The 57,671-nt window shown below is 41.6% G+C and carries 39 protein-coding genes; 17 read left to right on the top strand and 22 right to left on the bottom strand.

Annotated elements, in window-relative coordinates; genetic code table 11:
• Positions 1-95: 95 nt before the first annotated feature.
• Complete coding sequence (locus BUC07_RS02590) at positions 96-2,159, top strand: fasciclin domain-containing protein (RefSeq protein ID WP_083578058.1); 2,064 nt, start codon at positions 96-98, stop codon at positions 2,157-2,159.
• A gap of 207 nt (positions 2,160-2,366) precedes the next feature.
• Here the strand turns inward: BUC07_RS02590 and BUC07_RS02585 are convergent, their stop codons facing one another.
• From BUC07_RS02585 to BUC07_RS02570, 4 genes are read right to left on the bottom strand one after another with little or no spacing between them, the layout of a single operon-like run.
• A complete protein-coding gene (locus BUC07_RS02585; protein ID WP_139279446.1) occupies positions 2,367-3,233 on the bottom strand; it encodes a glycine betaine ABC transporter substrate-binding protein in 867 nt (288 codons plus the stop codon).
• Positions 3,234-3,259: 26 nt separating this feature from the next.
• Entirely contained in the window at positions 3,260-4,123 is an 864-nt protein-coding gene (locus BUC07_RS02580; protein ID WP_073165111.1) for an ABC transporter permease, read from the bottom strand.
• Between the two features lies 1 nt (position 4,124).
• Positions 4,125-5,366, bottom strand: a complete 1,242-nt coding sequence (locus BUC07_RS02575) for a quaternary amine ABC transporter ATP-binding protein (RefSeq protein ID WP_073165109.1) — start codon at positions 5,364-5,366, stop codon at positions 4,125-4,127.
• Between the two features lie 24 nt (positions 5,367-5,390).
• Positions 5,391-6,602 (bottom strand): hypothetical protein, encoded by a 1,212-nt coding sequence (locus BUC07_RS02570; RefSeq protein ID WP_073165518.1) that lies wholly within the window; start codon positions 6,600-6,602, stop codon positions 5,391-5,393.
• Positions 6,603-7,086: 484 nt separating this feature from the next.
• Here BUC07_RS02570 and BUC07_RS02560 point away from each other — a divergent pair, with 484 nt between their 5' ends.
• The 4 genes from BUC07_RS02560 (at position 7,087) to murB (ending at position 14,454) form a co-directional block, all read left to right on the top strand.
• The gene (locus tag BUC07_RS02560; protein ID WP_083578057.1) at positions 7,087-9,972 is read left to right on the top strand and encodes a glycosyl hydrolase 115 family protein; all 2,886 of its coding nucleotides are present in this window, start codon (positions 7,087-7,089) and stop codon (positions 9,970-9,972) included.
• 60 nt (positions 9,973-10,032) lie between these two features.
• Positions 10,033-11,169, top strand: coding sequence for a glycoside hydrolase family 88/105 protein (locus BUC07_RS02555; protein ID WP_073165104.1), 1,137 nt, complete (start codon positions 10,033-10,035; stop codon positions 11,167-11,169).
• Between the two features lie 30 nt (positions 11,170-11,199).
• Positions 11,200-13,353 carry an alpha-galactosidase gene (locus BUC07_RS02550; RefSeq protein ID WP_073165101.1) on the top strand — a complete coding sequence of 718 codons (2,154 nt, stop codon included), beginning with the start codon at positions 11,200-11,202 and terminating at the stop codon, positions 13,351-13,353.
• Between the two features lie 84 nt (positions 13,354-13,437).
• Positions 13,438-14,454, top strand: coding sequence for a UDP-N-acetylmuramate dehydrogenase (murB, locus tag BUC07_RS02545; protein ID WP_073165099.1), 1,017 nt, complete (start codon positions 13,438-13,440; stop codon positions 14,452-14,454).
• A gap of 7 nt (positions 14,455-14,461) precedes the next feature.
• Here murB and BUC07_RS02540 read toward each other — a convergent pair whose 3' ends face one another.
• Positions 14,462-15,622: an iron-containing alcohol dehydrogenase gene (locus BUC07_RS02540; protein ID WP_073165096.1), complete on the bottom strand. Its 1,161-nt coding sequence runs from the start codon at positions 15,620-15,622 to the stop codon at positions 14,462-14,464.
• Between the two features lie 86 nt (positions 15,623-15,708).
• Here BUC07_RS02540 and BUC07_RS02535 point away from each other — a divergent pair, with 86 nt between their 5' ends.
• A complete protein-coding gene (locus BUC07_RS02535; RefSeq protein ID WP_139279445.1) occupies positions 15,709-16,293 on the top strand; it encodes a hypothetical protein in 585 nt (194 codons plus the stop codon).
• A gap of 115 nt (positions 16,294-16,408) precedes the next feature.
• Complete coding sequence (locus BUC07_RS02530) at positions 16,409-17,122, top strand: head GIN domain-containing protein (protein ID WP_073165090.1); 714 nt, start codon at positions 16,409-16,411, stop codon at positions 17,120-17,122.
• Positions 17,123-17,136: 14 nt separating this feature from the next.
• Here BUC07_RS02530 and BUC07_RS02525 read toward each other — a convergent pair whose 3' ends face one another.
• The 4 genes from BUC07_RS02525 to BUC07_RS02510 all read right to left on the bottom strand — a co-directional run bounded on the left by BUC07_RS02525 (position 17,137) and on the right by BUC07_RS02510 (position 25,748).
• Entirely contained in the window at positions 17,137-18,777 is a 1,641-nt protein-coding gene (locus tag BUC07_RS02525) for a glycosyl hydrolase (RefSeq protein WP_083578056.1), read from the bottom strand.
• A gap of 17 nt (positions 18,778-18,794) precedes the next feature.
• Positions 18,795-19,763 (bottom strand): glycoside hydrolase family 5 protein, encoded by a 969-nt coding sequence (locus tag BUC07_RS02520; RefSeq protein ID WP_073165084.1) that lies wholly within the window; start codon positions 19,761-19,763, stop codon positions 18,795-18,797.
• An 11-nt stretch (positions 19,764-19,774) separates the two neighbouring features.
• Positions 19,775-21,769 (bottom strand): cellulase family glycosylhydrolase, encoded by a 1,995-nt coding sequence (locus tag BUC07_RS02515; protein ID WP_073165082.1) that lies wholly within the window; start codon positions 21,767-21,769, stop codon positions 19,775-19,777.
• 85 nt (positions 21,770-21,854) lie between these two features.
• On the bottom strand, positions 21,855-25,748 hold the full coding sequence (locus BUC07_RS02510) for a T9SS type A sorting domain-containing protein (RefSeq protein ID WP_073165079.1): 3,894 nt from the start codon (positions 25,746-25,748) through the stop codon (positions 21,855-21,857).
• Between the two features lie 541 nt (positions 25,749-26,289).
• Here BUC07_RS02510 and secA point away from each other — a divergent pair.
• Positions 26,290-29,610 carry a preprotein translocase subunit SecA gene (gene secA, locus BUC07_RS02505; RefSeq protein ID WP_073165076.1) on the top strand — a complete coding sequence of 1,107 codons (3,321 nt, stop codon included), beginning with the start codon at positions 26,290-26,292 and terminating at the stop codon, positions 29,608-29,610.
• 57 nt (positions 29,611-29,667) lie between these two features.
• Entirely contained in the window at positions 29,668-30,486 is an 819-nt protein-coding gene (lgt, locus tag BUC07_RS02500; RefSeq protein WP_073165073.1) for a prolipoprotein diacylglyceryl transferase, read from the top strand.
• A 48-nt stretch (positions 30,487-30,534) separates the two neighbouring features.
• Here lgt and BUC07_RS02495 read toward each other — a convergent pair whose 3' ends face one another.
• Together BUC07_RS02495 and BUC07_RS02490 are read right to left on the bottom strand one after the other, a co-directional pair.
• On the bottom strand, positions 30,535-32,781 hold the full coding sequence (locus tag BUC07_RS02495; RefSeq protein WP_073165070.1) for a GH92 family glycosyl hydrolase: 2,247 nt from the start codon (positions 32,779-32,781) through the stop codon (positions 30,535-30,537).
• Positions 32,782-32,929: 148 nt separating this feature from the next.
• Entirely contained in the window at positions 32,930-33,490 is a 561-nt protein-coding gene (locus BUC07_RS02490) for a hypothetical protein (RefSeq protein ID WP_073165067.1), read from the bottom strand.
• Between the two features lie 48 nt (positions 33,491-33,538).
• Here BUC07_RS02490 and BUC07_RS02485 point away from each other — a divergent pair, with 48 nt between their 5' ends.
• The 5 genes from BUC07_RS02485 (at position 33,539) to BUC07_RS02465 (ending at position 40,206) form a co-directional block, all read left to right on the top strand.
• Entirely contained in the window at positions 33,539-34,339 is an 801-nt protein-coding gene (locus BUC07_RS02485; protein ID WP_083578055.1) for an aminotransferase class IV, read from the top strand.
• Between the two features lie 268 nt (positions 34,340-34,607).
• Complete coding sequence (locus tag BUC07_RS21510; protein ID WP_073165064.1) at positions 34,608-35,918, top strand: OmpA family protein; 1,311 nt, start codon at positions 34,608-34,610, stop codon at positions 35,916-35,918.
• Positions 35,919-36,034: 116 nt separating this feature from the next.
• On the top strand, positions 36,035-37,828 hold the full coding sequence (gene argS / locus BUC07_RS02475) for an arginine--tRNA ligase (protein WP_073165061.1): 1,794 nt from the start codon (positions 36,035-36,037) through the stop codon (positions 37,826-37,828).
• Between the two features lie 307 nt (positions 37,829-38,135).
• Positions 38,136-38,723: an RNA polymerase sigma factor gene (locus tag BUC07_RS02470; protein WP_073165059.1), complete on the top strand. Its 588-nt coding sequence runs from the start codon at positions 38,136-38,138 to the stop codon at positions 38,721-38,723.
• Entirely contained in the window at positions 38,713-40,206 is a 1,494-nt protein-coding gene (locus BUC07_RS02465; protein ID WP_073165057.1) for a tetratricopeptide repeat protein, read from the top strand. The genes BUC07_RS02470 and BUC07_RS02465 overlap by 11 nt, the downstream gene beginning before the upstream one ends.
• 183 nt (positions 40,207-40,389) lie before the next feature.
• Here the strand turns inward: BUC07_RS02465 and BUC07_RS02460 are convergent, their stop codons facing one another.
• On the bottom strand, positions 40,390-43,233 hold the full coding sequence (locus BUC07_RS02460) for a CHAT domain-containing protein (RefSeq protein WP_073165055.1): 2,844 nt from the start codon (positions 43,231-43,233) through the stop codon (positions 40,390-40,392).
• 136 nt (positions 43,234-43,369) lie between these two features.
• On the opposite strand from BUC07_RS02460, the gene BUC07_RS20835 reads away from it, so the two are divergent.
• Positions 43,370-43,528, top strand: coding sequence for a hypothetical protein (locus tag BUC07_RS20835; RefSeq protein WP_175552447.1), 159 nt, complete (start codon positions 43,370-43,372; stop codon positions 43,526-43,528).
• Between the two features lie 63 nt (positions 43,529-43,591).
• Here the strand turns inward: BUC07_RS20835 and BUC07_RS02455 are convergent, their stop codons facing one another.
• The 6 genes from BUC07_RS02455 to guaA all read right to left on the bottom strand — a co-directional run bounded on the left by BUC07_RS02455 (position 43,592) and on the right by guaA (position 50,258).
• Complete coding sequence (locus BUC07_RS02455; protein WP_073165052.1) at positions 43,592-44,734, bottom strand: THUMP domain-containing class I SAM-dependent RNA methyltransferase; 1,143 nt, start codon at positions 44,732-44,734, stop codon at positions 43,592-43,594.
• A gap of 20 nt (positions 44,735-44,754) precedes the next feature.
• Positions 44,755-45,681 carry a serine O-acetyltransferase EpsC gene (gene epsC, locus BUC07_RS02450; protein ID WP_073165049.1) on the bottom strand — a complete coding sequence of 309 codons (927 nt, stop codon included), beginning with the start codon at positions 45,679-45,681 and terminating at the stop codon, positions 44,755-44,757.
• 105 nt (positions 45,682-45,786) lie between these two features.
• Positions 45,787-46,320, bottom strand: a complete 534-nt coding sequence (locus BUC07_RS02445) for an AAA family ATPase (protein ID WP_073165046.1) — start codon at positions 46,318-46,320, stop codon at positions 45,787-45,789.
• Positions 46,321-46,384: 64 nt separating this feature from the next.
• Entirely contained in the window at positions 46,385-47,017 is a 633-nt protein-coding gene (pnuC, locus tag BUC07_RS02440; RefSeq protein WP_073165044.1) for a nicotinamide riboside transporter PnuC, read from the bottom strand.
• Positions 47,018-47,024: 7 nt separating this feature from the next.
• Positions 47,025-48,650 (bottom strand): S41 family peptidase, encoded by a 1,626-nt coding sequence (locus BUC07_RS02435; protein WP_073165041.1) that lies wholly within the window; start codon positions 48,648-48,650, stop codon positions 47,025-47,027.
• A gap of 78 nt (positions 48,651-48,728) precedes the next feature.
• Positions 48,729-50,258: a glutamine-hydrolyzing GMP synthase gene (gene guaA, locus BUC07_RS02430; RefSeq protein WP_073165038.1), complete on the bottom strand. Its 1,530-nt coding sequence runs from the start codon at positions 50,256-50,258 to the stop codon at positions 48,729-48,731.
• 268 nt (positions 50,259-50,526) lie between these two features.
• Here guaA and BUC07_RS02425 point away from each other — a divergent pair, with 268 nt between their 5' ends.
• Positions 50,527-53,055, top strand: coding sequence for a LysM peptidoglycan-binding domain-containing protein (locus tag BUC07_RS02425; RefSeq protein WP_073165035.1), 2,529 nt, complete (start codon positions 50,527-50,529; stop codon positions 53,053-53,055).
• Between the two features lie 171 nt (positions 53,056-53,226).
• On the opposite strand, the gene araA is transcribed toward BUC07_RS02425, so the two are convergent.
• The 4 genes from araA to BUC07_RS02405 form a co-directional block, all read right to left on the bottom strand.
• Positions 53,227-54,735, bottom strand: a complete 1,509-nt coding sequence (araA, locus tag BUC07_RS02420) for an L-arabinose isomerase (protein WP_073165033.1) — start codon at positions 54,733-54,735, stop codon at positions 53,227-53,229.
• 76 nt (positions 54,736-54,811) lie between these two features.
• Positions 54,812-56,260, bottom strand: coding sequence for a pyridoxal-dependent decarboxylase (locus BUC07_RS02415; protein ID WP_073165510.1), 1,449 nt, complete (start codon positions 56,258-56,260; stop codon positions 54,812-54,814).
• Positions 56,261-56,324: 64 nt separating this feature from the next.
• Positions 56,325-56,597: an acylphosphatase gene (locus tag BUC07_RS02410; RefSeq protein WP_073165030.1), complete on the bottom strand. Its 273-nt coding sequence runs from the start codon at positions 56,595-56,597 to the stop codon at positions 56,325-56,327.
• Positions 56,578-56,958, bottom strand: coding sequence for a hypothetical protein (locus BUC07_RS02405; protein ID WP_073165027.1), 381 nt, complete (start codon positions 56,956-56,958; stop codon positions 56,578-56,580). Before BUC07_RS02405 ends, BUC07_RS02410 begins: the two co-directional genes overlap by 20 nt.
• A gap of 252 nt (positions 56,959-57,210) precedes the next feature.
• On the opposite strand from BUC07_RS02405, the gene BUC07_RS02400 reads away from it, so the two are divergent.
• Positions 57,211-57,671: hypothetical protein (locus BUC07_RS02400; protein WP_217652628.1), on the top strand; the 461-nt coding region annotated here is incomplete at its 3' end.

The following is a 57,671-nucleotide window of genomic DNA, read 5'->3' as shown; positions in this document are numbered from 1 at the left end:
TCGTTTTAATTTTTGTTTAAATGAAAAGATGAATTGTGAAACAAAAATAATTGTTTATTGTTTTATTGTTAATATTAAACAAAAATTAAAAAACTATGAAACATTTTAGACTTTTCTTCATTGCAACCATGGTTATTTCAACTATTGGTTTATCAGCCAAAGCAACCAAAGTGGTTGATATTATTGCCGGAAGTGAAAACCACACCATTTTGGAAACGGCCATTGTAGAATCGAATCTGGAAGATGATTTGAGAGGAGCTGGACCGTTTACCATTTTTGCTCCTACCGATGCCGCCTTTCAGGCCCTGCCGGAAGGAACCATTGATGCACTCCTCTCTGATTCCAGGGGAGCTTTGACAGATATTTTGCTTCACCACGTGCTTGACGGTAAGGTGATGAGTTCGGATTTATCTGACGGAATGACTGCGAATACTTATTATGGAGAAGACCTTGGGATTTCTGTTAATGATGAGGGAGTTTTTATTGACGGGGCCAAAGTAACTGTTGCCGATCTGGAGGCTGACAATGGTGTTGTGCATGTTATTGATGTCGTTTTACTTCCGGATGAGTACAAACATTTGGCAGAAATCCCTGAAACTGTAGTTGACATCGCCACTTCAGACGATAATTTCAGCAACCTGGTAGCTGCTTTGACCCGTGAAGATTTGACCATCGACTTTGTGGGCTCACTCACCGGTGAAGGTCCGTTCACTGTGTTTGCCCCGACCAACGCAGCTTTTGCTGCATTGCTGGATGAGCTGGGAGCAAGTTCACTGGACGACATCGCCACCGAAACTTTGGAAGCTGTATTGCAGATGCACGTGCTTTCCGGCAAAGTAATGTCCACTGATTTGAGCGAAGGACTGACTGCCGAAACCCTGCTGGGCCAGGAATTGACATTCAGCCTGGAAGGTGGAGCTAAAATTACCGATCCGAACGGTCGCGTGAGCAACATCACCGCCGTGGATATTGAAGCGCAGAATGGTGTTGTACATGTTATTGATACCGTAATTTTACCCGACCAGCGTCCTGAAACTGTAGTTGACATCGCCATTTCAGACGATAATTTTAGCATCCTGGTAGCTGCTTTGACCCGCGAAGATTTGACCATCGACTTTGTAGGTGCGCTGACCGGTGAAGGCCCGTTTACCGTATTTGCCCCGACCAACGCAGCTTTTGCCGCATTACTGGATGAACTGGGTGCCACTTCATTAAACGATATCGACACCGAAACACTGGAGGCTGTATTGCAAATGCATGTACTGGCCGGCAAAGTAATGTCCGCCGATTTAAGCGAAGGTTTGATGGCAGAAACACTACTTGGTCAGGAATTGACATTCAGCCTGGAAGACGGCGCAAAAGTGATTGACCCGAACGGTCGTGTGAGCAACATCACGGCTGTTGATATTGAAGCACAAAACGGTGTGGTACATGTAATCGACACGGTAATTCTTTCGGATTTACGTCCGGAAACAGTAGTTGACATTGCTACCGGCAATGAGGACTTCAGCATTCTGGTACAGGCTTTAACCCGCGAAGATTTGACCATCGACTTCGTAAGCGCTTTGACCGGCGAAGGCCCGTTTACCGTGTTTGCCCCGACCAACGCTGCTTTTGCCGCATTGCTGAATGAACTGGGTGCCACTTCACTGGGCGACATCGCCACTGAAACGCTGGAAGCTGTTTTGCAGATGCACGTGCTTTCCGGAAAAGTGATGTCAACCGACCTGAGCGAAGGTTTGATGGCAGAAACACTACTTGGTCAGGAATTGACATTCAGCCTGGAAGACGGCGCGAAAGTAACTGACCCGAACGGCCGCGTGAGCAACATCACGGCTGTTGATATTGAAGCACAAAACGGTGTGGTACATGTTATTGATACTGTAATTTTGATGGATTTAACACCCACGAGCGTTACAACTCTGAAAGAAATCAGATTTGATTTTTATCCAAATCCGGCTGCCGGCTACATTACCGTCCGCACTGACGAAATTGGCAGTACTGTTCAAATTATTGATATTTCAGGTAAACTGATACGTACTGAAAAAGTAGTTAGCAGTGGTCAACAAATTGACTTAAGTGGCGTGAAATCCGGTGTTTATTTCATTTCACTGGAAAATGGTTTCAATAAAGTAACTGAAAAACTGATTGTCAGATAATCCTGTTAATTACTTCATTCACAGGGTGTAGTTGGAAATTATGAAGAGTGGTGAGTGGGGTGAGTAATCAGGTTATTTGTGCAATACCAAAAGGTTGCCAAATCTGGCAACCTTTTCTTATAGGCATAAAAAAACCTGGATGGATTTTACCATCCAGGTTTTTTATTATTCAGGCTTTTGAATAAGTTGAAATATCTATTTATACTCTTATTCGAACCAGCCGTCAACCATGGCTTTGTTAGCTTCGTACCATCTTGTTGCCCCGGCTTCTTCACCTTCCATGTCAATGGCGCCCATCAGGCTGTAAAGCTGCTCTTCGCGCAGGTTGAAGTTTTTGAAGAATTGTGCCGCTTCGGGGCTGTCTTCTTCAAAATCAGATCTTGAAACTATGGCGCACACGTCTGTTGGGTAAACCCCTTTCGGGTCGTCAAGATATTTGATATCGAAGTTTGCCCACATGAAGTGAGGTTTCCAACCTGTAATAACAATCCATTCATCGTTTGCAACGGCTTTATCCAGGCTGGCAACCATTGCCGGGCCGCTTGAGGTAAGTTGTTCAAAGTCGAGGTCATATTCTTCGATAGCTTTTAAGGTATTGGCGTGGATTCCTGCACCGCTGCCAATTCCAATAATTTCACCGTCAAATTCATCCACATGGTCATTCAATTCTTCAATAGAATTAATATCCACATACGATGGCACAACCAATCCGGTTGTTCCTCCACTAAATGATTCGCCGAGTTTTACAAGTTTGTCGCCATAATCTTCCCAGTAAGGAGCGTGGGTGTGTGGCAACCAAGCGTCGAGAAAAACATCGCCTTTTGCGTTCTCTTTCGACAACTCGCCGTAGATTAGTCCCGGTTCGAGGTTAATAATTTCAACATCATACCCTTTGTCTTCGAGGGCAACTTTTGCCAGGTGGGTGAAGGCAATTCCTTCTCCCCAGTTCGGGTATAATATTGTTACTTCTTTTTTCGATTCTTCTTTCGAACCAGATCCACCACCGCAAGAGCTAATGGCAAAAACAAGTCCTGCTACTACTACTAAGCTCAGTAATTTTTTGAATTTCATCATAATTATTCGTTTTTTAAGGTTACTACTTATTTTTTACTTCCTATGGATTGTGTAATCCTGTCGAGTATCATTGCCAAAACAACAATTCCCAAACCGGATTCAAATCCTTTTGCAATATCATTTTGCTGAATTCCCTGGTAAACAATACTTCCCAGTCCTTTTGCTCCTACCATGGAAGCAATTACCACCATAGAAAGTGCAAGTAAAATTACCTGGTTGATACCTGCAAGAATTGTAGGCATTGCCAGCGGCAACTGAATTTTATATAAAATCTGGTTCTCGTTGGCCCCAAATGCCCTGCCTGCTTCAATCACATCGCCCGGAACATTTCTGATTCCCAGGTTGGTTAACCTAACTGATGGCGGCAACGAAAAAATTACCGTTGCAATAACACCAGGAGTGTTCCCCACACTGAAAAAGAAAATAGCCGGAATGAGGTAAACAAAAGCGGGCATTGTTTGCATAAAGTCGAGAATGGGCCGTATTACGGTATCAGCCGTATTGCTTTTAGCCGACCAAATTCCAAACGGTATCCCAAGAATTAGTGCAATAATGGTTGAAACAATTACCAGGGTTGTGGTTTGAATGGCTTCTTCCCAATAGCCCATTGCGTATATCAGCAATAAACCGAGGATAACAAAGATCGTAAGGCCATACGCTTTTTTCAACCCTGACAGGGTAAACATTTTGTTGCCTGCTTTCACATAATATGCAATAAATGCTATTAGTGCAAGAATGATAACAAACGGTATCGCAAGAAACAAATCATTCATGTTTTCCACCAGCCAGGAAATACCATCGTCGATGGCACTCCAGAGAAAGGATAAATTTTGTTCGAGTGAATTAATTCCTTTCTCAATGTATTCTCCAATTGGTAAAATCTTTTCCATATTATAATTCGTTTGCTTCTCCAATTAATTTATCCATCTCTTTGTCGTCAAACCGTGTTGACTCAATAATTAACGAAGTTTGGGTTATAATACCCTCGAGTTTTCCTTCATCGTCAACTACTGCAAGCGGATGATGGTGCCCTGTAATCAGCGGCAGCATTTCTTCCACTGTGTAGTGTTTGTAAACACTCGGAACTTCTGTATTCAGTGCGCTTTCTACAGTTTTAGCTTTCTCTTTTTCAAGTTTCAGCATATCTTCAAGCCATACGTAGCCCAAAAATTTTTCATCATTGTCTTCCACCGGAAGAACATTGACTCCTGCTTCACGCATTTTGCGTATTGCTGCTTTTGGCCCGTCTTTTTTGAACCTGACAATTATCGGGTTGTCGAACATCAGCGTTTCTGCTGTAATAATGGTTTTACGATCCACTTTTTCCACAAATGCCTCAACATATTCAGTTGCCGGATCAGTAAGAATTTCCTCGGCTGTACCAATTTGTTCCACCACGCCATCTTTCATAATGGCAATCCGGTCGCCCACCTTCATTGCTTCATCCAGGTCGTGCGTAATAAACACGATGGTTTTATGCAACTTATTCTGGATTTGCAGTAACTCATCCTGCATGTCGGATTTAATCAGTGGGTCGAGTGCTGAAAAAGCTTCGTCCATCAGCAGCACATCGGTGTCGTTGGCAAGTGCTCTTGCCAGACCAACACGTTGCTGCATCCCTCCTGACAATTCCGCAGGGTACTGATCTTCGTATCCTTCCAAACCAACGGTCTTCAGTGCTTTCATGCCTTTTTCATCCCGTTGCTCTTTTGGCTCTCCTCTGATTTCGAGACCGAAAGCTGCGTTTTCCAGTATAGTCCGGTGTGGGAGCAGGCCAAATTTCTGAAAGACCATACTCATTTCGGTGCGGCGGGTATCGAGCAATTGTTTGTTCGAATCACGGGTGATATCGTGTTCTTTAAAATACACTCTGCCATCGGTCGGGTCATTGAGCCGGTTAAGGCAGCGGATAAGTGTTGACTTTCCGCTGCCCGACAGCCCCATGATAACAAAAATTTCTCCCTTTTTAATTTCGAAACTGGCCTTGTTTACACCTACGGTGCATTTTGTCTTTTTCAGGATGTCAGTCTTGCTGTAACCCTGATTGAGAAGTTCCAGCGCCTCTTTTTTTCGTTTTCCGAAAATGAGGGTCAGATCCTCTACTTTAATTCTAATGTTGTTATCGTCGGCCATAAATTTAAAATTTAGTTATTTTTTTTAGAAATAGTATCCAATGTTAATATTGAAACGTTTGTTCCAATCCGGATCAGCAACACCTGAACCTAAACCTTTTCCGAAATCGTCAGTTAGCCAGGGCTGGTTTTTACCCATTGCATAATCGAAATAGGCATAAATACCTCCTGCACTTACCAGGAATCCGGGAATTAAATGTTCGGTGTCGTGGAAGTTTTCGTTTGTTTTGTCAATCAACGTGTAGTCAACGTATGGCTGAATACTTGAAATGGGCCCCCATTCAACCGGAATGGTGTAAGCTAATCCGGCTACGTACATGTTGGCTTTTGCTGCTACACCACCTGTGTAGTTATCGCCACCGTAATAAATATCGCCGTATGCTCCCATCTGAATCACGTCAAGGTCCTGTCCGTCGTCGCTTTTAGCTTTGTAGTTATAATTAACATACTCAGCTTTAAGGTTAAAGTTACCAAAATTTCCGACAACATGCCCTGCAAATGCAGTAGAAGTTTCAGATTCATCTAAAACAGAGTTGTAAATTCCACCAATTTGCGCAGAAGCTCCAAGCTCCCAGCCGTCAGCTACATTGTAGGCATAGCGGGCATTAAACTGTCCGAGTTCGCGGATGTGTGCTGCCACGGTTGCAGTTTCGCCGTTGTTTTCAGTTGCACCGGTTCCCGGAACAATGTCGTAAGAATAGCGACCTGGGCCTGCGTTCCCGTAAGTTACATCACCACCGGCACGTGGTCCTTCAGGTTCTGCCTGACGAAAATAGGCTAGAGACAAAATACCGTTTTCGCCGGTGTTAATGTCGAAATTGATACCCATGTCGTAGTCATCCTCCAGTCCAACATAGTAAGGTCCCTGGAACCACCATGAGTGTGAGGCGTAAGTAGTAATACCAAAAGGCACCTGAGTTACACCAAGTTCCATGTAAACATTGTCAGAAAAGGCATATCCCAGAAATCCGTGATGGATAAAGTGAGATCCGAACGTGGGGTAAAACCTGTACTCAAAACTGAGGTCGATCCCTGCCATCGAACCGTCAACATTCAATCGCCAAGTGTCCCATGTAAATTGCGGGTTCAGGCTGTTAGAGCCACTTTCGTAGTTTGTAGAAAGAATGTTGTAACGCATGGCACCGCCAAACGTAAAACCGTCTTCTTTCTCCTCATCTTGAGCAAAAGTTAAAAAACTCGATAATAGCAATGCAATAAAAAGTAATTTTCGTTTCATAATCATAAACAATAATTTTTAAATGGTTCTAAATCTGTTTTTTATTTTTATATATGGTTCAACAAAACATTTTTATGTCTCCGTTTTTTGTTGATTTCCTTCAACTTAAATTTGTCATAAACATCTTTAATAACATTTTTAAATTGTTATTGTTCTGAGGCAATGATTTGATTTTGTGGTTTTTAATTTTGGGTTCAAGGGGATATTCCGGGCTTTTCAGTTCTGAAAGGCCATTCGCAATTTCAATTTTATTTTGTGACGTTTCCGCTATTGAAATTATCATAATCCGATGCAAAGAAACAAAAAATGATTTTAGGTGAAAAATTGTCCTTTTTACACTATGATTTTTTGAAAATTAAATAGCTGATTGTTAGTGTTTTAGTGTTTTTGGGAAATCGATGTTAACTCATTGTAAACTTGTTATTTCTCAGAAAAAGAGTATATTGGTTTTGTAAATCATTAAACGTTTAAACCTGTTTGAAAAATGACTAAAAATAAATTCAAATTTATTCTGTTCTGTTCATTATTTGCACTTAGTTTATTTCCTATTTTTAAGGGTGTTGCAGGAAATGGTAATGAAAACTTGTTGCCGGTTGCATATTTAACAAATCATCCTTCCCCTGATGATTTCACCCTGGTCTCATCCGGTAAAACTGCCCCACTTGTGCTTGATGGGTATGAGTATCCAGGTGTCATTAAAGTAGCAGGTATGCTTCAAAATGATATTTATAAAGTTACAGGAACAAAGCCGCGGGTTATTCTTGACCAGTTTCCACAGGGCCAGCAGGCAGTAATTATCGGAACAATCGGACAAAGCAAACTTATTGATGGTTTAGTTGAATCGGGGAAAATCAGTGTTGACGATATAAAAGGGAAATGGGAAACATCACTGATTCAGGTAGTTGAAAATCCGTTTCCCAATGTTCCAAAAGCTTTGGTAATTGCCGGAAGCGACAAGCGGGGAACCATCTACGGCATGTTCGACCTTTCGCGGCAGATGGGCATGTCGCCCTGGCATTTCTGGAGCGATGTACCACCCAAATCAAAGTCGCAGCTTTTTGTGAAAAACGGCCGGTACAATCTGGGGACCCCAAAAGTGAAATATCGTGGTATTTTTCTGAACGATGAGGAACCTGCACTCGGACGCTGGGCTGTTGAGAATTATGGCGGGTTTAACCATCTCTTTTACGAAAAGGTATTTGAGCTGATTCTCCGGATGAAAGGAAACTATTTATGGCCTGCCATGTGGTGGGCCGGTTTTTACAGCGACGACCCGCAAAATGCTGAACTGGCCCATGAACTGGGAATTGTGATGGGCACCACCCACCACGAACCCATGATGCGCGCCCACGCCGAGTGGAAAGCCGGCGGCGAGGGCGACTGGAATTATGAAACCAACGAGGAAATACTGAAAGAGTTCTGGAGAGGCGGTATCGAACGGATGGATGACCGCGAAAGTATTGTTACACTTGCCATGCGCGGCGATGGTGACATGGCCATGACCGACGAAACCAATATCGAGCTGCTCGAGCGGATTGTTGCCGACCAGCGCAAAATTATAGAAGATGTGACCGGAGAAGATGCCGCTGAAACGCCCCAGCTTTGGGCGCTTTACAAAGAAGTGCAGGATTATTACGACCAGGGAATGCGCGTGCCCGATGATGTTACGTTGTTGCTGTGCGATGATAACTGGGGCAACATCCGCAAACTTCCAAAGCCAGATGCCCCGCCACGTGAAGGCGGCTACGGCATTTATTATCATTTCGACTATGTAGGCGGGCCACGGAATTACAAATGGTTAAACACCAGTCCACTGCCACGGGTTTGGGAGCAGATGAATTTGGCTTACCGCCACGGGGTTGACCGTATCTGGATTGTAAATGTGGGCGATCTGAAACCCATGGAACTCCCCATTTCGTTTTTTCTCGATTTTGCTTTCGACCCGGATGCCTGGCCAGCCGAACGGCTGAATGAATACACTGAATTGTGGGCCAAAGAACAGTTCGGTAGCGAACACAGCACTGAAATTGCTGAAATGCTGCGACTTTACACCAAATTCAACGGGCGCCGCAAACCGGAATTGTTGTCGCCCGAAACATACAGCCTCATTCATTTTAACGAAGCGGAACGCGTGAGGAGCGACTACAATCAACTGGCGGAGCGGGCCAAAAAGCTGTACGAAAAAATTCCTGCCGAAGACAAAGACGCTTTTTATCAGTTGGTTTTGCACCCGATTATCGCCTGTGCCAACCTCAACGATTTGTATGTAACCACGGCTCAAAACCGTTTATATGCCAGCCAGGGGCGTGCGTTGACAAACCAAATGGCCAGCCGGGTTGAAAAGTTGTTTGAAAAAGATGCCGAAATAACCGACTATTACCACACCGAACTGGCGAACGGAAAATGGAACCACATGATGGCACAAACGCACATCGGTTATACTTACTGGCAACAACCGCCAGAGAATTCGATGCCCGAGGTGGAAACGATTTCTGTTCCTGAAAAAGCAGAAATGGGCGTGGCTATCGAAGGTTCGGAAAAATTTTGGACCAGCGGCGTTGCAGATGTGTCGCTGCCCGAAATCAGCACCGTTTGTGAAAATTCGGTTTACATCGAAATTTTTAACCGCGGCAAAGTGCCCTTTTCTTATCGTGTTGAAACGGGTGAAGAGTGGCTTACATTTCATCCGGCAAGCGGAACGGTGGATGACGAAGTGCGTTTGTGGGCAAGTGTAAACCGTGATTTGGTTCCGGCAGGCTATCACAGTGTTCCGGTAAAAATTAGCGGCAACGGGCAAACCGTAACAGTCAATGCACGGGTGTTTAAAACCACAGTTTATGAAAGCCAACTCGCCGGAACTTTTCCCGAATGCAAAGGCTATGTTTCCATGGAGGCTGAACATTTCAACCGGAAAGTTGAAACAGAAAATATTACCTGGAAAGTGATTTCGGGACTTGGCAGAACGCTTGGCGGTGTGACTGTTAAGCCGGTAACTGCCGAAAGAATTAAGCCGGAAGGTGACAGTCCGCGGCTGGAATACGATATCTTTCTTTTTGAGCCCGGCGAAATTGAACTAAACGTGCTGCTTTCGCCCACACTGAACTACTATACCAACGACGAAACCCGCAAAATTGCTGTTTCTGTGGATGACGAAGAACCGCAAATCATCAATCTTCACGAAAATGAAACATTACAGGACTGGGAGCGCTGGGTAAGCAACAACAGCATTGAAACTTCAACAAAACACAACATTCATGAACCCGGAAAACATACTGTGAAAATCTGGATGGTGGATGCCGGGCTGGTGATTCAGAAAGTTGTGATCCGCTCGGGCGAGAAAGGACCAACCTACCTGAAACTATTTTTGTGAATTAATCCTATTTTTACAGAAAGAATTAAAACGACCATTTTTACTAAACGAAAATTAACCATGAAGAAAACTGCAATTCTATTTTTCATTTTTTCCCTATTTTCAACTTTTTCAGCTAACGCGCAGGATTTGCCGCAAAGACAAAAAGTGCTGAGCGACATGCTGCTTGCCAACGAATATTTTATGACCAAAAATCCGAATGTGGGTAAAACGCTGGTGACTGACAGGGAACGCCCCAGCAACATCTGGACACGAGGCGTGTATTACGAAGGTCTGATGGCGCTGCACCAGGTTTTTCCGAAAAAGGAATTTTACAATTATGCCGTGGATTGGGCCGAATTCCACAACTGGGGAATGCGCAACGGGAACACCACGCGCAATGCCGACGATCAGTGCTGCGGGCAGACTTACATCGATTTGTACAACATTTTGCCTGACCCGGCACGCATCAAAAACATTAAAATTTGCATGGACATGATGGTGAACACACCGCAAAATGACGACTGGTGGTGGATTGATGCATTGCAAATGGCAATGCCGGTGTTTGCCAAACTGGGCGTGGTTTACAACGATGACAGGTATTTCAACAAAATGTACGAAATGTACATGTTTACCCGAAACGAACATGGCGACAAAGGGCTGTTTAATGAAGACGACGGACTGTGGTGGCGCGATGCCGATTTCGACCCGCCTTACACTGAACCAAATGGTAAAGACTGCTACTGGAGCCGCGGAAACGGCTGGGTAGTGGCAGCGCTGATACGCGTTCTTAACACAATTCCTGAAAATGAAAAACACCGTGAACAATACATGAACGATTACCTGGCCATGATGGATGCGCTCGTTCCCATTCAGCGCGAAGATGGTTTCTGGAATGCGAGTCTGCACGACCCGACCAACTACGGCGGAAAAGAGCTGACCGGAACTTCGCTTTTTGTGTACGGAATGGCCTGGGGGATTAACAACGGCTATCTCGACCGTGAAAAATATTTGCCCGCAATCACAAAAGCCTGGAACGGACTGGTGAACGACTGTCTGCATGAAAACGGTTTTCTTGGTTACGTGCAGGGAACCGGAAAAGAACCAAGCGCTGGTCAGCCGGTAACGTACGACAAAGTGCCCGATTTTGAAGACTACGGACTGGGCTGTTTTTTGCTTGCCGGAACGGAAGTGTACAAAATGGAAGAACTTGATTAGATTTTCAAAAATCAATAAAAAACAAAATCGATGAAAACTCAGTTTATAACTTTTATTTTCTTTTTGATAACCGGATTGCTCAGTGCCCAGGAAGGCCCCATTATTATTGAAACACAAAATACTGCAGTTGCTTACAAAATAAACTCCGAGGGAAAACTCCTGCAGGTTTACATGGGCGAAAAGTTGAAAAATGTCTCGGAATACGAGTTGCTGAATAGCCGGAATGAAGCTTATGTCACCGCCGGAATGCACGATGTGCACGAACCGGCCATCCGAATTATTCACAACGACAGCAATCCTTCGTTGTCGCTTTTTTTTCAAAATGTTGAAGTTGCTGAAGAAATCGACAATGTTAAAACCACGGTAATTACGCTGAAAGACGATAAATACCCGGTTGAAGTAAAGCTGTTTTTCAAAGCTTTTTGGAAGGAAGATGTGATAGAAACCTGGACCGAAATTGTTCATCAGGAAAACGAACCGGTGTGGATGACAAAGTTTGCCTCGTCGATGTTGCATTTTGGTGAGAAAGAGTACTGGCTCACCCAGTTTCACGGCGACTGGAACAAGGAAATGATTATGCAGGAAAGCAAACTTACCAGCGGCATGAAAGTCTTGGACAGCAAACTGGGAACCCGCACCAATAAATTTCAGGCACCTTTCTTTTTCCTTTCGATGAACCAACCGGCGACCGAAACCGAAGGCGATGTGATGGCAGGCACCATTGCCTGGACGGGCAACTTTCAGTTTGTTTTCGAAATTGATGAGTTGAATTCACTTCGGGTCGTATCGGGAATGAATCCGTTTGCATCGGAGTATCAGTTGCAACCGGGCGAGTTGTTTAAAACACCGTCCTTCATTTTTACGCTTTCAAATCAGGGCAAAGGCCAGGCCAGCCGGAACCTGCACAAGTGGGCACAAAAATACCAGGTGCTGCACGGAACCGAAGGCCGGCTCACCTTGCTGAACAACTGGGAAGCCACCTATTTCGATTTTGATGAAGACCGATTGGTTGAACTTTTCGACGGTGCCAAAGAACTGGGAGTGGATTTGTTCCTGCTCGACGACGGCTGGTTTGGCAACAAATACCCGCGCAACCACGACCGGGCCGGGCTGGGCGACTGGCAGGCCAATAAAAAGAAACTGCCTCACGGAATCGGTTACCTCGTGGAGCAGGCCGAAGAAAAAGGAATCAAATTCGGGATTTGGCTCGAACCCGAAATGGTGAATCCCAAAAGCGAATTGTATGAACAGCATCCTGAATGGATTCTGAAACTGAAAAACCGTCCGGAGCATTATTCGCGCAACCAGCTCGTGCTGGATATGTCGAATCCCGAAGTACAGCAGTTTGTTTTTAATGTGGTGGATGAAATGCTGACCGAGCACCCTGAAATTGCGTTTATAAAATGGGATTGCAACCGTGAAATGACCAATACTTATTCGGAATATCTTGGTGAAAATCAATCGCATATTTTTATTGAATACGTGAATGGCTTTTACAAAGTGATGGAAGATTTACGCGAAAAACATCCCGATTTGCCCATTATGCTTTGCTCGGGCGGAGGCGGCCGCACCGATTACGGCGCCATGAAATATTTTACCGAATTTTGGGCGAGTGACAACACAAGCGCCTACGACCGGATTTTTATCCAGTGGGGCTATTCGTATTTCTTCCCGGCCAACACAATATGCAACCATGTTACTTCAATGGGCAACCAGTCGCTTAAGTTCCGTACCGATGTGGCAATGATGGGAAAAATGGGATACGACATTCGTGTGGAAGAATTTTCAGAAGAAGAACTGGAATTTAGCCAGCAGGTACTCAAAGATTACGACCGGCTGAAAGATGTTATCTGGTTTGGCGAAATGTACCGGCTGGTTTCTCCCTACGAAGAGGAAAGGGCCTCGCTGATGTACGTTTCGGAGCCAAAAGACAAGGCGGTAGTTTTTTGTTATAATCTTTATCCGTACCGCGAGGAACATACCAACCCCGTAAAATTGCAGGGCCTCGATCCCGACAAAAAGTACCGGGTAAAAGAAATTAATAAAATTCCGGGCCAACGCTGGTCTGCTTTCCGGCAGGACGACCAGGTTTTTACAGGCGATTACCTGATGAAAGTGGGTTTAAATTTTGCCGATACCCGCGAATTGACCAGCACCGTGGTTGAATTAACTGCCGAAAATTAGGTTAATCGCTACCAGTTTTTGCAATTTTGAATGTATGAACTGAGCAGATTTTGACCTTTAAATTGTATCATTGCAAAAAATTTTATGATACGCTTTTTTGAAAATTATTCCCTGAAAACGCTGAATACATTTGGTATTGACGTTTCAGCACGTTACTTTTTTGAATTTACCGAAGCGGAAGATTTAAAAACGTTTGTAGCTTCCAATGATTCGTGGAAAGAGGACCGGATGATTGTTCTCGGAGGCGGAAGTAATATGCTGTTTTTAAGTGATTTTGACGGGCTGGTTTTTCACCCCAACAGCAAAGGAATTTACCCTGTTAAAGAAGACCGGCAGCATATTTGGATTGAAGCCGGAGCAGGAGAAAACTGGGATGAATTTGTACAGTACACTGTTGATTACAAACTGGGTGGCATCGAAAACCTTTCGCTTATTCCGGGAAATGTAGGTGCTGCACCGGTTCAAAATATCGGTGCTTACGGGCAGGAAGCCGGCAATTGTATTGAAACTGTTAAAGGCTTTGATTTAATGGAGAACACGGCAAAGGAATTTTCTGCTGACGAATGTGAGTTCTCTTACCGAAACAGCATTTTTAAGCGAAAATTTAAAAACCGGTTCATCATTACTTCCGTGGTTTTCAAACTTGATAAATTTCCCGAATTTAATTTGAATTACGGCAGTGTTTTGCAAGAAGTTGAAACCCTGGGAGAAGTAAATTTGAGGAATATTCGTCAGGCGGTAATCGATATCCGCAACTCGAAACTGCCCCAGGTGGAAGAGTTGCCCAACGGAGGCAGTTTTTTTAAAAATCCTGTGGTGCCCGCAGAAAAGGCCAACCGGTTAAAATCGGAATTCCCTGAATTACCGGTTTACCCCGCAGGCGATGAGAAAATGAAAGTAGCAGCCGGCTGGTTAATTGAACAAGCCGGCTGGAAAGGTTTTCGCGATGGCGATGCCGGTGTACACGAGAAGCAGGCACTTGTACTGGTAAATTACGGCAATGCCACCGGCATGGATATTTTTAATCTTTCCGAAAAAATTAAAAATTCAGTAAAACAAAGGTTTGATATCGACCTTGAAACTGAAGTCAATTGCGTTTAACCCGACATTACAACCTGTCCTGCAAAATTGCTTCAACTTCATTATAATCAATATCCGCTTTTTCGCCCAGTTTGCTTCCACGTTGTTTGAAACGTTCCTTAATTTTTTCAATCGTTTCAGCCGGCACATCGTAATCGGGTAACTTGCATGGTACACCAAGCGATTCGAAAAACTCAACCGTTTTTGCAATGGCTTTATCTATTCGCTCGTTGTATGTTCCTTCGGTAATTCCCCATATACGTTCGCCAAATTGCAGTAACTTTTCTTTTTTGTTTTCGCGTTTAATGTTCATTATGCCGGGCATAACAATGGCCAGCGTGCGCGCATGGTCAATGCCGTGAAAAGCGGTAAGTTCGTGGCCAATCATGTGTGTGGCCCAGTCTTGCGGCACTCCCGAACCTATTAATCCGTTCAAGGCCATTGTGGCGCTCCACATAAAATTGGCAGCGGCATCGTAATCGTTACGGTTGGCCAGTACTTTGGGGCCTTCCTCTACTAACGTGGTTAAAATACCTTCGGCAAAACGGTCCTGAATAGGAGAATTGACTGCGAATGTGAGGTATTGTTCCAGCACGTGCATAAACGCATCAACAATACCGTTTGCCACCTGCTTGTCGGGGAGTGTGAAAATACATTCAGGATCGAGAATGGAAAACTGCGGCATTACTTTTGGACTGCCAAACGACAGTTTTTCCTGTGTCGATTCGCGCGTTATCACTGCGTTTCCATTCATTTCGGAACCCGTTGCCGGCAGTGTTAATACATCGCCGAGTGGGAGTGCTTCTTCCACTTCAATTTCAAACCGGTGCGAGAGAAAATCCCACGGATCATCCCCTTTGTATAATGCTGCCGCTGCAATAAATTTTGTGGCATCGAGTACTGAACCACCGCCCACCGAAAGCAGGAAGTTTACATCTTCTTTTTTGATGAGTTCAACCGCTTTCATACAGGTTTCGTAATGCGGATTAGGCTCAATGCCACCAAATTCAAGCAAATCCACATTTTTTAAGGCATCTTTAACCTTATCGTAAACGCCAGTTCGTTTTATACTTCCACCTCCGTATATAAGAAGTACTTTGGTATTGGCTGGAATTTCACTACCCACTTTTGGTATTGTGCCTTTTCCGAAAATAATTTTTACAGGATTTTGATATTCAAAGTTGTACATGGTATTATTTTTTACAGTTTTTTAATTTCTTTTTTTAATGACAATTTTGGGTTTAATTTGTTTTTCAATGATAAATGTATTTTAAAATGAACGAAAAATCAAAACAGGAAGAAGATAACAGCCATTTAAAAGAATTTATTAACAAACAAACGGATGAAAAGATTCTGGATATTCTGAAAAAAAGGAAACATTATCAACCTGAAGCAGTTGACATTGCCGTGGAGGAAGCTATTGAACGAAAGCTCATTAATTCAGAGCAGGATTTGGTAAATCCTGAGTTTCAGACTGAGCCGTTAAAACGCAGTTTATTTCCAACAATTGAACATGAAAAAAACAGGGAAAAAGTTCGCAGAAGCCTTGGCCGAAGCCTGCTTATTGTTGCCCTCCTGCCGCTGATATTTGGTTTTACCCGGTTCAAGGCAGGAAACATTGCTGAAGGTGTTGGTTTGTTTGTTTTTGCCTTGATTTGGGGTGGGTTTTCCACACAGATAATGATAAAAGGAGGAAGGAGAAATGTGAATATTTTGCTGGTATTGAGTGTTTTGTCAGTGGTTTATGTGGGGATTTATTTACAGTCGATTGTTCAATTTTCTTATTTTGATCATTTTGTGGTGGTGGCTTTCTCTCTTTTAATTTTTTATGGTTTGTTTTTTTTACGCCGGTTGATTTAGTCGGATTCCAGGCCCTGAATTTACCTTTTAAAATCAGTTGTTCGTCGAATTTATAAATAAATAACCCGGCAAAGTATTACTTTTACCAGCGTAATATTTTAAAACTGAAACAGAAATGAAAACCGTGCAATTTTTTTTCCTTTCAATGATCTTTTTCCTGACTGTTGGATTTGCAAAAGCCAATCCGGCAAAGGGGCTTCAGGAAAACGATTTAACAAGAATATACGAAATCGACCGTTTCAATGAGTTGTTCCTTGAAGGGGCTTTTAAGGTTTACCTTATTCAGGGAAATGAAAACTCGCTCGAAGTGCGGGCATCGGATTCCGGTGCGTTCGAATACCTGGATATGGACAACCGGAGCGGGAGGCTTCACCTGCATGTGGACAGGGAACCTTTTGATTTCAGCCGGATAACACTTTACCTGACATTCAGAAATTTTGAACGGCTCAGAATTGAGGGCGGCATCAAATTGCAAACAAGAGGTTACCTTGATTTGAATGATTTTATGGTGGATGTTAAAGGGGGTGCAAAAGTTGAAATCAAGGCAAAATCCCGGAACATAGGTATCAGAACCGAGGGGGGCGTGATGTTCGAACTCGACGGCGTGGCCGAATCGCTCGATGTGAAAGTTACCGGAGCCGGTCATGTAGATGCCGATGAGTTGAAAACAAAAGATGTAACTTTTTTTATTGAAGGAGTGGGCACCGGAAGCGTTTATGCCACCGAAACCCTTAATGCAACCATAAAAGGCGTGGGCAAAATTAAGTACCGCGGCAATCCGCAGCTTACCGAATTTATTGACGGGCTTGGCTCTGTAAAACGTGAATAAACAGTAAGTTCTGCTTATCGTTTAATAAATCTTAAAACGGCCTTTTCTTTTCCATTGTAAAAAGAGCAAATGTAAATGCCTTGCTGTAACTGGCTAACATTTACCGATAAATTTTTGTTGTCAGTAAATTGTTGTTCCAGTATTACTTTGCCTTCAACATTAATAATGCTGATTGTTCCCTGCGGTTCCGGTTCTCCAATAAAGTCAATATTCAGCACATCTGCTGCTGGGTTGGGGTATATCTGGAATACGGATGAAATTATTCGCTCACCGGATATTGATGAAGACAGGACATTATCGAGTGTAATTACATATTCATGGGCAAATACCTGCTGAATATGTTCGCTTGAGTTTTGTTTTGCAACCAAATCGTTCCACGACGAAAAATAAAGCCACATTGCATCTTCATCAATACATTTGTCAATATCGGGGATTGGCCCGTTTTCCGTCATCGCAATCATTTTCTTTCCCTCAACAATATCGTAGAGTTGGTTAAAAACAGATTTTTGTGAACTGTACACAAATTCACCCGGATAGGAATCATATCCGATGATATCAACTTTGCTGTTTCCCGGGTACCAATCGGCTTCAGGCGATGACCAAACCCAAATCAGATTGTTCAGTTGATGATAGTTTGTTAATCTGTCGTACAGGATATCGTACAAATCCAGGCAATCTTTTGCTGTTTTTGCACCCCACCAGAACCAGCCACCGCCGGCTTCGTGCAGTGGCCGCCAAAGTACAGGCACACCGGCATTTTGCAAACGTTTTAATTGCGAAGCTATTGAATCAATATCGGCTATAACATCATCATATTCTGCCGTGCCGGGTGTAACCGCCCTGCTCACATCAAAGGTTGTTTCGCTGGTATAAAAAGTATTTGTGGAAACTTCTCCTCCAAATGGCGAATGCCAGTGCCACTGAAACGATACAATACCTTTTTCGCCGGTGCTTTTATACCAGTCGATTGCTTTCTGAGTTGCACCATTGTTTGTCCACCCAAAGGTGTGTCCGCCAACCGAGTTGTCCCATAAATAGGGATACCCAACAGTGTACGATTGAAAATCGAAAGCACGCACAAGCGGTGTTTTTCCGGCAACCGCAATTAATTCGTCCCAGTATGATGTTTGCCCTGAAATAATATTCTTTCCATATTGCGAACGCAGGTAACTGTAAACATTTTTGGTTTTTTCATCGCTGTTCGTATTAACCAATAGGCTGTCGGTTGTGCTATAATCGTTGGGTGGAATTTCTTCTAATGTAATTTTATCGAAGTACATATACCCCCAGCTTTTTCTAATTTCAATGGTGTTATTTCCGGCTGATAAATATACAGCACCGGCATTTTGGTCAAACCAGTTGCTGTTGGAATTAAATTTTACCTGGCCAACGTGTGCATCATTCACATACAGGTCCTGCGTTTTTTCACCCATAGGTGTTGCTGCCCTGATGGTTAGTTTATAAGTACCTGCCGAAGTTATATTGGCAGTAAATTTAATACTGCCGCTGCCGGCCATATAGGCACAGCTTACACTGTTGTATGTGTCTATAGTAACTCCTCCTGATAATATAGCATCTTCAGCTTCAAAACTTTGGGCAAAGATTGGATTGCAAATAGACATCAATAAAATGGAGTGTATTAATAACTTTTTCATTCTGATAAAATTTCATGCTATTCTTTTAATCCGGCCATTTCCCGGAGCAATTCCCTGGTTTTAATTCCCGATTCCTTTAAGTCTTCTTTTTTCCAGTTTCCTTTGTCAGCTGCTGATTTTTGAAGCATGGAGCAGGTTTCATCTTTATCGGCAATGGACCAGCTCACCCAGCTAATTTTATTTTCTTTCATGAAATCAATCCATTTGTGCCACTCTTTGTAATTGATTGGTCCGTCGCCATTGGCTGCCATGCCAGCCGATTCGGAAATGAAAACCGGAATATTTTTATCGAGGGCGTACTGGCAGCGGTCACGCAGTTCCTGTTTGTGCGTGGCGGCATAAAAATGCACGGTGTACATCAGGTTGTCGAATCCTTCAATGGGGGAGTCTGCAACCAGGTGGATATCCTGATCCCAGTGTGGATTTCCCACAAGGATGATATTGTCGGGGTCGTGTTCCCGGATGGCTTTAATTACTTCAACGGAATAGGCTTTTACTTTTTCCCAGGAATCGCGCACCGGCTCATTGAAAATTTCGTAAATCACATGCGGATAATCGCCGTATTTTTGTGCCATTTCCGAAAAGAATTCAATCGCTTCCTGCTGATGAAATTCGTGGCTGTGCCAGTCGATAATGACGTAAATATCGTTTTTGATGGCGCCGTTTACAACAGCTTCAATTTTTTCCTTCGACCATTTTTTGCGATCGAGATAGCTGCTATCGGGCCCAACACCCAGTGCTGCTCTAACAACATTGCAACCCCAGTCTTCGGCCAGCCAGGCTACCGATTCTTCGTTGTAAAACCTCGGCCACCAGTTGTGCCAGCCGTAGCTCACTCCGGAGAGCATGATCGGCTTTTCATTTTTATCAACCAGATATTTGCCTTCAACAGCCAGTTGTCCATGCTCTTCTACGGGTTGGGCCATTAAATTACAATTTGAAAGGGAAATTACAAGTATCAATAAAACAGGGATGATTGGTTTCATGGTCTTATATTTTACTTTATTACTATTTTTTTAGTGTAAATTCCAGTTTTCGAAAAACCTTTAATAATGTACAATCCGGTGGAAAACTCAGAACCGGAAACTTTTTCGGTGGGTTTCGGGTTTGCAATCATCTTAATTACTTTTCCGTTCAGATTATAAATATTTAGCTGAACCAGTTGGGCTCCGGGTTTTTGATTGATAATCAACTCTTTTGAAGGGTTTTGGTGAAGTGAAAATCCCAATTCATTTTGGGCAGTCGGTTGTTGGGCATTGGTAATCAGCTCAAATTCAAACTTGTCGATATTGAATTGAGGACCATCGAGAATGGTAAACCTGAAAATTTGTTCACCAGCATTAAGGTACATTTTTGTTGTAACCGGCATTGTATTCAAACGGCTTCCGCTGGCCGCGACAGTAACGGGATCTGATGAAACTGTATCGATTTTAACTTGAAAGGTTCCGCCGGCATAGTATGTAGCCACATAGGCCGACACGTTGTACCAGCCTTCGGTAAGTACGTTTACCGAGTACTCTGTCCATTCGCCGGGCATCACGTTTCCTATGTGAAATCCATCGCCCAGCCGGTCATAAATATCGACACCTTCCTCAGGGCGGTAGTCACCTGCAATGTTTAATTCGTTGGAATCGTGATAGGTAAATCCTTCACCACCAATGTCGAAATCTTCGGCTTCAATTATTCCCGGAATTACAGCGAGCGTGTCGTTAAACGGAATTCGCTCTGGGCGTGTCCATGCCGGAAAAAATACCCTGACGGGTTGCGAAAACAGGTTATTTGTATCATTATAATAAGCAATAATCCTGAAATCGTAATATTTATTTGTGAGCGATGGCTTGACAATGTTTAGCTGGCGTGTTTCGGGGGCCAGGGTTGCAATGGTGGTAAAATGCCTGGAGGTAGCCAGTTTTTGCTGAACAATAATGCTGTCGTGGTTGGAAGTGTTAGGACTCCAGCTGACCTGAATAATTGAATCCTGGTAAACTACAGCAAATGGTTTAGGCGATTTTGTTGTAGTATGAATCAAAATATCCTTTATTTCATTCCAGTCGTGCTGCTCGCGTTCCATTATTCTGAAATCTCCGCCATCGTCCCATGCGGCCGGGGTAAAACCGTATTTTTGTGAAAGCTCCACATACGCCCGGTAATGTCGCATACGTGAATTGTAATCGGCTGTTTTTTTTGCGCCAAACTCGCCGAGAAAGACCGGAATGTTATTTTCTTCTGACCAATCGGCAACACCTTTAAATTTTTGGTCGAGTTGGTTGTAATCGGCTGGCGAACCCCAGGTGCCTTCGCCTTCGAGCCCAAACAGGTAAGGATCATAAGAGTGGAAGGAGCCAATCACATAGTTATCATCGGGTATCTCTGCAATAAGCAGATCGTCTGAGCCACCCCAGTTGTGCCCCTGAAAAATTACGAGCCGGGTTGGATTTGTTTTCCTGATAATTGAAAGAACCCGGGCATGCAGATCGTCATTTTGGGCTTTCGTTAATCCGTAGGGTTCATTAATAATTTCGAAAATAAGTTTTTCGGGTTTATCCTGAAAATGTGTGGCAATTTGCGACCAGATGCTGTCAAACCTGGCTTTATTAGCTTCAGAGTAGTTGCTTTTTATCCATTCTTCGTGGTGTGCATTGATTACAATAAAAAGGTCACGCTCCAGGCCCCAGTCAACCACTTGCTCTATTCGGTTCAGCCAGTAATCATCAATTTTGTAGGGAGGCGTTTTACCGGTGTAATTATCCCAGCGTACCGGAATACGAACACAGTCGAAGCCAGCCTCCTTGTATAAATCAAAATAGTATTCCTTAGCTTTGGGATTGTTCCAGCCGGCTTCTGTAGGGGGCTCGTGTGTGTTGCCCATGTTAATTCCTTTTTGCATTTGCGCTACCGCTTCATGTGGCGTAAGTTGGGCATTTGCTTTTGGGAAATAAGCAAAAAAAAGTGTGAGGATGAGAATATATATTCCGGGTAATTTCAGGTTCATAGCAAGTTGTTGTTGGTTTAAAAAATAAGAGCCTGCATTTATACAGGCTCTTATTCAAATCAAGAATGTTAATAATTAAAATAAATTATTTACGAATCACTTTATACTGACCAACCAGCTGTGCATCTTTTGTGAGAACAATCAGATACATTCCGGCAGGTTGATTTTCCAGCGAAATTCTTTCAATGCTTCTGCTGGATTTTATATCGTTTACCATAGCTCCAACCTGGTTGAATACCTGTAGCCTCGTTCCTTTTTCAAGGCCATTGATATTCACTGTTCCGGTGGTCGGGTTCGGATAAAGCAGTATTTCACCTTTGGCAAGTTTGTCTGCAGATGTCAGATCGAGGTCCAGTGCGTACATCACTTCAATTTTGCCGTCGGCTGAAATTACTTTGAGCCAGTCGCCATCGTCAAGGTCGCCGTCAGTTTTTTCGTTGCCATCTTTATCCATTACAATAGCTGTAGCGCCAAATACGGCTTCGATGTTGTTATGGAAATCAGCTACAAGTGTATTTCCTGTAAGTGAGCTTCCAACCAGGAACATATCCTGTTGGTCAACAGTGTAAACATCAGACAGTACGTAAGCCAGGTAGTTTGGCGCTGGTACAAGCTCTGTGCGTAACATGGCCAGGTAATAAACTGTTTGCGTTTCACCATCGGGTGCAGTAACAATCAGTTTGTCGTCTTCTGCAATGTTTCCTGCAACTCTTTCATTTCCTAATTTGTCAATGAGTTTAACAGTTGATCCCAGTGAAGGAAGAATATTTGACATGAACGCATCTACAGTGGTTCCCCTGGGAACGAACTGGATGAGTAAATCACTTTGTTGCACGTTATATACATCGGAAGTAACAAAGGCTGATGATTGCGATGCCTGTGGCAGCAGCTGATACATCATTGTGTATAAATTATCCTCAGAAACAACTTCAAAATAAGTGAGGTGATTTACTGTAACATCTACATAGGCTGTGTCAAAATTCATTCTTTTAAGTGGCACAGGTGCTCCTTTATCGTCTAATATTGAGAAAGTAGCTCCATCAGGTACATCTACATTATTTACAACTGTTCGGAGTTGTGTACCATACTCGAATCCAGTAATAGTACCGGAGCCGGTTGCTTCAGTTCCAGTGCTTTTGGGTTCAACCTCAGTAGTTATTGTATAAAGTGATGAAGTTAAATAAGCATCTGAGTTAAGCCCTTCTTCTGTAACATCAAGGATATACTTGGTCATTGCATTTCCAATTGCAGGTGTAACAACCAGCGTGTCATTCGTACTTACAAGTTCATCTACGGCTAGTTCGGAACCATCAGCGCCTGATTTTACTACTAGCACTTGTTCTTGATATTTCTTTTCAATTTTTGATAAGAAATCTTCAACTGTAGTGCCTTCGTAAACTCCTATTATAGTTTCCTCCATGGAAAAGCCTTCACTTACCTTGTAGTAAACTGATGTGACAGTTGTTTGATAACCTGTTGGTTCATTAAAGTAATGCTGCCCCAGGTTATTTGTAACCTGAAGAATATCATCTGGCCAGCCAAAGCCCTGTCCTTGATAATATGCTCTGTTTCGTTGTATCCATTCTGATTCTTCTTCAGTTGCTCCAAAAGATTCTGCAGGTTCAGTTTTACCAATATAATACTCAGGTTTTCTGATGTATGTGGTTATTTGATCGGTAGTAATTCCGCCAACAACCCAGGTTTCTCCACTTTGTCCAAAGTACTCAATTAATTCAAAGTCATTTGGATCATTAGCTGGTTTGTCATTTGTAAGAATCGAATCATTTAAAATTTTAAAAATGAAAAAGTTTCCATCCAACCATTGTTCGGCTGCTGTACCACCTCCTATTTCTTCACCCCATGGGTTACGGTCGGTATTAAAAATAACATCACATTGTTCTGAAGCAAACCATGTTTCGCCACTTTGTCCGGTTCCGTTTATTTCGCCCATAACAAATACATCACCAGGTGCCACCATAGAGGAAACTGCTAAATCCTGGACCAACATCCCCGGCGATACCCCCCAGGTAGTTTGATCCACCCATTTGTAGCCGGGAACATATTTTGAATATCGGTCCAGCCAATCCTCTTCAGTTGAAAAACTTTCAATAGCTTCAGCCGGATTACTAATATCTGCTCCTGTGGCTACAAACATATAGTTGCTTAAATCCAATGTTTGATTTCCCGGGTTGCAAATTTCCACAAAGCCATTTGCCCATTGGTCCCTCATTACCAATTCCGAAATAAATGGTTCAGCCTCAAAAGGTTGGATGTTTTCCAGGTCTTTTGGTTTTTCCATTTTTACGGAGTACGTTTTTTGGGTTGTGTCATCTTCGGCGGTAACAACAAAGTCAATAGTTTTTTGCTCATCTGATCCATCCAGGCTGATAGCCCTGTTAACTTCCATTGTAGAATTTAAGTCGCTGATTTTTCCGATTAGCGTGGGAATTTGCTCTATCCCATATTGGAGTTCTAAATTATAATTAGTGACACCAGAGTTAAATCCTGGGATGGTATCTTCAACCCATCCATACAACCCTTTCAAATCTTCCGGAATATCGGGCCATGTAATGGAGCTTAAATCAGCATTGTGGCTTGGAATGTATTTGTTAACCTTAATAAAATAGTCCTTCACATCACCGTTATCGGCAGTCACTCTCAGTATATCTCCATTTTTAACGTCAGGACGTTCCACGCCATCTACCCAAACAAATTCCCAGTCAGCTTCAGGGGCTTTTTCAAGGTAGGTAAGCAGAGAGTCGGTTCGTGTGGCATAGCCAATACCAAACAATCCGTTAGTGATGGTGTCCATTTCAGGTGCGTCAACAGTAACGGAGTAGTATTCGTCATTACCAGAGTTGATATTATTGGAGTAGAAACTACCTTCCGGATCCCAGTCAGGTGCATATTTTGGTAAAAGAATATTGGCATCGGCCATTGGTTCTTCCACAATAATATCGAAAGTTTCGGTTTGCAGCGTATTTCCACAGGCATAAATTGTCAATTTGTCTCCTGTGCGTGCTGAATTGTATGCTGAATCTGCACGGGCTTCTGATAAATCATATTTCCAAGCCAAACCGTTCACTTTTTCAAACTGGAACATGAAATCGTCGTTGTTTCTCACTCCCCACGGAGCAGTGATGGTTTTATTGGCCCAGTCCACTTCAAGTACATCCGACTGGAGGGTGTTTTCATCGAGTGTCACATCACCGTGGAATCCAGTAGTCCAGAATACGGCCCGGTAGGGTTCATGGTCGTTGATGAATACTGGAATAGGAATCCATTCTGAATCGTCGATATCGATACCACGGGCGGCATCAAAATCGGTTGTCCCTTCCTTAATACTGGCTTTGCGCACCAGAATGTGGGTTCCCCAGGCATTGGTTACGCCTGCCACATCAATGGAAGGAGAATCTTCCTGTGTGTCGTTATCCTCTGCGAACAAACCACCTACCTGGTCAACTATAGCCGAGTCGCCATTTTCAAAGTGTTGTTCGATGTACCAGGTTTCGCGGCTTCCCCATGTTTCCATGATGCCCCAGTTGGGAGAAATACTGTCCGATATTCCTGCTGTTGCATACCGAACATTATCTTCCGGCATGTGAATTACCATATCGGCTAAGTCCCACCACTCAGGCTTGGTAATCCGGCGTTGGAATAAATCCGGTTTAATTGGGTGCATTTCTTCAACGAACTCTTTAACAGCAGCCATCACATAAGTTTGGCCGGGGGCCAGAGTTACTTCCGGCAACCGTAAAAAGTTTTCGGCAGTTGTTTCGTATGGGACTGTCCAAGCACCTACACGGCCAAACTCAAACTGGCTGATGTCGAGATCGTCCTCTCCAACATTAGTCAGTTCCACGTATGACTGGTCATTCCTGTCAACGCGGGTTTCAGTAATAATAAATGTTCGAATGGTATCCTGAGCATTCAGCATCCCACCAATCAACATTAAAAGAAGTAAAAGTTTTAATTTCATAGTACATAAAGTTTAAATGTTAAAAAATCTACATTATATGTTATAAGCAAATATTAAAATTATTTATGATACATCAGCCAAATCGTTTTATTAAAAATATAAAAAATATTGCATCAATGCAACATATCTTACTATGTTTTAAAAACTTTCTTTCCTTTCTATTTTTTGTTATCTCTTATTACTTTGAATAAACTTTACAATTTATAAGAATTTTATAACTATTGATCTTTCAGTATCTTTGAGAACATTTGATTAATGTTAGTTGTACCTCTGTGTAAACCTCTCTGTGCTAATTACAATTTGGTTGAAATTTAAATTATTTTTAATGAAGTGAATGATGTGTGTTAGTACTTAATTTTAAAATATATTAAACATTTGTTCTATATTGAACGTCAAATCATGAAATTGAACCGGAGTATATTTTTTCGTCATTTTTATTTTTATAAGTATTTTCAGTTAAAAACATTTTAATCGTTTTTTTACCCTGTCCAATTAACTAAATTTGCAAACGCATTTTTAGTAAAGAATAAATTTAAGCAAAATGGCATTTGTAACTAAAATACTGGGAAAAATTCTCGGTAATAAATCGGAGAGAGACATCAAGGAAATATCCCCATTGATTGAACAAATTAAAAAAGAATATGAGCGCCTGAACAGTAAATCGAATGATGAACTGAGGGAAGAAACCGATGAAGTTCGGAAAACGATAAAGAAAAGAATTGAACCCGAAGAAAATGAAATTGAAAGCCTGAGAGCCAAGGCAGAGGAAGTTGAAATTCAGGAAAGCGAAAAGCTATACGAACAAGTTGATAAGTTAGAGGAAGTAATCAACGAGAAAATTGAAGAAGTTTTAAATGAAGTACTCCCCACGGCCTTTGCTATTGTAAAAGAGACTGCCAGCCGTTTTTTTGAAAATGAAACCGTTGAAGTAACTGCCCGGGAATACGATAAAGATTTGGCCTCAGAGCGCGACAGCATTTCTATTAAAGGAGACAAAGCTCTTTGGAAGAACAAATGGATTGCCGGTGGTACTGAGATTACCTGGGATATGGTTCATTACGATGTTCAGCTGATTGGCGGCGTTGTATTGCACCAGGGTAAAATTGCCGAAATGGCGACCGGTGAAGGGAAAACGCTGGCTGCTACTCTGCCGGTTTTTCTGAATGCCTTAGCCGGGCGGGGAGTTCATCTTGTAACGGTGAACGATTACCTTGCCAAACGAGATGCGGAATGGATGGGACCTATTTTCGAATTCCATGGTCTTACAGTTGATTGTATCGACAAGCACCAGCCCAACTCCGAGGCGAGACGAAAAGCTTACAATGCCGATATTACTTATGGTACAAATAATGAATTCGGATTCGACTACCTGCGTGACAACATGTCAATAAACCCCGGTGATTTGGTTCAGCGTAAACATCATTACACCATAGTTGATGAGGTTGACTCGGTGCTGGTCGATGATGCCCGTACCCCGCTTATCATTTCAGGACCTGTGCCAAAAGGCGAGCATCAGCAGTTTGAGGAGCTGAAAGGTTATGTTGAAAAACTTTACAAAGTACAGCGCGAGCTGGTAAACCAAATTTTCATCGATGCAAAACGGCTGCTTACTAAAGAAAATCCTACTGAAGAAGAACGCAAAGAGGGGGGGCTTTTACTTTTACGGGCCCACAAAGGGTTGCCGAAAAATAAATCGATAATTAAATTTTTGAGCTCAGAGGGCATGAAGTCTATCCTGCAAAAAACCGAAAACTTTTACATGCAGGATAACAATAAAAATATGCATATTGTTACTGATCCGCTCTACTTTATTATTGAAGAAAAGATGAATTCGGTTGAATTGACCGACAAAGGAATCGACCTTATTTCACAAGGATTTGACGATAATGAGTTTTTTGTACTTCCTGACATGGGAAGCACAATGGCCGAGCTGGAAAATTCCGGTTTGCCGGAAGAAGAAATTATTGAGAAGAAAGATAAACTGCTCCAGGATTACGCCGTGAAATCGGAACGGGTTCATACCATAAATCAGTTGTTGAAAGCCTACACCATGTTCGAAAAAGATGTGGAATATGTGGTTATCGACAACAAGGTGAAAATTGTGGACGAACAAACCGGGCGTATTATGGAGGGGCGTCGTTATTCCGATGGATTGCACCAGGCCATTGAGGCAAAAGAACGGGTGAAAGTGGAAGCCGCTACACAGACATTTGCTACTATTACGCTGCAGAATTATTTCCGTATGTACCACAAACTGGCAGGTATGACCGGGACAGCCGAAACTGAAGCCGGGGAATTCTGGGATATTTACGAACTGGAAGTTGTGGTTATCCCCACCAACCGTCCTGTTATTCGTGAAGATAAGGAGGATTTGGTTTTTAAAACCAAAAGGGAAAAGTACAATGCTGTGGGCGATGAAATTGTGAACCTGAATAAAGCAGGACGACCGGTTCTGGTTGGTACCACTTCTGTGGAAATATCAGAACTGCTTAGCCGGATGCTGAAAATGAAAGGTATCAAACACAATGTGCTCAATGCCAAACTTCATGCCCGCGAAGCCGAAATTGTTGCCGAAGCCGGACGCACCGGAGGTGTAACCATTGCCACTAATATGGCCGGTAGGGGAACGGATATTAAACTGGCACCCGAAGTAAAAAAAGCCGGTGGATTGGCCATTGTTGGTACCGAACGACATGATTCACGACGAGTGGACAGGCAGCTGCGCGGACGCGCAGGTCGCCAGGGAGATCCCGGTTCATCGCAGTTTTATGTTTCACTCGAAGATGATTTGATGCGCCTCTTTGGCTCGGGACGAATAACCGGCGTAATGGATAAACTGGGACTGCAGGAAGGTGAAGTCATCCAGCATTCAATGATTTCAAAATCGATTGAACGGGCGCAGAGAAAAGTGGAAGAGAATAACTTCGGAATCCGTAAACGCCTGCTCGAATACGACGATGTGATGAACTCGCAGCGTGAAGTTATCTACAAGAAACGCAAGCATGCCCTTTTTGGCGAACGGCTCGAGGTTGATGTGCTCAACATGATGTACGATTCAGTTGAAGAACTGGTAAACAGTTATTACGGCTCCGACCAGTTTGAAGATTTCAACCTGGAACTCATGCGTTTGCTTTCAATGGAATCGCCGGTTTCGGCCGAGGAGTTTAAGCAGATGAACCCCGGAGAAATTACCGAAAAGATTTATGAAAAAATGATTGATGGCTACAACCGCAAAGTTGAAACCATTGCCAAACAAGCTTTTCCGGTCATCAAAAAAGTGTACGAAACAAAATCGCAGACTTATAAAAATATAGTCGTTCCCATTTCCGATGGTAAAAGGGTATTCCAGATTGTTTGTAACCTCGAAAAGGCATACGAAAATAAAGGAAAAGAGCTGGTAAAATCATACCAGAAACAAATTGTTTTGAATACCATTGATGAATCATGGAAAGAGCAGCTGCGCGAGATGGACGATTTGAAACAATCGGTACAAAATGCCACATACGAGCAGAAAGATCCGCTGTTAATTTACAAGTTTGAATCGTTCAACCTGTTTAAAATGATGGTGGAAAAAGTGAATAAAGATGTGGTTTCCACGCTGATGAAAGGACACATTCCAATTCAAAATCCTGATCAGATAAAACAGGCCGAAGAGCGTAAACGCATTGATATGAGCCGGTACAAAACGCAGAAATCTGATATGCCTGGAGTTGATAACCCGATGGAAGGCGCGAACACGAATACCGGTGAACGCTCCAAGCCTCAGCCGGTGCGGGTAGAGAAAAAAGTTGGCCGCAACGATCCATGTCCTTGCGGGAGTGGAAAAAAATACAAACACTGCCACGGAAGGGGAGCAAAATAACAGAATTGCGTTTCCCGGTTTATTGAAGTCGATTCATGTTGTAATTAATTGAATAAAATGATACACCTTTTAAGTTTTGTCCACTGGAATGTGAGCCCCGAAATTTTCAACCTGGGGCCTTTGTCAGTTCGCTGGTACGGATTGTTGTTTGCCTCTGGTTTTTTAATCGGGTACTACATTGGTGAAAAAATGTTTAGATCAGAAGGAGTTCCCCAGAAATGGATCGACTCACTATTCTTTTATATCATTATTGCCACAATTGTTGGCGCCAGGCTGGGGCATGTGTTTTTTTACGGATGGGATTATTATTCGCAAAACCCGTCCGAAATTATTAAAATCTGGCATGGCGGACTGGCCAGCCATGGTGGGGCAATCGGGATAATTATTGCCATGCTGATTTATTCGAAAGTGGTAACCAAACGAAATGTTTTATGGACCATCGACCGAATAGTTGTTCCCACAGCACTTGTGGCAGCCTTTATTCGCACCGGAAATCTGATGAACTCCGAAATATATGGTGTTGAAACCAACCTTCCCTGGGGATTCATTTTTGAACGCAACGGCGAAACCGTTCCCAAGCATCCCACACAAATTTATGAAGCTCTGGCGTATTTGCTCTCTTTTGCCGTACTTATGTTTTTATACCGGAAAACCCGATCGAAAAACAAACAAGGTTTACTTACCGGTGTATTTTTTATCTTCATTTTTACTGCCCGTTTCTTCATCGAATTTATAAAAGAAGACCAGGAGACTTTTGAAGCAACCATGGCACTGAACATGGGGCAGTGGCTGAGCATTCCGTTTGTATTACTGGGAATATTTTTGGTTTTGAGGGCCATTAAACTTCCAGAAAAAGTATATAAAAATAAAGCATAAAAAGGTTTTCCCTTTTATGCTTTATTTTGAAAATTTTGAGGTGAAGTTCTAATTTGAAAATTTCAGTTTTCCACCTTCTTGTAAATTCTCATGGGTAATTACTGGCTCAATTTCTTTTCCGTTTAGTTTAACTTTTGAAAAAGTGCCGGATGAATTTCCGGGCATAGATTCCAAAACAAAACTTTTACCGGAGTAATATTTTTTATCGAGATTAAGTGTAATCTTTTTGAAAACGGGCGATGAGAGTTGGTATTGGTTACTTGCAGGGCAAACCGGGTAAAAACCCATTGCACTGAAAACATACCAGGCCGAAATCTGTCCTGCATCATCGTTTCCCGGTAATCCGCCGGGGCCAACACTGTACTCTGTTTTCAGTAGCTTTTTAACGGTTTCCTGGGTTTTTTGCCAGTTCCCCGAATAATTGTACAGGTAAGGAATGTGATGTCCGGGCTCGTTGCCGTGCCAGTATTCTTTATTTGCAAAAAAATCGTCCAGTTTATTGGTGAATTTTTCAGGCCCTCCCATCAGTTCGATTAATCCTTTCACATCGTGAGGCACGTACCAACTGTAATGTTTGGGAGTTCCTTCGGTAATGTAAAATAGTTCACTGTTGGCATCAAATTCATCGGTAAATGTGCCATCCGAAAATTTACCGCACACCCAGCCTTTATCGGTGTCGAAAACATTGATGTAATTCAGCGCCCTGGCCGAGAGTTCCTCGAAATCTTCCTTTTTCCCTAATTTATTTGCTACCTGAGCAAGCGCCCAGTCGTTGTAAGCATATTCCAAGGTTCTTGAAACCTGCTCGCGCAGGTGAAATGCATGAGGTACTTCATCTTCAATTGGAATGTACCCAAACTCAAGGTAAGAAGTGAGTGAGCGGCGGCCTTTTCCGTCGATGTATTCTTCCAGGTTGTCGGGTGTTTCAAATGCATTTCTCCGCATATAGTGGTAAGCTTTTTCCGTATCGAATTCAAAACCTTTCATCAGAGCATCAGAAATAATGGAAATGCTGTGGTCGCCAATCATTGCTGAAGTATAGCTGTTCCACATGGGGAAGATTGGAAGCCAGCCTCCTTGTTCGGCTTTAACAATCAGCGATTTCACCATATCTTCATACTGTTCGGGCGCAATCAGGCTTAGCAGCGGCATTTGGGCACGGTAGATGTCCCAGTTTGAAAAGTCATCGTAATAGTCAAAATCTTCCGCTTTATGAATGGTTGAGTCGCCATCAAAACCGGGATATTCGCCATTTACGTCGCTAAAAAGCCGGGGGTGTAAAAAGCTGTGATAAAGGGCGGTATAAAATTTGGAAAGTTCATCTTCATTTTCTCCCTCGACATCAATCTTGGCCAGCATCGTATTCCATGTACTTTCAAGTTCCGTTTTTGTTTTTTCAAAATCCCAGTGCGGAATTTCTTCTTCCAGGTTTTTACGGGCATTTTCAATGCTGGTGAAAGATGTACCCACTTTCATTTTTACACTTTCACCTTCATTCAGGTTGAAAAAAACATAGGCTCCAATATTTTCTTTTTGTCCCTGCTCGGTGGATTCATGAAAAAATTCATTTTCAGCATAAGTGCCTGTTCTGGCAATTTCTTTATCGAATTGTGCTACAAAATACCCGGCAAAACCTGCTGGTTTCCCATTTCCGTTGTAAATACGGTGAACAGGATTGTACCCGGTAACTTCTCCTTTTTCTTTATTAATTTTTATATAACCTTCTCCTTCGTCGCTGTTAACATCAATGATTACAGCGGCATTTTCAGGTTCAAACCATGAAAATCGAAAAAAACCAGATCTTTTTGTTGCTGTAATTTCGGTAATAATATTGTTTTCGGGAAATATTCCTTTGTAATAAGCAGGAGATGAGGAGTCGGCATCGTACATGTATGTTGTTTTACGCTGCGAAGGCAAAAACGTGAAATTGTTTTTAATTGATGTTGGGAAAAATGTAAAACTTCCGTAGTCCTGTACACACGATCCACTGGTCCAGTGAGTAGCCCTGAAACCCTGCAGAGCCGGAGTTCCCCAATAAAAAGGAGCCACACATTTTTCTTCTGATGTGTGGGTTTGCGGAGTCCACTGGGTCATTCCAAATGGGGCAGTAACTGCCGGAATGGTTTGCCCGTAATCTACGTGGTCGCCGGGTTTCTCGCTGGAAGCCGGGGTGGATGATTTCCAGGTTCCGATGAGCATGTCAACATGCCGGAGGTAATTTTTTTCTTCTTTTCGTGAACAACTGACCAGAAAGGCAACAGCAAGAATAAATGCCGGAATGCGCAAAATTTTCATATCACAGGTTTTATAGGTTTAATAAAATGAAGGTTCAAAAATAATAAAAGGATATAATATGAACAGTAAAACCAAACTTAAAAAAGAAAAGATTTTGCTATTGGCAGAAGCTGGGCGCAAGCGAAAAATATTACATAAGGAATCAGGATTATAATGAATTAAAAAGTGCACAGATTTTTGATATGCCCTTGCCGCGTGAAATATTTTTTATCGGCGAAAGTCCCAGAAATTCTGTTCTGACCTGGTTGACATCTTGAAGATTTAAATCATTGCTGTTTGAAAATTTCTTTTGCTGAATTTTTATTGCAATTGCAGTTTTTAATGTGGCTGCCCTGACCCGTGTTGTTAACGGTGATTTTTTTGCCGGGTGGATATGGATATGTCGGTGGTTGTTGGCACCTTTTTTTATCACCCACATCGATTTGTCGGAGAGCTCAATTTTCCGGTATTCATTTGGCTGCAACCATTCCGAAAATTTTTCAGGAGAATTAATTTTTCGAGTTTCAAAATAAAATAAACATTCATTGCAAATCTCGGTTACATTTAATTTTCCGTAATATAAATCAGTCAGGTTGTTTCCAATAACTTTCATTTCATCTGTTATTTCGGGCCATTCCTTGTTTTGCCATATTTTAAGTTGTTGGAATATAAATCCTAAGTGGTGCTTGTGTGGATTAAACGTTAGCGGAAGCGGAATTTTATAAGCCATTTTCACATCAGATAAAACATTTGTGTAATTTTACTTTAAATTACAAAAATGAAGCAAACGCCAAAACATAATTATTTTATTTTTAATGGTGACTTAAAGCCTGTTTCAGATTTTGTTCCTTCAGAAAACGAGGGGGGCATTTATGAAGTTTTAAGGGTTGAAAAAGGAGTTCCTTTATTCGTGGAAGAACACATGGAGCGATTTTTTGCGTCGGCTGAAATTGCAGGCAAAACTATTCGATACAAAAAAGAAGAAATCATCAGTTTTATTAAAGAATTAATAGATGCGAATGATGTTACGTTTGGGAATATCCTTGTCTCGTGCAAAGTTAATCTGAAAGCTTATTTTATAGCACACCAGTATCCAAAAGCTTCCTGGTACAATTCGGGGGTGAAATGTGGAATTTTACATGGTGAACGGCGAAACCCCCATGCTAAAGTTTTTCAAACTTCAGTAAGGCAACGGGCTGATGAACTAATATCAGCCAAAGGTTTTTACGAAGTTTTATTGGTTGATAAATATAACCATATTACAGAAGGAAGCCGGAGCAATGTGTTTTTTGTTAAAGATAATACGGTAGTTACGCCACCCCAAAATGAAGTTTTACTGGGAATAACCAGGCAAAAAACTATTCAACTAACAACAGAATCGGGTATAATTTATAGAGAAGAGCACATATTTTTGAATGACATCCCAGACTTTCATGCGGTTTTTATAACCGGGACATCGCCCCAAATTTTGCCTGTTTCGCAAATAGACAACTTGATGTTTGATGCTCAAAACAATGTAGTACAATTACTTATAAGAGGATATGAAAAATTAACTTTCGAGTACATTTCAAAAAAATAATCGACATTAAATTCAATTGAAAAGAAAAAGTATTTTGTCAGCAACTCTTTATTGCTTTAAGAGCGGTGAATTATTTTAAAACATTCAAAATCAATACATATTTAAATTAAAAACTTTAAATAAATATAACTCTAATTATAAAAGAATAACTAAATTTGTTAAAAATGTATATATTGTTACATCTATTGTATAGTAGTTGTTTTGATAGGATGAAATAAATTGTTAAATTGGTCTCTTTAGAAATAAATTTTCAAAAAAATAAATAATTATGAAAAAGTTTACGCTTCTCTTTTTGTCCCTGTTTATAATGGGAACTGCATTTGCCCAAAACGCAGATAAAAAATGGGCAATAGGATTAGGGCCCGGTGTGTCGCAAAACCTCGAAAAAAATGAATTAAGTTTTCTGGGCGATTTTTATGTTAGCCGGTATTTAAGCCCCTCTTTTGATTTAATGTTGAAAGCCCAGGGTGGTTTTAATGACGATGGTATTGACTTTTTTAATCCTGTGCTGAATTTCAGGTTTAAATTTTTCAACGGCAGTATTTTATCTGAAACCAGTTCCATTCAACCCTATTTATATGCAGGGCCTGGTTACATGATGGACAACATGCAGGAAGGGGTGAATTTTAATGCCGGGCTTGGTTCAAAATTTCCTATCAGCCCCAATACCTCGCTTTACCTGGAAGCAGGATACATTCATGGTATCGAAGGTGAAAGGCATGTGGATGAAGTGTTAGAAACAGTTACCGATAATTTTATTAAACTTTCCGGAATTATTGAATTTGCCATAGGCGCAGCCAAAGATTCTGACGGCGATGGCGTTCCTGACAGAAAAGATGAATGCCCCGATACTCCTCCGGGGGTAGAAGTGGATGAAAATGGATGCCCGTTCGACCGCGATGGCGATGGCGTTCCGGATTATAAAGACGACTGTCCGGATGAACCGGGAGAAGCAAGATTTGATGGATGTCCTGACTCCGATGGCGACGGCATTCCGGATAAAGATGACGATTGTCCTGACACCCCGGGATTGGCTAAATTCAACGGATGCCCTGATACTGACGAGGACGGCGTTCCGGATCATAAAGATGAATGCCCCAATACGCCAAAAGGTTGCCCGGTTGATGAAGACGGATGTCCGCTTGATTCAGATGGCGACGGTGTAATTGACTGCGAAGACAGGTGCCCGACTGAACCAGGCCCTGCCGATAACGACGGATGCCCTGCTGAAGTAGAACTGGATATTCCGGCAGTTTACTTCGATTTCGATAAAGCTGAACTAAGGCCCGAAGCAATTCAGGAACTCGATGAGCTTGTTGAAACCCTGAGCGAAAGCAAGGAGTATGAAATTGTTGTTGGTGGCCATACCTGCAACATTGGAACAAATGAATACAATATGGATCTTTCAGAAAGAAGGGCCCAGTCAGTTGTGAAATATTTGCTTTCAAAAGGTATCAGTAATACTTATGTTGGTTCAAATTACTACGGCGAAGAAGACCCTGCTGTTCCCAACACATCTATTGAGAACAGAAGGAAAAACCGCAGAGTTGAGTTCGAAGAAGCTACAATTGTAAAATAATACTGTTTGAATAATAGTTTAAAGAGAGCCTTGCCTTTTGGTAGGGCTTTTTTTATGGCATGCATTTACCAAAAGTGTAATTTGTTATCTTTGTCGTTCATAAAAAAATATTGGCAATGAATATCGAGCAAGTACTTCATTCTGCAGTTGCAGAAGCATTGAAAAACCTATACAATTTTGAACCAGCAAGTAAATCAATACAGTTGCAGATTACCCGTAAAGATTTTGAAGGTGATATTACCCTGGTGGTTTTTCCTTTTTTGAAACATTCGCGCAAAAGCCCTGAGGAAACCGGAAAACAAATTGGGGAATATTTACAGGGAAATGTTGATGAAGTAAGATCATTCAACGTAATTAAAGGTTTTTTAAACCTTGTTATTGCTGATAATTATTGGATTCGTGTTTTAAAAAATGCACGAAAAGATGATGCCTACGGAACAAAACAGGAAGATGAGAATTCCAGGGTGATTATGGTTGAGTATTCATCGCCCAATACAAATAAGCCTTTGCATTTGGGCCACATTCGTAACAACCTGCTCGGTTATTCAATTTCAGAAATCCAAAAAGCAAACGGCAACAAAGTAGTAAAAACAAATATTGTAAATGATCGTGGTATCCACATCTGCAAATCGATGGTTGCCTGGAAAAAATGGGGAGAGGGTAAAACTCCCGAAAATACCGGAACCAAAGGCGATCATTTGGTTGGAGATTTATATGTTGAATTCGATAAGCATTATAAGGCTGAAATAAAAGAATTAATCGATAAGGGGGTTCCCCCGAAAGAAGCAGAAGCCAAAGCGCCATCAATTTTGGAAGCCCGCGAGATGCTACTTAAATGGGAAGCCAGGGATCCGGAGACTGTGGATCTCTGGAAAAGAATGAACAGCTGGGTTTACAAAGGTTTTGATGAAACCTACCGGAAGATGGGAGTTGATTTTGATACAATTTATTACGAATCGGATACCTACCTTGTGGGAAAAGAAGAAGTATTGCGGGGGGTGGAAGAAGGTATTTTTTACAAGGAAGAAGATGATTCAGTTTGGGCAGATTTAACCGAAGATGGCCTCGATAAAAAAATACTTTTACGCAGCGACGGCACTTCTGTTTACATGACCCAGGATATTGGCACAGCAAAAATGCGTTACAACGATTATTCCATCGATAAAATGGTTTATGTAGTGGGTAACGAACAAAACTACCATTTTCAGGTTTTGTCAGTTCTGCTCGATAAACTGGGGTACACCTGGGGAAAAGATCTTTTTCATTTCTCGTACGGAATGGTTGAATTGCCTTCAGGGAAAATGAAGTCGAGGGAAGGCACCGTGGTTGATGCCGATGATTTGATGGAAGAAATGATTAATGTAGCCCGAAACATGGCCGAAGAACTGGGAAAGCTTGATGCCCTGACTGCTGAAGAAACCGAAAAAACATTTGAAATAATTGCTTTGGGAGCACTCAAGTATTTTATTCTTAAAGTTGATCCGAAGAAAAACATGCTGTTTAATCCTGAAGAATCGATTGACTTTAACGGAAATACCGGCCCCTTTATTCAGTACACTTATGCCCGCATACAATCGGTTTTACGTAAGGCAGCAGAAAAAAACATCAACCTGGTAAGCGATGCCGATGAAAATATCAGCATTTCCGAAAAGGAGAAGTTAGTATTAAAACGAATATCGCTGTTTCCTGATATTGTTGCCGAAGCCGGGAAAAATTACAGCCCCGCAGTAGTTGCTAACTTTTGTTACGAACTGGTGAAGGAATACAACCAGTTTTACCACGACCATTCCATTTTAAACGCGTCTGAAAATAATATAAGGGATTTCAGGCTGGTTTTATCCGAAGCTGTTGGGAAAGTGATAAAAAGCGGTATGACATTGCTGGGCATTGAAATGCCCGAAAGAATGTAAAAAGGGGAACCACCCCCTTTTACTAAAATTTGATCTAATGGTTAAAGGAAAAGCATCCTTGTTATTATAATATTCTGGATTTTGCCGGAAGGTAACCCCCAAATTCTATTTTTTTTTGTTTTGGCAAAAAATACCTCAAACCATTTTCTTATTTACAAATAGATTGTATTTTTATGCAATGATTGTAATTCCTTGTAATTTAGGCGGATCAATCAATATGTTGATACTTTTCCGCTAAATTTTTTTTATTTTTTATAAAAATGAGGGTTACCTTTTTGAAATAAACCGAATTATATAATAGAAGAACATGAAAAGTTACACTGATGAACAAATCCTTAAAGGAATACTGAGACATGATAATTTGATACTGCAATACATTTATAAACAGTATTACTACAAGGTAAATCATTTTATTAAGAAGAATAGTGGGAGTGAGGATGATGCTAACGATGTTTTTCAGGAAGCGATAATAGTAATTTATCGGAAGATTAAAGAAAACGATTTAGTTTTCGAAGCGAGTTCTTTTCAGGGGTATTTATTTTCAGTATGCCGTTTTTTATGGCTCAAGCAGCTTGAAAAAATGCGTATAGAAAAAGAGAAAATAAATGACACCATGCCGTACCAGGAAGATTTATACGACGAAAACCTGGTTGAGCTGGTGAATAAAAATGAAAAGTATGGTTTATACCAGAAACATTTTAAATCCCTGAGTACAGATTGTCAGAAACTTTTACAGTTGTTTTTTGAGAAAGTACCCTTAAAGGAAATTGCTCAGATTATGGGGTACAAAGGAGAAAAATATACTAAAAAGCGAAAATTCAAATGTAAAGAGATTCTGATTAGTAGGATAAAGCAAGATACAGAATTTAAAAAAATACTTGAAGATGGTACCTAAAACAAAACTTTTTGAATTGATTGAGGATTATTGCTTAAATAATCTTGACAAACCCGAAAAAATCGAATTTGAAACAGAACTGAAAAAAAATGATGAACTACAGGAAGAAGTAAAATTCGAAGAAGATTTACACGCCGCCATTACTGAAGAAGACGTTCTAATTTTAAGAGAAAAACTCGGAAAAGCTGCAAAACATGCAGATGATAAAAGCAAAGACGGCTCCTTTGCAATGCTCGACGGTTTTGCAGACATCCAGCAACTCACTTCCTCTGTTTCCCCCGATGAACTACTAGATTACTACGATTCGCTACCCAAAGTGCACGTTTATCAACACGAACTTATTTCAAACGAAAACATCCACCAATTCTACAAGGAACAAAAAGCCGCTGAACAGGAGGAGGAATTTTTAGATGAAGATTTTGATGATCTTGAGTTTGAAGGACTGGAAGAGGCCCTTCTTGAAAAAGATGTTTTGGACCTGCGCGATACATTGTCCAAAGTTTCTCAAACCGTTCAAATGCAGTTTTCAACCGAGGAAATTGACGAATACCTTAGTGGTGAACTAACCGGAAAAGAGCTGGAAGAGTTTGAAAAAGAGCTGAAAGTTAACAGCACGTTGGAACGGGAGGTTCGAATCCACAGCGAATTGGAAAATGCCCTCGAAGAGCTGGATGTTTTAAACCTCAGAGATAAAATTTCAGATTTAATGAATACTGAAACTTCCTGGAATGTAAGTGAACAGGATATTGAAGAATTTATTGAAGGAACCCTTGACGGGGAAAAGCTGGCGAGGTTTAATGAGGAGTTGAATGAAAACACCGATTTAAAAGCTGAGGTTTCCCTGCGGAAAAATGTAGATAAATCGATTGGCGAAAAGGATATTTTTACACTCAGGGACAAACTCTCGGAAACTAAGCGTGAAATTGAAACCAAGGAATTAAAATCAATAGTTCCCGATGCCAAAATCCATAAAATGCAATGGTGGAGGGCAAGCGTTGCCATTGTTGTAATTCTAATAGCTGTTACCGGATTGCTTAAAAATGAGTTTGCCTCAACCGAACAATTATACGAAAGGTATTACCAAACACCAGAGTGGTCACCGCAGAGGGCTGTTACGTCCGATGTGAGCTATCTACGGGAAGCAAACGTTCATTATGTCAACGGAGAATACCAAAAGGCGATACAGCTCTACAATCAGGCTTTGGAAGGAAACGCCGAAAAATATGTGTATAATTTTTACAAAGCTGCCAGTTTTCAAAATATGCAGAAATATGACGAAGCTGTTCCTGAGTACACAAAAGTGATAACCCAGGGCGATAATATTTTTATTGAAGAAGCCGAGTGGTACAGGAGTTTGTGCTACATAAAACTGGATTCGAAAGACAAAGCAAAAGAACAATTACTTGCAATAATCGACAGAAAAGGTTTTTATGAAAACGATGCAAAAGCCGTTTTACGAAGATTAAAATATTCATTCAAATAAATTTAAACCGTTAAACTTGATTCAACACATTTACTTAAAACAACTGTTCTCTAAAATGCTGACAACAAAAATTTAAACGAACACTTGAGAACCACACATTCTGAAAAGTTTGTACGAAATTTTTGAAATATTACAAGAAAAGAAATCGTTACTGAAAACCACACATTCTATTTTTCAGTAAATTTATTTACGCGATTTTCTTATTCGAATAATTTGGTCAATTGCAATGCCCAAAATGGCAAAAATTAGAAGTCCGAAGAAATAAATATCATAACTTCTGAATAGCGGCGTTGTATTTCCAATGCTGATATATCCCAACCAATAGAGGGGGTGCGCCATGCGCGGATTGGCTTCCTCGAGGTATTTCAGTTTTGCGAGCCGGAGCGCTTCATCTGTTGGACGACCTTTTTTCAGGTAGCTGTAAAACGAACTCATTATTTGCGTACTTGCGTTGTCTTCTACTTCCCACTGGGTCATAACAATTGAAGGACAACCCGCATACAAAAATCCCCGGGCAAGACTCATTACACCTTCACCTTCCTTTAAACTGCCACTGCCAGTGTTGCAGGCACTTAACACTGTGAGCCGGGCATTCAGGTCAAGATTGTAAATATCTGCAGTGTTCAGCCATCCGTCATTTTCAGGGGTTTCGTTATTGTTTTGGGCAAAAGCAAAACGCGAAAAGGCCGGCAGGGAGTCATTTATGAATGCATGCATTGCCAGGTGCAAAATTTCGAAATCGTCACTGTTTTCTCTGAAATTTAGCTCAGATGCTTCATTTCCTTTGAATACCTTCGTTTTAACTTCTTCTGCTATTAAATCAACTTCTCGCTGAACGCCGGGCAAAGGAATCAGGTTAATCTTTTCATTTTCAAATACCACTGTGTCAGTTTTGTATTCAGGGGCAAAGGCCAAAACTTTGTTGCGTCCTTTTTGTGGCTGGTCGTTAAATTTAAAGTGCAGATTGGCAGAATATGCATAATTTACCGTATTGTTCCTGATAAAATAGGGCAAACGTGCAAATTGTATTTGCGATGTCGTATCAGGCAATTCAACCAGCAGGGCTTCAAACGGGATATAACTTAATTTTCCGTCGGGGATAATTGTAATTTTTTTATCGTGTATTGAAGCTGAAAAGGGCTCAATTAGTTTGTTGTAGAGTTTATGGGCAGAAACGCAGTATTGTTTTGAGTCTTCATTTGTTGTGAATAAATACCGCGGATTGGACATGAAGCGGAACGTACTTTCAATATCGGAAATAAAACCAGCTGAAATATTTTGTTTGGTAAAGCTGAATTTTTCAGGCGAAATAAAAAACGTGTAAAGTTCAGGAATTGAGTCTGTTTCGTTTAAAACATATTCGATAAGTACTTCATTTTTTATCAGGTTTTGCTGAATTTCAGGGATTCTGGCCGCCGAATTGGCGTATTTTAATTCATAAAAATCGCTGTAGTTTTTTTCGAGATACTGGTTCAGTTCTTCACGCTGCTTTTTTAATTCGAAAAGCAATGAGTCGGTTTTTTCAATTGCTTCATGTTCAGGATTTTCAGATGAAGTTAAATTATACAGCTTCTCATTGTTTGAAGTAATTCTGAAATTGAGGTTGCGCTCCAATTGGGTAAGGCTGTCAGGAATTAAACTGTTTTCTTTGGCCAGCTGGTCGGTAATCCGGTCGAAAACTGCACTGGATTTAATCCGTTCAGCGTTATTGAAGGCGAATTCCGCTACGTCCTGCTCATTATTTATTTCATAGGCTTTGAAAGCGGTCTGGATAATTTTATTGAAGGTGGCCTCTTCGAGCGCGCTGAGCTGAATTTTACTGTCGTCAGAATAGATTTCCCTGCGTGCCTGCTGAATAATGTCGGAAGTAACTTTGTAGTGGTCGAGCGCATTGTTGAGTGCTTGCGAATAATGCGCCTGCTTTTTATCCTCGTAAACATTGGCAATCTGGGCATACGTATCGGCAATCAGCTTTAAAAACTCCAGGGTTTGGGTAAGCGAAAGCGTTTGCCCCAAATCGAATGTGTCGCCTGAAAGCGCGTTCAAATCGAAATTTAAGGCTTCCAGCCCTTTTTCATAACTCCTTATCGCTTCTTTAAGGTTGGCCGATTTTTGTTGCCTGAAATCGTCAATGTTTTGGGTTTCTACTTTTAGGTTCTCGTGGTAAACACCAAGGGTCTTAAAGTATAATGACAGATTATTTCCCTGTGTAATATTCTTTTCAGAAAATATGTTTTTTACCCTGGTTAAATTTTTTTCAGCTTCATCAAAGTGATTGTTGTAAATCAAAAATCGGGTAAAATTTAAATATTCGAGTACTAAATTTAAATCGTTTTCAGAATAGTAGTCTCTTGCATAATCAATAGCTTTTTTATAACTGTTATATGCTTCATTGTAATCATCAATTTCTTGCAGAGTAGCAGCTTGTAGGCTTAAAAAAAATAGTTTGGTGTCAGAATATGAAAAGGGTAAATATTTTTCAATAATTTGAATAATTTCTCTGTGATTTTTTAATTGAAAATGGATATTGGCAATATTGTAATAAATGTCGGCAAGGCCTTGTTCATCAATTTCTTTCTGGTCCAAATATATTGCAGCTGCTCTTTGGTAATAGTCAAGTGCTGTATTGTAATCCAAAGAATTTAAATACACATTTCCTATGTTATTATATAAACGGGCTATTGCCATCTTGTTTTGTTCGTATGCCTGTGAATATGCTTTTTCAGCAAGCAGGAAATATTCAATAGCCTGTTCAAAATCCCCCAAATTTCTGTAGGTAATTCCCAGTGCACTGTAAATACTTCCTGTTTCGTATGATTTCTGTCCATAAAGCCTGATGTATGTTTCTAAAGTTTTTTTGAAAAAAAATTCAGCTTCAATATAACGGGAATTTCGGAAGTGGTTTAAAGCCTCATTTCGTAATTCAATTGCCCGTAATGAATCTGTTTTAAGGTTTTGGTTATGAGCACTTACGCTGGTGTAAATTAAAAGGAGAAATAAAAGAAATTTTACAATTTTCGTTTGCATTATAATTACGTTTTGGCCGTTATCAAAATTACGCTTTTAAAATTTTTTTCCAATTCGGGGGTTACCTTTTTCCATTTTTCGGAATATATATATAGAATGTGTGTTTTTCAAGTTTAACGGTTTAAATTAATTTGTGATGAAAAAGTTTTTTGCAAGTACAGAAGAAAAAAGAAATTTCAACGGTTTTGATGTATTAACTTCTAACGAAATGTTGCAGGTTCGCGGTGGTGGTGATGTAAGACCTGATACCCGTGAGAAAGATATTTTCGAGTTTGACGAAGAAGAAGGCAATTAGTAAAATCCGGATGCTTTTCCCGTTTGTGAGAAAATGATGTGTGCCGGTTTTGTGGGCACTCCATTATTTCTTTATCCTTTTCCCTTTAAATAAAGGATATTTTACGTACGAACATTCCAATGATCCGTTGAAAAGCGTATTTTTTTGAGCGGGTTTAAGGCCTATGTTTTTGAGGTACTCTTTTGATGATGTCAGTACCCAGGCGGTATTGCCTGCAAACTGATGTTTCATGCGTTCCCCCAATAAACTGTACAACTTATCGATGTTTTGTTGTTTTAATCTTTCGCCATACGGAGGATTGATAATTATCGTGGCATTGTTGCAATTGATTTCCAAATCTTTTATATCTGCAGTTTGAAAAGTGATGTTGGCATAAACTCTTGCCCGTCGTGCATTGGTTTCTGCATTTAAAACATTGCTCCTCGATATGTCGGACGCAAAAATTTGTTTTGAAAAAGGAGTGATATTTTGTTCCGCTTTAATTTTTTCAAATAATAGTTCATCGTAATCTGCCCATTCCATGAATGCATAGTTTTTTCTGAACCTGCCTGCCGGGATATTTTGTGCTATCATTGCGGCTTCAATCGGCAGGGTGCCCGAACCACACATCGGATCAATAAAATCAGTTTGTCCATTCCAGCCCGATAGCAAAATCATGCCTGCTGCCAAAACTTCGCTCAGGGGAGCTTCGCCCTGTTTGGTACGGTAGCCTCGTTTGTGCAACGATTCACCCGAACTGTCAATTGACAGACTGCAGATGTTTTTATTGATGTGAGCGTTAATAATGACTTCCGGGGTTTGGGTATCTACATTTGGTCTTTTCCCTTTCTTTTGCCGAAAATAATCGGCAATGGCATCTTTTACCTTCAACGAGGCAAACATCGAATTTCGGAAATCATTCGAATGAATTACGGTGCTACTAATGGCAAAACTTTGGTTGATGTTCAAATATTTCTCCCAGTTAATTTTTTTGCATTTCAAATAAAAATGGTCCACATCTTTAAACTGAAACGAATCAATTTCTTTCAGAATTCGCAGCGCAGTCCTCAGGTAATAGTTCGATTTATATATTAATTCCTTGTCTCCTTCATAAAAAACTGCTCTCCGGCCCTGGTTGATGTTTTGTCCGCCGATGTTTTTGATTTCGTTGGCCAGAACAGGTTCAAGCCCTGAAAATGTTTTGGCTATTAAGTTATATTTTTCCAAGATATTTGTTTTTTGATGATTTAGATTCCTGAGCCATCTGCAAAAGTAGTTGATTTAGGTCGCGATTGCACAATTCTTGATTTTGGTGGGATATTTCGTGTAACCCAAACATTACCACCAATAACCGATCCTTCTCCAATTGTGATGCGACCGAGAATTGTGGCTCCCGAATAAATAACAACATTATCTTCCACTACAGGATGCCTCAAAATTCCCTTAATCGGTTTTCCTTCATCGTCGAGCGGAAAGCTTTTGGCACCAAGGGTAACGCCCTGGTAGATTTTTACATTATTTCCAATGATGCTGGTTGACCCGATAACAACGCCTGTGCCATGATCAATCGTGAAATTTTCACCGATTTTGGCACGCGGGTGAATGTCTATTCCCGTTTCGCTGTGTGCCATTTCCGATATAAAACGCGGAATCAGCGGTATTTCTAACTCCAGTAACTTGTGGGCAACCCGGTAATTTGTGATTGCCCGAATACCCGGATAGCAAAAAATGACTTCGCCCAGATTCCGTGCTGCCGGGTCATTAATGAATGTAGCATTCACATCAGCAACCAGTTTCCGTCGAATTTCAGGTAGATTTTCAATAAAACAGGCAGCAGTCTCTTTTGCCCTTGCTTTGTGTTTATCAATTTTGACAGAATTATCGTCCTGGCATTCAAAACACATTCCTGCAAGGATTTCTTCACTTAGGAGTTCGTGTAGTTCATCCACATAAACTCCCATGTAGTGACGGGTGGTGTTGGGCCTTAACGATGTGTTGCCAAAATAACCGGGGAAAAGTATTTCCCTGATCATATTTACTACTTTCCGTAGTTTGGCAATGGATGGCAGGGGTTCGCCCAGCCGGTGTTCATGACAAACAACATTGTAGGTTTTGGGGTCACTCAGACTTTCAACTGTTTTCGAAATTCTATCTTCAAATTCTTGTCTTGGCATAATATTGAACTATTTTTCTTTCCTGCAATATCTGAATTAAATAGGGTAATGTTTTTATAAATGCAATTATTTTTTCGAACAATCCTGGAATGAATCAGTTTAACCTTAACTGTTCATCCGGAGCAGGTTTTGCAATGCATTATTATTTCGTTCCTGATTTTTTCCACTTACAATTTTGTAATTGAAATTGTAGTCTTTAATCGTTTCGATGTATTTTTGCTGGAGGATTTCGCGTTGCTCTCCACCGTTTTCTCTTACGGGATCGGGAATCCAGGGTAAATCAGTATCGCAAATCAGAAATAAATCAATTGGTGTATTTTTTATTTGATCATCGAGCCACGAGGGCAGATGGTTAAAAACCACTTCAAACCAAATTTTTGTGATAATGAGCCAGGTGTCAAGGAAAATGTAAGGGGCACCTGAATTTTTATTTTGTATTGTTTTTAAGCTTGAAACCTGTTCGTGTGCAATTATTTCAACATCATCGTAGGTATATTTTCTTTTCAGGTTTTCAATGTGTTCTCGGGCAAATTCGGGTAAAAAAGGGGCATGGAAATATTTGGCCAGCCATTCTGTAAGGACACTTTTCCCGGTTGATTCGGCCCCGGTTATAACAATTATTTTTTGAGATGCATTCATGTTTCAACTATTTACTTCCTTTTGTGTGCAGTTGGATTAAATTTATCAGCGTGTGCGAAAAAAATCATGCTTTTTTCAAACCGGATGTTAATTCTGCTTTGTTCAAATCCTTCTTCCACTCCAGGTATCCAACAATTGCCATAACGGCATAAACAATAAACAACACCACCGTTGGCCAAAGATTTTTGTAAACATATAATCCGGCAGAAAAGAAGTCAACAAAAATCCAGATGATCCAGTGCTCAATATATTTTTTTGCCAGCATCCACGTGGCGGTTATGCTCAAGGCAGTTGTCAGCGAGTCCATTACCGGAACTGTTGAATCGGTAAATCTTTTCAGGATAAAAATTAAAAACAGAAAAATAAGCAGGGTTACAATTGCGGATTTTACCAAAACCCATTTTTTTATTCTGGTAACCGGAACCTGTTGTTCGCTGTTCCGGGCTGCTTTTTTTTCGCCTTTTAACCAAAAATACCACCCGTAAATGCTTATGAAAACATAATAAACCTGCAGGCCCATGTCGGCATAGAAGCCAGACTGAAAAAACACGACGATGTAAAGCGCTGATGTTAAAAGCCCTGTTGCCCACGTTAAAATGTGCTGCCTGATGGAAAAGAGGATGTATAATAAACCCAGTATGGCACCAATTAATTCAATTTTATTACTCCACAACCAGGTGGTTAAAACTTCTGCCATGGTTTATTTACTCAGTCGAAACCAGTAGGTTATTGTATTGTTCCTGATTTTTTATCACCTCTAAAGCTTTACGGATTGCATCATCGTCTTCGTTAATTATTTTATAGAAATCATCCCTCGCAAAAATATCCCGTGCAATCAATGCTTTAATTTCTCTCTTCATATTCACCCTGGTAAAGTCGAGGCTTTTCTGGTCTTTTTCAATACCTTCTTTTTCGCCGTTGGCAACAATTGTATTTACCATATCCTCTGTTACTTCAAAATTTGTGTTGAAGCCATCAAATTCAGCATATTTCCGTTTAAGTTTTGAACGGTTTTTATCCACGTAGTCGAGTACAAAATTGTAAACAATCTGATTGCGCCTCAGTCTGTTGTAGTAGCGGAAATAACTTGATGTATCCATGGGGACGAAAATGTCGGGCATTACCCCACCTCCGCCGTAAACGGTACGTCCGTTAACGAGTGTTTTGTATTTCAGTGAATCGACCAAATCGATACTGTCTTTGCTGAAGAACTCCCCGGCGGCCATGCGTTCAAACCGGTCTCTCCGGTAATCTTCGGTACCGTTGTCGTAAGGTTTCTGAATGCATCTTCCGCTTGGTGTGTAGTAGTGTGCCGTAGTGAGCCGAACGACTGAACCATCAGTTAAAAAATAGGGCTTTTGAACCAGTCCTTTTCCAAACGACCGGCGTCCGATAACCAGGCCGCGGTCCCAGTCCTGAACAGCACCGGATACAATTTCGCTTGCAGATGCCGAAGATTCATCAACTAAAACTATTAGGTTGCCATTTTCAAAAATGCCTGAAGTAGTGGCGTTGTATTCCCTTTTGGGTTCATTGGTCCCTTCAGTGTAAACCACCAGCTTGTTATTTTCAAGGAATTGATCAGATATTTCAATGGCGGTTTTCAGGTACCCGCCTCCGTTGCCTCGTAAATCGAGAACCAAATTTTCAATGTTTTGCTGGTTAAGTTGATTCATCGCTTCAGTAAATTCATCGGTGGTTGTGGCCGAAAATTTATTCAGCTTTATGTAGCCTGTTGATTCATCAAGCATATAAGATGCATCGAGGCTGTTGATAGGAATTTTGTCGCGGATAATTTTAAATTCGAGCATTTTGTCGGAACTTTTCCGCACTACTTTAATTTCAACTTTAGTTCCTTTTTTCCCACGCAGCAAATCAAAAACATCGCTGTTCTTAATTCCTGTACCGGCAATATTTTCGCCATCCACTTCAACAATGCGGTCACCGGCGCGTACTCCCACTTTTTCTGAAGGACCGCCCGGGATTGTTGTTGTTACCAGCAAGGTGTCTTTAAATATATTGAATGAAATTCCAATCCCTTCGAAATTACCCTGCAGCGGTTCGTTCATTCTTTGCACTTCTTCTTTCGAAATATAAACCGAATGCGGGTCCAACTCACTTAACAGGTGCACTATGGAATTCTCTGTGAGTTCGTCCACGTTGGTAGTGTCAACATAATAACTGTCAACAAGCCGTAACAGCCGGCCAAATTTCAACTGGTTCTTTTGAACTGACTCCTGTGCACTCAAAAAGGCAGGTGCCAATACAAACAATGATATCAGGAGTAACAAATTCTGACGCCATTTTTTTATATTTCGGTGATATGTCATCTTAAATTTCGTTTTAATTTATACTTTTAATTTCAATTATCACGCCAAACTATCTGCCGGGCTTAATCGAAAAAACGTTTATTCCCACTCAATTGTTGCGGGTGGCTTCGAGCTGATGTCGTAAACCACACGGTTAATTCCTCTCACCCGGTTGATGATTTCATTGGACATTTTTGCAAGAAAATCGTACGGAAGATGCACCCAGTCGGCTGTCATTCCATCGGTTGAGGCAACTGCGCGCAGCGCTACTGTATTTTCGTAAGTTCGCTCGTCGCCCATCACGCCAACCGATTGTATGGGCAGCAAAATTACGCCTGCCTGCCAAACTTTATCATAAAGTCCCCAGTTTTTTAATCCGTTTACAAAAATGGCATCGGCTTCCTGCAGCATTCGCACTTTTTCGGGGGTCACATCGCTCAGGATTCTGATTCCCAAACCTGGCCCCGGGAATGGATGGCGGCCCAGTAATTCTTGTTTAATATTGAGTGCTTTCCCCACGCGTCTCACTTCATCTTTAAACAACAACCGAAGTGGCTCCACAACTTTTAAATGCATTTTTTCAGGAAGCCCTCCCACGTTGTGGTGCGATTTAATAGTGGCCGAAGGGCCGTTTACCGACACCGATTCTATTACATCGGGGTAAATAGTTCCTTGTGCCAGCCATTTAACATCTTTTATCTTTTTTGCTTCAGCATCGAACACTTCGATGAAATTCCGGCCAATTATTTTTCGCTTCTCCTCCGGGTCGGTAATTCCCCTGAGGTCGTTCCAGAATTTATGTTTGGCATCCACTCCAATTACATTCAGTCCCATATTTTCGTAGGAGTGCAACACATTTTTAAATTCATCTTTTCTCAACAAGCCGTTATCCACAAAAATGCAGGTGAGGTTGCTTCCAATGGCTTCATTTAAAAGCACAGCTGTAACCGACGAATCCACTCCGCCTGAAAGGCCAAGAACAACTTTATCGCTGCCAAGTTTTTTCTGAAGTTCTTTAACGGTTGCTTCTACAAACGACAGGGGGGTCCAGGTTTGTTCGCATTCACAAATATCAACTGCAAAGTTTTTTAACACCTGCTGCCCTTCGGTGGTGTGGTAAACTTCGGGGTGAAACTGAATGGCATAGGTTAATTCGTTATCGATTTTATAGGCTGCAAAATTTACATCTTCGGTTGAAGCCACTACTTTGAAATTTTCTGGAAGTTTGGTAATGGTATCTCCATGCGACATCCAAACCTGGGTGTGCAGGCTGACGTCCTGAAACAAAGGGCAGTCGTGATCGATGAATCCTAATTTTGCCCTTCCGTATTCCCTGGAATCGGACGGAGCCACTTCGCCACCAAAAAAGTGAGCCATGTATTGTGCCCCGTAACAAATTCCAAGCACCGGTATTTTTCCTTTAATTTTTGATAAATCGGGTTGTGGAGCTTTTTTGTCGCGCACAGAAAAGGGACTGCCCGAAAGAATCACGCCTTTTACGGTTTCGTCAATTTCCGGGAAATGGTTAAATGGATGAATTTCGCAATAAACATTGAGCTCACGGATTTTTCGGCCGATTAGCTGAGTGTACTGTGAGCCGAAATCGAGAATCAGAATTTTTTCCTGCATGGATAATAATTTATAATGAATGCTTCCGTTTAAAAAGCAAAAGTAAAAATAACCATGTAAAATTTATTCCGTTGCAGCTGAAAAAGTTGAAAGTGTTAACATGCAGGCATCATTACTGCTTTTAAACGGGTTCTGCCGGATTTCTTTTATTCGCATTATACTTCAACTGTTTCTGAATCTAAAATTATTTTGAAATAACAGCGTTTTCAATTTAGGGATGATCATTTATTATTATTTTTGAACGAATTTTTAAAACCGGTTTTTTAAAATGAAATTTTCTCAGCCGTTAATTATCGTTTTTTTCTTTTTAGCCTTTAGTATCGGGGCGAATGCCCAGCAATTGAAGGAAAACGAACTGGTGGTGATAAAAGGAGAAAAGTATATATTACACCAGGTGCGCACCGGCGAAACAATGTATTCCATCACCCAACGGTTTAATGTGGACAGCAATGAACTGGTTGCTCATAATCCTGAATTGTCAGATGGTTTGAAAATAGGGGAGATTTTAAAAATTCCTTACCGCGAAGAAGCGGATCTCAGTGAAAAACCAATTTACCAGAAAGGAGATCCTTCGAAATTTATTTTTCATACCATTTCTTCCCGAAAAGAGACGCCCTATTTTATTGCCAAACAATACGGAATAACTGTTGAGGAAATATATGCCTATAATCCTGAAGTACAGCGTTTCAGAAAAGGTGTAAAACTACGCATTCCCCGTTGGGAGGCGGCGGAAGATCAGGTGGACAAAACCGAACAATTCCCGGCCGCAGAAAAACCTCTGGAGCAGGACGATGGCGACCAGCTGATAAAACACGAAGTGGCACAGGGAGAAACGCTGTATTCAATTTCGAAAAAATATAACGTATCGCAAAGCGAAATTCTTTTTTATAACCCCGGAGCCAAAGATTTAAAAGCCGGCAGTATTATTTACCTTCCACAAACAGAACAGACCGTTGCAGAAGAAACAGACAGGCCTGATGAGGATATTTCGCAGTTTCAGGACGATGTACAATGGCCCGATGAAAGTGAAGGGTTTGATGCTGAAAGTATTTCAGGAAAATATTTTACACACACCATTGTGTCGGGCGAAACACTGTGGGGCATTTCTCAAAAATACAATGTGGATGAAGATGAGCTGAAAAGTCTGAACCCGGTTTTGGAGAGTGGCTTTCCGGCAGGCGTTTCAATTAAAATTCCGGTTGAGGAGCAGGAACTGGCCAGCCCGGAACCCAAAAACGAAGAGGCTTTTATCAGGCATAATGTTGCACAGGGGGAAACATTATTTGGGCTGGCAACAAAATACAATATTTCAATTCCTGAAATTCGGAAATTTAACCCGGCCCTCGAAAACCGAAACCTTGTTTTGGGAGAAACCATTTTAATTCCGAGAAAGCCAGATGAGGAAATTGCAACTTTCATGAAAGAGAAAGAAAAAGATTCCGTTTTTGTTGCTTCTGAAGAACCAGAATTCGATACCGATTATTACGAGGTTGAGCTTCCTGCGGAAATACCCGATTATTGCCTGCCGGCGATCAGTGAAAGTTTTGTAAGCCAGGTTTACGATGTGGCTTTGTTTCTGCCGTTTTATGTGTATGCGAATGATACGCTCAACCGGGAAATTATTATGCCGGACACCACCCAAATGAACGACCTTGCTTTTTCTGATAATCCTTTAATTGATGAATTACCGGAAGAGACTGACACTTTAATTGAACAGGAGTTGACCCAGGAAATGTTTCACAGCTTTTACAGAAACAGTGAAGATTTCCTGCAGTTTTACGAAGGGGTGCTCCTGGCAATAGATTCCCTGGAGCAGGAAGGAATGAATATCAGGTTGCATGTTTTCGATACGCAGCAAAATCCGGATTCAATCCGAAAGTTTATTTACAGTGAGGAATTTCTGGAAACCGATTTAATAATTGGTCCTGTTTATTCACAGGTGCAGCAGCAGGTTTCTGAAATATCAGCCAAAAACCGCATTCCCATGGTTTCGCCGCTGGCATCGCAATCGGCCGATTTGCAAAGCAATCCGTATCTGTTTCAGATTAACCCGTCGCGCGATTATCTGGCTGAAAAAACTGCGGAATTTATCGCAGAAGAATATTTCAACAGTAATTTTATTGTTTTTGAAGCCGGCGACCAAAATAATGCGGATGCCGAAAGGGTGGTTGAGTTAACAAAAGAACGATTATATCAGTCAGGATACTGGGGGCAACAGCAGGGCGTTAATTTTAGTGTTTACGATTTCAACAGCGAAGGGCCTTTTGGCTTTGGCCGGATTTTGTCGCGTACCAAAGAGAATGTTGTTTTTGTACCTTCACTAAACGAAGGCGAGATTAGCGTGGCTCTTTCAAATATCAATAACAGGGCCGACGATTATTCAATTACGCTCATCGGTTTTAACAGGTACGAACAATTCAGCAGCATCGATTTAGCGTATTATTTCAACTTGAAACTGCACTATATTGATCCTTACTGGATTGATTACAAAGATCCTGCAACCATCCAGTTCATTAATAAATTCAAAGCGAACTTTCATACTGAACCTGATAATTTTGGTGCACAGGGTTACGATGTGGCTTTTTATTTTCTGAACGCGCTAAAAAATTACGGAAAACATTTTGAAGCGTGCCTTCCTTACATGCGAACCAATCTGGTTCAGGGGAATTATAAGTTTGAAAAAGTATCTCCTTTTGGCGGCTACATGAACAAGGGCGTTTCGGTAATTAATTATCAGCGCGATTACGATGTGGTGCGAAAAAGAATAATTGGCAAAAACCGCATTGCGCAACAATAGCCTTCGTTTTTTCAACCGCAATTATCAGTTTATGGATAGTTTAGGTATCTGGGGAACTACAATCGGGTTTCCGGATTTTCACAATTAAAACAAAAAGCAGCTGCCTTCGAATTAAAAGAATACTATTGAATGGCAAACTGCTTTTTTATTTTGGTAAACCCTGCTTTACAATTATTTCAGCCCATTGGCAAGCATGTAGTAGATTTCATTCCAGCGCAGCTCTTTTTTGAACTCATCAACTTTTGTGTTTTTGTCGATTACAACAAATTCCACATCGGCATATTCGGCAAACGTTTCAATGTATTCCGGTGTCAGTGCCAGCGTGAAAGCGGAGTGGTGCGTTCCGCCGGCATAAATCCATGCCGCTGCCCCGTCGGCCAGGTTGGGGTGCGTTTTCCAGAATGCTGACGAAACGGGTAATTTAGGCATTTTATCTAATGGTTCAATCACGTCGAGCGTGTTTACAATAAACCGGAACCGGTTGCCCATATCTATTAAGGTAACATTCATGGCATCTCCCGTGGCACTTTCAAAAACCAGCCGTGCCGGGGCATCTTTGCCGCCAATTCCCAGCGGATGAACTTCGAGGCGTGGTTTTTGGGCTGCAATCGACGGGCAGATTTCCAGCATGTGCGCGCCCAAAACGGCTTCATTTTGCGGATCCATGTGGTAGGTGTAATCTTCCATAAATGAGCTTCCGCCTTCCATTCCGGCCGACATGGTTTTCACAATCCGCAGCATGGCTGCCTGTTTCCAGTCGCCTTCGGCGCCAAAACCGTAACCTGCAGCCATCAGTCGCTGCGATGCCAGTCCCGGCAACTGGTCGAGTCCGGTCAGGTTTTCGAAGTTGGTAGTAAAGGCCTTGAAATTTCCTTCTTCCATAAAACGTTTCAGGGCAATTTCGTAACGTGCCTGCACCCGGACATTCTCATGGTATTCATTTCCGGGTTTGCAGTTTTCTGCCACGTCGTAAAGCTTTTCATATTCTTTGTAAAGCTCATCCACTTCAGCATCGGTTACATTTTCCACCTGCGCCACCAAATCGCCCGGGCCATAAGCCGAAATCTGCCAGCCAAATTTAATCTGTGCTTCCACTTTGTCGCCTTCTGTAACGGCTACTTCGCGCATGTTATCGCCAAAGCGGGCTACTTTCAGTCCCTGCGAATCGGCCCAGCCAATGGCCGTGCGGCACCAAACGGCAATCTGGTTCTGCACTTTTTCATCCTGCCAGTGGCCAACCACTACCTTGCGGTTTTTGCGCATCCGCGTATTGATAAAACCATATTCGCGGTCGCCGTGTGCACTCTGGTGCAGGTTCATATAATCCATGTCGATTTTGCTCCAGGGCAAATCACGGTTGAACTGGGTATGTAAGTGCATGTAAGGTTTGCTCAACGCTTTTAAACCGCCAATCCACATTTTGGCTGGTGAAAAAGTGTGCATCCAGGTAATCATCCCAATACATTTGGGGTTGGAACTTGCCTGCACACAAATGTCCAGAATTTCGTCGGGGGTTTTAACCACTGGTTTAAATACAATATTTACCGGTAATTTTCCGGAAGCATTCAAACCTTTTACAATTTCTGCCGAATCGGCATCTACCTGTTTTAATGTTTCTTCGCCATATAAATGCTGGCTGCCTGTAACAAACCAGATTTCGAACTGATTAAAATCTATCATGTTTTTATGTTTTAAAATATTGAAGCTAAATGTAAAAAAACTTCTTTAAAAGTAAAAATTACACTTATAAAAATTATTAATTTTTAGCTTTTCGGTTTTTAAGCAGATGTTCGGCAGTTGCTTTAATCAGCTGCCATGTTTCCTTCACATGTCTTTCCTCGGTATGGGTTTGCCCAATGCTCATGCGCAGCACAACCCGGTTGTTCAGTTTGGTGTGTGTGAAAAACGCTTTGCCGGTTTCGTTTACCGTGTTCATTAATTTCATGTTGAAATCATCATCCGATTTATGCCGGAAACAAACCAGGTTGATCTGTGGTTCCACAACGATTTCAAAATCATCTGATTCTCTTACCCAGCTGGCAAAATTTTGCGCCATTTCCACATGTTTCCTGATGTGGAATTGCAATCCTTCTGCGCCGTAATGCCGGATAACAAACCAAAGTTTCAGCGACCGGAACCTCCGGCCCAGCTGCACGTGCCAGTCGCGGTAATCGAACACGGCACCCGTTTCGGTGGCTTTATTTTTCAGGTATTCGGGCAAAATGGAAAAGGTGTTGATGAGCTCGTTGCGGTTGGCTACCCAAAACACGTCGCAGTCCAAATTGGTAAACATCCATTTGTGCGGGTTGAAACAGTAACTGTCGGCCAGTTCCACACCGTCTTTCAGGTGCCTGAATTCGGGGCAGGCCATTGCAGTTCCGGCCATGGCAGCATCAACATGCAGCCAGCAGTTTTCTGCGCGGCAAATTTCGCCGATTTCCCGCACCGGATCCATCGCGGTGGAGGAGGTAGTGCCAATGGTTGCGCACACGAAAAAGGGCAGGAGCCCGTTTTTTTTGTCTTCCTGAATTTGCTTTTGAAGCATTTCGGGGCGCATGGCAAACTGGTCGTCCACATCAATCATTCGGAGGTTTTCGCTGCCGATTCCGGCCATTTTAATGGCTTTTTCGAGTGATGAATGGGTTTGCGACGAAACGTAGGCCACCAGTTTCTGCCGCACACCGGTTTTGTTCGATTCGTATTTCGTAGCACGCTCACGTGCGGCAATCACTGCGGTGAGTGCCGACGTGGAGGCGGTGTCCTGGATCACTCCGCCGCCGGTGGAAGTGGATTTAAACTTTTCGGGCATGTCCATCATTTCGGCCAGCCAGTCAAGTACGCGCGTTTCCAGTTCGGTAGCTGCCGGGCTGGTGGCCCAAATCATTCCCTGAACGCCCAGTCCTGACGAAACCAAATCGCCCAAAATGGAGGGAAACGAAGTGTTGGATGGAAAATATCCGTAAAAATTGGGCGACTGCCAATGGGTAATTCCCGACATAATTTTTTCATCCAGGTCGTGCATAATCTGGCTGAACGGTTCGCCTTTTTGCGGTGGTTGCTCAGGTAACGAGGCTTTAATCTCCCCTGGCTCAACTTGTGACAAAACCGGGTATTTTTCAATGTTTTCGTAATAATCGGCAATCCAGTCGATGATTTTTTTCCCTTCTTCTCTGAATTGTTCGGGGGTAAGGTGATAATTCTTCATTTTAATATTTTTTGATAAGCAATCTTTTAATTTTTTTAGGTCCGGCGAGTTTTTAGTCAGAAAGTCAATATTTAACTTCAAACCGGCTGAAATTTTCCAGATCGGGCATTTGGGTTTTTGAAAGGTTTTTTACACGTGCCATGGACGGGCCCATGCGCAGATAATCAGTAAAAGTATCCACATCCGTTTCATCGCCCTGGGCCATTACTTCAACACTTCCGCGGGGCGTGTTTTTCACCCAGCCTTTAATGTTTAGCTCGTCCGCTTTCTTCTGAACAAAATAACGAAATCCTACTCCCTGCACTCGTCCGTTGATTTCAATTTTGTATTGTACCACTGCTATTCTTTTTGAATTGTTCAACTATTTCGGGTTGCGACAAAGCCCAGATAGAATAAACTCCAACAGCCGTCCCGATGGGGAAATTAATAAGATCGAGTACAGAAATAATTAAGGTCAGGATGCGGGCCCACTCTTTTCGTTTAAAAAGCCCGATGCCGGCTATTATTCCGGGCAGGCTTAGAAATACGATAAACCCGGTGAGTACCTGTGCGATTATTGTCAGCACGATTTGGGCCTGGTGATCGTTTGACATTCCGCCTGCAAACTGTAATACAATGAACACAAATATTCCGGCGAGGATTCCCAAAATACTTAGCCCGATGTGAAGGGCAGCAATGATGTTTATATGTTTTTCCATTTTGTTGGTTTTTTTGTGGAATTAAAATTACAAAAATCACAGGGAATAAAAGGTTATTGGTAAAAAAATCAGTTCACCGGTCAACATTTAAGGATAAAAGCAGTTTATTTTTTTAGAAAGGTTTTAAATAAACAATACTTCGTTAAAAATGTGGATAACTATTTGAAAATGAGCAAAATAAACCATCGGAATATTTGATTAAACCCCTGATAATCAGTATCTTAATGGATTTTACCACAAATCTGTTATAGAATGACTACCAGGGGATATAATAATTATAATTCATTAATTATCAGAACGTTAAACAAAATATCGGTTTTCAACAAATGCAGGAAAGACTTTTTCTGCGAAGTCGTTATCCTTTTGCTTTCCATTAAAGGGCGTGTTAACTTTTTACAGCTCGGCCGTTTCGGAAATTTTAAAGAACAAAGATACCGACAACAATTTGAAAAACCTTTCCCCTGGCTCGATTTCAACAAAGAACTTACCCTTTCGCATGGTGGCAGCCGGTTTGTAATAGCATTTGACCCGAGCTACATCAATAAATCAGGAAAGAAAACACCCGGTGTGGGCTGGTACTGGTCAGGGTGTGCAGGACAGTCAAAATGGGGCCTTGAGATTGGCGGCCTTGCAGCCATCGATTTGGACAACCACACCGCGTTCCACCTTGAAGCTGTTCAAACACTGATTGAAGACAAGCAGGCAACCAGTTT

It is taken from the genome of Tangfeifania diversioriginum, assembly GCF_900141875.1.
Taxonomy (GTDB): domain Bacteria; phylum Bacteroidota; class Bacteroidia; order Bacteroidales; family Prolixibacteraceae; genus Tangfeifania; species Tangfeifania diversioriginum.
The sequence above is the reverse complement of the archived record's forward strand: the minus strand, read 5'-3'. Positions and strand labels throughout refer to the sequence as shown.

Coding starts and splice junctions, on each gene's coding strand:
- BUC07_RS02590 (WP_083578058.1), top strand. CDS start 96: ATGAAACATTTTAGACTTTTCTTCATTGCAACCATGGTTATTTCAACT.
- BUC07_RS02585 (WP_139279446.1), bottom strand. CDS start 3,233: ATGATGAAATTCAAAAAATTACTGAGCTTAGTAGTAGTAGCAGGACTT.
- BUC07_RS02580 (WP_073165111.1), bottom strand. CDS start 4,123: ATGGAAAAGATTTTACCAATTGGAGAATACATTGAGAAAGGAATTAAT.
- BUC07_RS02575 (WP_073165109.1), bottom strand. CDS start 5,366: ATGGCCGACGATAACAACATTAGAATTAAAGTAGAGGATCTGACCCTC.
- BUC07_RS02570 (WP_073165518.1), bottom strand. CDS start 6,602: ATGAAACGAAAATTACTTTTTATTGCATTGCTATTATCGAGTTTTTTA.
- BUC07_RS02560 (WP_083578057.1), top strand. CDS start 7,087: ATGACTAAAAATAAATTCAAATTTATTCTGTTCTGTTCATTATTTGCA.
- BUC07_RS02555 (WP_073165104.1), top strand. CDS start 10,033: ATGAAGAAAACTGCAATTCTATTTTTCATTTTTTCCCTATTTTCAACT.
- BUC07_RS02550 (WP_073165101.1), top strand. CDS start 11,200: ATGAAAACTCAGTTTATAACTTTTATTTTCTTTTTGATAACCGGATTG.
- murB (WP_073165099.1), top strand. CDS start 13,438: ATGATACGCTTTTTTGAAAATTATTCCCTGAAAACGCTGAATACATTT.
- BUC07_RS02540 (WP_073165096.1), bottom strand. CDS start 15,622: ATGTACAACTTTGAATATCAAAATCCTGTAAAAATTATTTTCGGAAAA.
- BUC07_RS02535 (WP_139279445.1), top strand. CDS start 15,709: ATGAACGAAAAATCAAAACAGGAAGAAGATAACAGCCATTTAAAAGAA.
- BUC07_RS02530 (WP_073165090.1), top strand. CDS start 16,409: ATGAAAACCGTGCAATTTTTTTTCCTTTCAATGATCTTTTTCCTGACT.
- BUC07_RS02525 (WP_083578056.1), bottom strand. CDS start 18,777: ATGAAAAAGTTATTAATACACTCCATTTTATTGATGTCTATTTGCAAT.
- BUC07_RS02520 (WP_073165084.1), bottom strand. CDS start 19,763: ATGAAACCAATCATCCCTGTTTTATTGATACTTGTAATTTCCCTTTCA.
- BUC07_RS02515 (WP_073165082.1), bottom strand. CDS start 21,769: ATGAACCTGAAATTACCCGGAATATATATTCTCATCCTCACACTTTTT.
- BUC07_RS02510 (WP_073165079.1), bottom strand. CDS start 25,748: ATGAAATTAAAACTTTTACTTCTTTTAATGTTGATTGGTGGGATGCTG.
- secA (WP_073165076.1), top strand. CDS start 26,290: ATGGCATTTGTAACTAAAATACTGGGAAAAATTCTCGGTAATAAATCG.
- lgt (WP_073165073.1), top strand. CDS start 29,668: ATGATACACCTTTTAAGTTTTGTCCACTGGAATGTGAGCCCCGAAATT.
- BUC07_RS02495 (WP_073165070.1), bottom strand. CDS start 32,781: ATGAAAATTTTGCGCATTCCGGCATTTATTCTTGCTGTTGCCTTTCTG.
- BUC07_RS02490 (WP_073165067.1), bottom strand. CDS start 33,490: ATGGCTTATAAAATTCCGCTTCCGCTAACGTTTAATCCACACAAGCAC.
- BUC07_RS02485 (WP_083578055.1), top strand. CDS start 33,539: ATGAAGCAAACGCCAAAACATAATTATTTTATTTTTAATGGTGACTTA.
- BUC07_RS21510 (WP_073165064.1), top strand. CDS start 34,608: ATGAAAAAGTTTACGCTTCTCTTTTTGTCCCTGTTTATAATGGGAACT.
- argS (WP_073165061.1), top strand. CDS start 36,035: ATGAATATCGAGCAAGTACTTCATTCTGCAGTTGCAGAAGCATTGAAA.
- BUC07_RS02470 (WP_073165059.1), top strand. CDS start 38,136: ATGAAAAGTTACACTGATGAACAAATCCTTAAAGGAATACTGAGACAT.
- BUC07_RS02465 (WP_073165057.1), top strand. CDS start 38,713: ATGGTACCTAAAACAAAACTTTTTGAATTGATTGAGGATTATTGCTTA.
- BUC07_RS02460 (WP_073165055.1), bottom strand. CDS start 43,233: ATGCAAACGAAAATTGTAAAATTTCTTTTATTTCTCCTTTTAATTTAC.
- BUC07_RS20835 (WP_175552447.1), top strand. CDS start 43,370: ATGAAAAAGTTTTTTGCAAGTACAGAAGAAAAAAGAAATTTCAACGGT.
- epsC (WP_073165049.1), bottom strand. CDS start 45,681: ATGCCAAGACAAGAATTTGAAGATAGAATTTCGAAAACAGTTGAAAGT.
- BUC07_RS02445 (WP_073165046.1), bottom strand. CDS start 46,320: ATGAATGCATCTCAAAAAATAATTGTTATAACCGGGGCCGAATCAACC.
- pnuC (WP_073165044.1), bottom strand. CDS start 47,017: ATGGCAGAAGTTTTAACCACCTGGTTGTGGAGTAATAAAATTGAATTA.
- BUC07_RS02435 (WP_073165041.1), bottom strand. CDS start 48,650: ATGACATATCACCGAAATATAAAAAAATGGCGTCAGAATTTGTTACTC.
- guaA (WP_073165038.1), bottom strand. CDS start 50,258: ATGCAGGAAAAAATTCTGATTCTCGATTTCGGCTCACAGTACACTCAG.
- BUC07_RS02425 (WP_073165035.1), top strand. CDS start 50,527: ATGAAATTTTCTCAGCCGTTAATTATCGTTTTTTTCTTTTTAGCCTTT.
- araA (WP_073165033.1), bottom strand. CDS start 54,735: ATGATAGATTTTAATCAGTTCGAAATCTGGTTTGTTACAGGCAGCCAG.
- BUC07_RS02415 (WP_073165510.1), bottom strand. CDS start 56,260: ATGAAGAATTATCACCTTACCCCCGAACAATTCAGAGAAGAAGGGAAA.
- BUC07_RS02405 (WP_073165027.1), bottom strand. CDS start 56,958: ATGGAAAAACATATAAACATCATTGCTGCCCTTCACATCGGGCTAAGT.